The 57,671-nt window shown below is 40.4% G+C and carries 47 protein-coding genes, 4 tRNA genes and 1 pseudogene (1 of these 52 running past the window's edge); 29 read left to right on the forward strand and 23 right to left on the reverse strand.

Annotated elements, in window-relative coordinates:
• Together F565_RS0106180 and F565_RS0106185 are read right to left on the reverse strand one after the other, a co-directional pair.
• A protein-coding gene (locus F565_RS0106180; protein WP_020212335.1) for a TAT-variant-translocated molybdopterin oxidoreductase crosses the window boundary here: on the reverse strand, positions 1–1,242 show its start. The gene continues 1,827 nt to the left of window position 1, outside the view; 1,242 of the gene's 3,069 nt are visible here — the first part of the coding sequence; its start codon is at positions 1,240–1,242; its stop codon lies beyond the left edge, outside the window.
• A 33-nt stretch (positions 1,243–1,275) separates the two neighbouring features.
• Positions 1,276–2,601 carry a c-type cytochrome gene (locus F565_RS0106185; RefSeq protein WP_020212336.1) on the reverse strand — a complete coding sequence of 442 codons (1,326 nt, stop codon included), beginning with the start codon at positions 2,599–2,601 and terminating at the stop codon, positions 1,276–1,278.
• Positions 2,602–2,815: 214 nt separating this feature from the next.
• On the opposite strand from F565_RS0106185, the gene F565_RS0106190 reads away from it, so the two are divergent.
• Positions 2,816–3,205: a sporulation protein gene (locus F565_RS0106190; protein ID WP_026299913.1), complete on the forward strand. Its 390-nt coding sequence runs from the start codon at positions 2,816–2,818 to the stop codon at positions 3,203–3,205.
• Between the two features lie 245 nt (positions 3,206–3,450).
• Positions 3,451–4,401: a T9SS type A sorting domain-containing protein gene (locus tag F565_RS0106195; protein ID WP_020212338.1), complete on the forward strand. Its 951-nt coding sequence runs from the start codon at positions 3,451–3,453 to the stop codon at positions 4,399–4,401.
• Positions 4,402–4,479: 78 nt separating this feature from the next.
• Here the strand turns inward: F565_RS0106195 and F565_RS0106200 are convergent, their stop codons facing one another.
• The gene (locus F565_RS0106200) at positions 4,480–6,522 is read right to left on the reverse strand and encodes a M16 family metallopeptidase (protein ID WP_026299914.1); all 2,043 of its coding nucleotides are present in this window, start codon (positions 6,520–6,522) and stop codon (positions 4,480–4,482) included.
• Positions 6,523–6,538: 16 nt separating this feature from the next.
• Entirely contained in the window at positions 6,539–7,864 is a 1,326-nt protein-coding gene (locus F565_RS0106205) for a M16 family metallopeptidase (protein ID WP_026299915.1), read from the reverse strand.
• 212 nt (positions 7,865–8,076) lie between these two features.
• Between F565_RS0106205 and rplU the strand changes: the two genes are divergently transcribed.
• From rplU to F565_RS0106230, 5 genes are all read left to right on the forward strand, one after another.
• A complete protein-coding gene (gene rplU, locus F565_RS0106210) occupies positions 8,077–8,442 on the forward strand; it encodes a 50S ribosomal protein L21 (RefSeq protein WP_020212341.1) in 366 nt (121 codons plus the stop codon).
• A gap of 26 nt (positions 8,443–8,468) precedes the next feature.
• Positions 8,469–8,741: a 50S ribosomal protein L27 gene (rpmA, locus tag F565_RS0106215; protein WP_020212342.1), complete on the forward strand. Its 273-nt coding sequence runs from the start codon at positions 8,469–8,471 to the stop codon at positions 8,739–8,741.
• A gap of 124 nt (positions 8,742–8,865) precedes the next feature.
• Positions 8,866–9,852 carry a polysaccharide deacetylase family protein gene (locus F565_RS0106220; RefSeq protein ID WP_020212343.1) on the forward strand — a complete coding sequence of 329 codons (987 nt, stop codon included), beginning with the start codon at positions 8,866–8,868 and terminating at the stop codon, positions 9,850–9,852.
• 87 nt (positions 9,853–9,939) lie between these two features.
• The gene (locus tag F565_RS0106225) at positions 9,940–11,136 is read left to right on the forward strand and encodes a hypothetical protein (protein ID WP_020212344.1); all 1,197 of its coding nucleotides are present in this window, start codon (positions 9,940–9,942) and stop codon (positions 11,134–11,136) included.
• The gene (locus tag F565_RS0106230; RefSeq protein WP_154652543.1) at positions 11,123–11,728 is read left to right on the forward strand and encodes a hypothetical protein; all 606 of its coding nucleotides are present in this window, start codon (positions 11,123–11,125) and stop codon (positions 11,726–11,728) included. The genes F565_RS0106225 and F565_RS0106230 overlap by 14 nt, the downstream gene beginning before the upstream one ends.
• Before the next feature lie 104 nt (positions 11,729–11,832).
• On the opposite strand, the gene F565_RS0106235 is transcribed toward F565_RS0106230, so the two are convergent.
• A tRNA-Gly gene (locus F565_RS0106235) sits at positions 11,833–11,905 on the reverse strand.
• A gap of 127 nt (positions 11,906–12,032) precedes the next feature.
• Here F565_RS0106235 and F565_RS0106240 point away from each other — a divergent pair.
• A complete protein-coding gene (locus tag F565_RS0106240) occupies positions 12,033–12,479 on the forward strand; it encodes a GNAT family N-acetyltransferase (protein WP_020212346.1) in 447 nt (148 codons plus the stop codon).
• Between the two features lie 222 nt (positions 12,480–12,701).
• Positions 12,702–14,288 (forward strand): L,D-transpeptidase family protein, encoded by a 1,587-nt coding sequence (locus F565_RS0106245; protein WP_020212347.1) that lies wholly within the window; start codon positions 12,702–12,704, stop codon positions 14,286–14,288.
• Here F565_RS0106245 and F565_RS0106250 read toward each other — a convergent pair.
• Positions 14,277–14,981: a murein L,D-transpeptidase catalytic domain family protein gene (locus F565_RS0106250; RefSeq protein WP_020212348.1), complete on the reverse strand. Its 705-nt coding sequence runs from the start codon at positions 14,979–14,981 to the stop codon at positions 14,277–14,279. The genes F565_RS0106245 and F565_RS0106250 overlap by 12 nt on opposite strands.
• A gap of 328 nt (positions 14,982–15,309) precedes the next feature.
• Here F565_RS0106250 and gpmI point away from each other — a divergent pair, with 328 nt between their 5' ends.
• The 6 genes from gpmI (at position 15,310) to F565_RS0106285 (ending at position 20,861) form a co-directional block, all read left to right on the forward strand.
• Complete coding sequence (gene gpmI, locus F565_RS0106255) at positions 15,310–16,827, forward strand: 2,3-bisphosphoglycerate-independent phosphoglycerate mutase (protein WP_020212349.1); 1,518 nt, start codon at positions 15,310–15,312, stop codon at positions 16,825–16,827.
• A gap of 37 nt (positions 16,828–16,864) precedes the next feature.
• Entirely contained in the window at positions 16,865–17,716 is an 852-nt protein-coding gene (locus F565_RS0106260) for a helix-turn-helix domain-containing protein (RefSeq protein ID WP_020212350.1), read from the forward strand.
• Positions 17,717–17,784: 68 nt separating this feature from the next.
• On the forward strand, positions 17,785–18,435 hold the full coding sequence (locus F565_RS0106265; RefSeq protein WP_020212351.1) for an HD domain-containing protein: 651 nt from the start codon (positions 17,785–17,787) through the stop codon (positions 18,433–18,435).
• A gap of 173 nt (positions 18,436–18,608) precedes the next feature.
• Positions 18,609–19,427, forward strand: a complete 819-nt coding sequence (map, locus tag F565_RS0106270; RefSeq protein ID WP_020212352.1) for a type I methionyl aminopeptidase — start codon at positions 18,609–18,611, stop codon at positions 19,425–19,427.
• 188 nt (positions 19,428–19,615) lie between these two features.
• Entirely contained in the window at positions 19,616–20,020 is a 405-nt protein-coding gene (locus F565_RS0106275; RefSeq protein ID WP_020212353.1) for a GxxExxY protein, read from the forward strand.
• A 73-nt stretch (positions 20,021–20,093) separates the two neighbouring features.
• Positions 20,094–20,861: a class I SAM-dependent methyltransferase gene (locus tag F565_RS0106285; RefSeq protein ID WP_020212354.1), complete on the forward strand. Its 768-nt coding sequence runs from the start codon at positions 20,094–20,096 to the stop codon at positions 20,859–20,861.
• Between the two features lie 101 nt (positions 20,862–20,962).
• Here F565_RS0106285 and F565_RS0106290 read toward each other — a convergent pair whose 3' ends face one another.
• On the reverse strand, positions 20,963–23,776 hold the full coding sequence (locus F565_RS0106290) for a M16 family metallopeptidase (RefSeq protein ID WP_035641963.1): 2,814 nt from the start codon (positions 23,774–23,776) through the stop codon (positions 20,963–20,965).
• 162 nt (positions 23,777–23,938) lie between these two features.
• Between F565_RS0106290 and F565_RS0106295 the strand changes: the two genes are divergently transcribed.
• Together F565_RS0106295 and apaG are read left to right on the forward strand one after the other, a co-directional pair.
• On the forward strand, positions 23,939–25,201 hold the full coding sequence (locus F565_RS0106295; RefSeq protein ID WP_020212356.1) for a type IX secretion system plug protein: 1,263 nt from the start codon (positions 23,939–23,941) through the stop codon (positions 25,199–25,201).
• A gap of 104 nt (positions 25,202–25,305) precedes the next feature.
• Positions 25,306–25,692, forward strand: a complete 387-nt coding sequence (gene apaG / locus F565_RS0106300) for a Co2+/Mg2+ efflux protein ApaG (RefSeq protein WP_020212357.1) — start codon at positions 25,306–25,308, stop codon at positions 25,690–25,692.
• A 57-nt stretch (positions 25,693–25,749) separates the two neighbouring features.
• Here the strand turns inward: apaG and F565_RS0106305 are convergent, their stop codons facing one another.
• The 3 genes from F565_RS0106305 to F565_RS0106315 all read right to left on the reverse strand — a co-directional run bounded on the left by F565_RS0106305 (position 25,750) and on the right by F565_RS0106315 (position 28,950).
• Positions 25,750–26,292, reverse strand: a complete 543-nt coding sequence (locus tag F565_RS0106305; protein ID WP_020212358.1) for a hypothetical protein — start codon at positions 26,290–26,292, stop codon at positions 25,750–25,752.
• 210 nt (positions 26,293–26,502) lie between these two features.
• Positions 26,503–27,690, reverse strand: coding sequence for a pyridoxal phosphate-dependent aminotransferase (locus F565_RS0106310; RefSeq protein WP_020212359.1), 1,188 nt, complete (start codon positions 27,688–27,690; stop codon positions 26,503–26,505).
• 162 nt (positions 27,691–27,852) lie between these two features.
• A complete protein-coding gene (locus F565_RS0106315) occupies positions 27,853–28,950 on the reverse strand; it encodes a fatty acid desaturase family protein (RefSeq protein ID WP_020212360.1) in 1,098 nt (365 codons plus the stop codon).
• Positions 28,951–29,061: 111 nt separating this feature from the next.
• Between F565_RS0106315 and rsmG the strand changes: the two genes are divergently transcribed.
• Positions 29,062–29,691 (forward strand): 16S rRNA (guanine(527)-N(7))-methyltransferase RsmG, encoded by a 630-nt coding sequence (rsmG, locus tag F565_RS0106320; protein ID WP_026299916.1) that lies wholly within the window; start codon positions 29,062–29,064, stop codon positions 29,689–29,691.
• A 242-nt stretch (positions 29,692–29,933) separates the two neighbouring features.
• Here rsmG and pruA read toward each other — a convergent pair whose 3' ends face one another.
• Complete coding sequence (gene pruA / locus F565_RS0106325) at positions 29,934–31,559, reverse strand: L-glutamate gamma-semialdehyde dehydrogenase (protein WP_020212362.1); 1,626 nt, start codon at positions 31,557–31,559, stop codon at positions 29,934–29,936.
• Between the two features lie 126 nt (positions 31,560–31,685).
• On the opposite strand from pruA, the gene purT reads away from it, so the two are divergent.
• Entirely contained in the window at positions 31,686–32,891 is a 1,206-nt protein-coding gene (gene purT, locus F565_RS0106330) for a formate-dependent phosphoribosylglycinamide formyltransferase (RefSeq protein ID WP_394362560.1), read from the forward strand.
• 175 nt (positions 32,892–33,066) lie between these two features.
• Here the strand turns inward: purT and F565_RS0106335 are convergent, their stop codons facing one another.
• From F565_RS0106335 to F565_RS0106345, 3 genes are all read right to left on the reverse strand, one after another.
• Positions 33,067–34,017: a bestrophin family protein gene (locus F565_RS0106335; protein ID WP_020212364.1), complete on the reverse strand. Its 951-nt coding sequence runs from the start codon at positions 34,015–34,017 to the stop codon at positions 33,067–33,069.
• A 283-nt stretch (positions 34,018–34,300) separates the two neighbouring features.
• A complete protein-coding gene (locus F565_RS21265; RefSeq protein ID WP_020212365.1) occupies positions 34,301–35,677 on the reverse strand; it encodes a sensor histidine kinase in 1,377 nt (458 codons plus the stop codon).
• A gap of 4 nt (positions 35,678–35,681) precedes the next feature.
• A complete protein-coding gene (locus F565_RS0106345; RefSeq protein ID WP_020212366.1) occupies positions 35,682–36,356 on the reverse strand; it encodes a response regulator transcription factor in 675 nt (224 codons plus the stop codon).
• A gap of 273 nt (positions 36,357–36,629) precedes the next feature.
• Here F565_RS0106345 and F565_RS0106350 point away from each other — a divergent pair, with 273 nt between their 5' ends.
• From F565_RS0106350 to F565_RS0106365, 4 genes are all read left to right on the forward strand, one after another.
• Positions 36,630–38,261, forward strand: coding sequence for a hypothetical protein (locus F565_RS0106350; RefSeq protein WP_020212367.1), 1,632 nt, complete (start codon positions 36,630–36,632; stop codon positions 38,259–38,261).
• A 308-nt stretch (positions 38,262–38,569) separates the two neighbouring features.
• On the forward strand, positions 38,570–39,445 hold the full coding sequence (gene fabD / locus F565_RS0106355) for an ACP S-malonyltransferase (protein ID WP_020212368.1): 876 nt from the start codon (positions 38,570–38,572) through the stop codon (positions 39,443–39,445).
• A gap of 145 nt (positions 39,446–39,590) precedes the next feature.
• Entirely contained in the window at positions 39,591–39,776 is a 186-nt protein-coding gene (locus F565_RS0106360; protein WP_020212369.1) for a hypothetical protein, read from the forward strand.
• Between the two features lie 81 nt (positions 39,777–39,857).
• On the forward strand, positions 39,858–40,820 hold the full coding sequence (locus tag F565_RS0106365) for a hypothetical protein (RefSeq protein ID WP_020212370.1): 963 nt from the start codon (positions 39,858–39,860) through the stop codon (positions 40,818–40,820).
• 138 nt (positions 40,821–40,958) lie between these two features.
• Here the strand turns inward: F565_RS0106365 and galE are convergent, their stop codons facing one another.
• Positions 40,959–41,975, reverse strand: coding sequence for a UDP-glucose 4-epimerase GalE (galE, locus tag F565_RS0106370; protein ID WP_020212371.1), 1,017 nt, complete (start codon positions 41,973–41,975; stop codon positions 40,959–40,961).
• An 82-nt stretch (positions 41,976–42,057) separates the two neighbouring features.
• Positions 42,058–43,191: a DegT/DnrJ/EryC1/StrS family aminotransferase gene (locus F565_RS0106375; protein ID WP_020212372.1), complete on the reverse strand. Its 1,134-nt coding sequence runs from the start codon at positions 43,189–43,191 to the stop codon at positions 42,058–42,060.
• 198 nt (positions 43,192–43,389) lie between these two features.
• On the opposite strand from F565_RS0106375, the gene F565_RS0106380 reads away from it, so the two are divergent.
• Positions 43,390–44,634, forward strand: a complete 1,245-nt coding sequence (locus F565_RS0106380) for a 3-deoxy-D-manno-octulosonic acid transferase (protein WP_020212373.1) — start codon at positions 43,390–43,392, stop codon at positions 44,632–44,634.
• Positions 44,615–45,067 carry a GNAT family N-acetyltransferase gene (locus F565_RS0106385; protein ID WP_051087079.1) on the forward strand — a complete coding sequence of 151 codons (453 nt, stop codon included), beginning with the start codon at positions 44,615–44,617 and terminating at the stop codon, positions 45,065–45,067. Before F565_RS0106380 ends, F565_RS0106385 begins: the two co-directional genes overlap by 20 nt.
• 15 nt (positions 45,068–45,082) lie before the next feature.
• On the opposite strand, the gene F565_RS0106390 is transcribed toward F565_RS0106385, so the two are convergent.
• The 5 genes and pseudogenes from F565_RS0106390 to F565_RS0106405 form a co-directional block, all read right to left on the reverse strand.
• Positions 45,083–47,212 carry an Ig-like domain-containing protein gene (locus F565_RS0106390; RefSeq protein WP_020212375.1) on the reverse strand — a complete coding sequence of 710 codons (2,130 nt, stop codon included), beginning with the start codon at positions 47,210–47,212 and terminating at the stop codon, positions 45,083–45,085.
• A 34-nt stretch (positions 47,213–47,246) separates the two neighbouring features.
• Positions 47,247–47,351, reverse strand: a pseudogene (locus F565_RS23200) (TrmH family RNA methyltransferase); the annotation flags it as partial.
• Positions 47,352–47,390: 39 nt separating this feature from the next.
• Positions 47,391–48,935, reverse strand: coding sequence for a WG repeat-containing protein (locus F565_RS0106395; protein ID WP_154652544.1), 1,545 nt, complete (start codon positions 48,933–48,935; stop codon positions 47,391–47,393).
• A gap of 145 nt (positions 48,936–49,080) precedes the next feature.
• Positions 49,081–49,620, reverse strand: a complete 540-nt coding sequence (locus tag F565_RS0106400) for an RNA methyltransferase (RefSeq protein WP_020212377.1) — start codon at positions 49,618–49,620, stop codon at positions 49,081–49,083.
• Positions 49,621–49,745: 125 nt separating this feature from the next.
• Positions 49,746–50,201, reverse strand: coding sequence for a hypothetical protein (locus tag F565_RS0106405; RefSeq protein WP_020212378.1), 456 nt, complete (start codon positions 50,199–50,201; stop codon positions 49,746–49,748).
• Positions 50,202–50,369: 168 nt separating this feature from the next.
• Here F565_RS0106405 and mutS point away from each other — a divergent pair, with 168 nt between their 5' ends.
• The 4 genes from mutS to F565_RS0106430 all read left to right on the forward strand — a co-directional run bounded on the left by mutS (position 50,370) and on the right by F565_RS0106430 (position 53,417).
• Positions 50,370–52,976 carry a DNA mismatch repair protein MutS gene (gene mutS / locus F565_RS0106415; protein WP_020212380.1) on the forward strand — a complete coding sequence of 869 codons (2,607 nt, stop codon included), beginning with the start codon at positions 50,370–50,372 and terminating at the stop codon, positions 52,974–52,976.
• 147 nt (positions 52,977–53,123) lie between these two features.
• Positions 53,124–53,196: transfer RNA gene (locus F565_RS0106420), tRNA-Gly, on the forward strand.
• A 16-nt stretch (positions 53,197–53,212) separates the two neighbouring features.
• Positions 53,213–53,298, forward strand: a tRNA-Leu gene (locus F565_RS0106425).
• Between the two features lie 46 nt (positions 53,299–53,344).
• Positions 53,345–53,417, forward strand: a tRNA-Gly gene (locus F565_RS0106430).
• Between the two features lie 106 nt (positions 53,418–53,523).
• Here the strand turns inward: F565_RS0106430 and F565_RS0106435 are convergent.
• Together F565_RS0106435 and F565_RS22300 are read right to left on the reverse strand one after the other, a co-directional pair.
• The gene (locus F565_RS0106435) at positions 53,524–53,838 is read right to left on the reverse strand and encodes a hypothetical protein (RefSeq protein WP_020212381.1); all 315 of its coding nucleotides are present in this window, start codon (positions 53,836–53,838) and stop codon (positions 53,524–53,526) included.
• 335 nt (positions 53,839–54,173) lie between these two features.
• A complete protein-coding gene (locus F565_RS22300) occupies positions 54,174–57,530 on the reverse strand; it encodes a T9SS type B sorting domain-containing protein (protein ID WP_020212383.1) in 3,357 nt (1,118 codons plus the stop codon).
• Between the last annotated feature and the right edge of the window lie 141 nt (positions 57,531–57,671).

Here is a 57,671-nt window from a genome sequence, read left to right on the forward strand (position 1 = left end):
CACCGGGTTAACACCACTCATAATAAGTGTGTGAACTGTACCCGCTTTCATATCTGCCACCAGTTGCGCAACCGCTTTAGCATCGCCTTTACGAACGTAACGGGCACCGTCAGGATTAAACGCAGCCGACTGTAATGAATTGTTTATTGCAATTGCAAGCAATTGTGCATTAACATCATCAAGACCGGTTACAAAAACACCTTTACTACCCGCAGCTTTAAGCTGGTTTGCAGCGTTAACAACAGCCTGGTCATAAGGTTTAGTTACATCCGGTACGCTTACAGCAGCACCAGTAACTATATTATATATTTTAACAAGAGCATATTTTTGCTCTGTAACAGTCAATGGAATACGCTTGTCTGCGTTAGCACCCGTAAGAGACATATTAGACTCTATCTGTATGTGCTTAGACATTTTACCGTTTTTAGGAATACGACCTTGTGTATAACCTGAGTCATAACCACCACCCTGCCAGTCGCCAACAAAATCAGCACCTACAGAAAGGATAACATCAGCTTTACCAAAATCGTAATCAGCTAAAGCCCTTTCGCCGTATACCGCCTGGAAGGCATCCAATGCTTCAGATGAAGACACTGCATCGTACACTACGTGTTTAAAACCAGGATATTTAGCTCCAAATTCAGCAATAAGTTTTTCAGTAGAAGGACTTGCCGTAGTACCCGTAAGCACTACTACACTACCTGCACCAGCCGCAGCTTCACTAAGACCTTTTTTAACGGTGGTATCTACAGCCTCCCAAGAAGCCGGTTTGCCCGAAATAACAGGTTGTTTTAAGCGCATGCTGTCGTAAAGAGAAAGCACAGAAGCATGAACCCTTCCGTTAGCTGACACTTTAGCACCTGCAAGTGTATTGTTTTCTACTTTTATAGGGCGACCCTCACGGGTTTTTATAAGTATGTTGGCAAAATCAAAACCATCTGCAATTGTAGTAGCATAATAATCAGCAACACCCGGTATAATAACTTCCGGCTGCACCACATAAGGTATAGATTTAATAACCGGGCCTTCGCAGGCTGCAAGAGATGCTGCAGCTGTACTAAACCCTACATATTTTAAAAAGTCACGACGGCTTGTAGAAGAAGATGACAAAGCTTCCTTGTCGCCAAGAAATTCATCCGTGGGGATCTCCTCAACAAACTCATTGTTTCTCAGCTTCTCAACAATAGAGCTGTTTTCATTTAGCTCTTCAACACTTTGCCAGTATTTTTTGTTTGATGCCATGTTGTATATAGATATTAGCTTCTTAAAAATTTATTAATAGTGACATTTACCACACTCTAAACCACCCATATTGGCAGCTGTAAGTTTCTGAACCCCATATTTCTTGGCAAGTTCATCGTGGATTTTAGCGTAATAGTCATTGCCTTCAACTTTCACATCAGTTTCGCGGTGACAGTTAATACACCATCCCATTGTAAGAGGCGCATTTTGCTTCATCACTTCGAAAGTCTCAACAGGACCGTGACATTTCTGACACTCTACACCTGCAACAGAAACGTGCTGTGAGTGGTTAAAGTAAACGAAATCCGGAAGGTTGTGTATCCTAACCCATTTAACTGGTTTTTGTACTCCGGTATATTTTTGAGTGTTTTTATCCCACCCTACTGCATCATATAATTTTTGTATCTCGGCAGTATAGAATTCTTTTGAATGATCTACATATAGTGAATCTTTATCACCTGCAAATTCAGCAATATTTTTGTGGCAGTTCATACACACATTAAGCGATGGTATACCCGATTGCTTACTTACCCTTGCAGAAGAGTGGCAGTACTTACAATCGATACCGTTGTCACCGGCGTGTATTTTGTGCGAGAAATGTATAGGCTGTACCGGCTGATAATCCTGGTCTACCCCTATTTGCATAAGGTAACCATAAAGGAAGTAAGCTGAAGCAAGCATTAACAACAACACGGTAACAAATACAAGGAAGCCGTTTTTTGCATACGCTTTCCATAAAGAAACCGAAGGCTCATCCTCAGTAACCACAACACCGTTATTTGCAGCAATTCTTCTAAGCGTTTTGTTAACCAGCACAAGCATTACTATAAGCACGCCAAGCACTAAAACAAGAGCACCTAATATAAGATTGTTAGACGCGCCGCTACCAGAACCTTCTGCAACAGGAGCCGCAGCAGGCTTTTCTGCAACAGGAGCAACTTCTGATGTAAATGCCATGATATTATCAATATCTGCCTCAGAAAGCTGCGGAAACGCAGTCATTGTTGTTTTATTGTTCTCTGCAAAAAGCTTTACCGCAGCAGCATCGCCAGATTTTATCATCTCGCTACTGTTGTGGATCCACTTATAAAGCCATGCCCTGTCATGCTTATCTGCAACACCCCTTAAAGCAGGGCCTGTAGATTTAGCATCAAGTTTGTGACAAGAAGCACAATTTGCATTAAACAGCTCTTTACCCTTTACAGGATCTCCAGCGCCGGCTGCGGGTGCAGCAGCAGCTGTGGCGGCCGCAGCTTCTGGTGCAGCCTGTTGTGCATAAGAAACGGAAAAAGTTAGCGAGAGCGCCAGGCAGAAGAATAAAATTCTTGAAATTGAAGTATGGTTACCCACTTTTTTCATATTAAAAATGATTATCGACTATTTTGGTATGATTTTTAATGCAGTCAGGTGTCAGTAAACACTGTCCTTTTTAAAAACTCCCACAAAAATACGACTTAAGAATTATTCTCAAACCTTAAATAAACCTTAATCTTTAATTTATAACAATTCTAAATAAATCGGGTTTATCGGAATAAAATAAATAGTTGTACATTTGTTGTAAACATACTTCATTATGAGAATTTTAACGATAAGGACGTTACATTTTACCTTACTAATATCTGCTTTGTGTGGTGGTAAAGCACTTGCACAAACAAATACCGTTACCGTTGCCCAGGACTCGCGTTTTGAGGAATTATTAAACGACAAGCGCAAAATAAGCTCATCTATAACTGTAAATGACCGCTATAAGGTACAGATATTTTATGGTGATAACGATAAAGCCCGCAAAGCACTACAAGACTTTAAAAAAGACTACAAAGGCCAGGATGGCACCATAATTTTTGAAAGCCCCACCTATAAAGTATGGGTAGGCAGTTACAAAACCCGCATTGAAGCCGAAAAAAACCTGACAGACATAAGAAAGAAATTTCCGCATGCGTTACTGGTTAAACCTAATAAGTAAATAGCCTTTACATAAACAACAAAATCCCGCACATCGCGGGATTTTGTTGTTTTGACAAGCTACTAAACAGGGAATAAAAAATTTAGATTCCACCTGCAAGCAGAGGGATAAATTGCAGAAAATAATAATGATAAATTTGTATCTTAGCCGTAATCAATGTTTTAATAAATAAATTACTATCAGGATATAAAAAGCAAAGACTACCGCAAACCAATTTTATAAACCATACAATTAATCACACCTTTATGTTTACAAAAACTTTACTAACAACAGGACTCGTGGCCGCAGGATTTTTAGCCAATGCACAAACCACAGCCATACCCGACCCCGCCTTCGAAAAGGCTTTAATTGATTTAGCAATAGATGCTGACGGTATAGTTAACGGATCTCTCTTAACCACTAATGCATTAGCGGTAACTAATTTAACTATTACATCTCCCCAGGTGAATAATGAAACACAATATATAACCGACCTTACAGGACTTGAAGCATTTGTAAACCTTGAAAATCTTACTGTAAACGGCACTATGGCAGAAACGCTAAATGTTAGCGCACTTACAGCTTTAAAGAACCTGAATTGTGCTGACAACATACTTACAAGTTTAGATGTTTCTAACAATTCTTTATTAGAGTCTTTATACATCTCAGGAGGCGGAGACGTATACCCTATGAATGAAATTAGCAGCATCGACCTTAGCAACAATCCAAACATTAATCGATTAACAGCCACAGGCATTAGCACGATTAATTTAAGAAATGGAAACAACAATTCAAATATGCGTATAATTATTAGTTATTTGGGTGAGATACCCGGAGAGCCTGGTGGTTACACCTGTATTGAAGTGGATGATGCACTGGCAGCTGCAAATAATCAGCCACCATATTCTGAATGGATAATATCCCATATAAACCGAACTTACTCTCTTGTGGAGTCTTGCCTGGCAGCAACTAAGGCTGTTAAAGAGAAAACAATTATTGTATATCCAAACCCGGTTTCAGAAACTTTGCATATTGCCCAACAGGATAACTCGTTAATTGATAAAGTTGCGTTATATGACATTTCTGGCAGGAATGTAAGGGAGTTTACTAATATATCTGCTGCAGGTGTATCTGTTTCCGGTTTGGGAAAAGGTATTTATATGCTAAAAATCAGCAACGGAAATGAAACGCAAAGCAGGAAAATAATTATAGAATAAAAACTAAGTCCAATTTTATAAAAACAACAAAGGCTGCCCAGAGGCAGCCTTTATGCTATACATTATATAAATAGTGTATTATTGGAAATCAGCCGGGGCAGTACCCTCGTTGATTTTTACATCAGATACCGTAAGCTCTAAATCTATACCAATATTCATTACAACTTTGTAAGGGAACTTAATTCCTTTTACAGCTTTATAATCGCTATAGTAAGTAGTTTGGGTAGCTTTTTGCCCACCTTGCTCCTGCTCGTGCGCTTCGGCAACTTTAAAGCCTGTAGCTACATCATAGTAATATGTAGCATCGCCTTTTTTAATTGCATAAGCATCTGCACCGTTGATAGATTCTATACCTGTAAGCTTAGCATCTTTGTTAGACACAAGCTCAAGCTCTTCAAACGGAACTGCACTTGCTTTCATATCAGCAAAATCAGCACCTTCAAGCTCTACTCTCTGACCCTGTTGAACCATATAGCCGGCTTTATCGCCCACTACCTGTTTCATCATGCTCATACCCATAGCTTTCATTTCGATCATTTGTTTATGATCTGCAGTAACTTTAGTTGTAAGCTCTAACGGAGTACCCTGAACGGTACCGGCAGATTTTGTAACTACAGTTTTAACTGCTTTAAGCGCTTTCTCGCCACCTACAGCTTTAATGTAACCATCAAGAACTGTTTTTGTAGTAACACCTGCAGGTATTGGTTTGTTTACCACAGGTTTTTCGGCAGGATTACCCCATTTGTCAAAATATTGTATCGGAATTTTTCTTGCTTCAAGACCTGGCAGTACATCTGCAGCTTTACCTACAATTACAATCCTTGAGTTATCTGCAAGGAAAAATTTGTTAGCAGCAGCTTTAACATCTGCAGCAGTAACAGCACTAATGTTTTTTATGTAGTTTTCATAAAAATCTTCCGGCAAGCCCATAGTTTGTGTAAGTAATGCATAACGAGCTACAGTAGCAGGTTTTTCTATCTGCATTACAAAGTTACCTATGTATTTAGCTTTTGCATTACGAAGGTCTTCATCGCTAACAAGGTCTGTCCTCATTCTTTTAACCTCATTAAGTATCTCTGCTACAGAGCTGTCTGTAACAGCATTACGTACAGATGCAGAAGATTCAAAAGCACCTACATATTTACTTGGCGAAATAGAAGAGTAAGAACCATACGTCCAGCCGTGAGCCTCACGAAGGTTAAGGAACAAACGGCCTTCGCCACCACCACCAAGAACCTGGTTAGCAAGAAGCGTAGCAAAATATTCTTTATCGGTCATTTTAAGATTCACAACGTTTACTACAGCAATTTCTGACTGTACCGCGTTTGGCATATCTATAAAATTAACCTGAGTATACTGTACATCTTTAGGGTCGCTGTAGCTAACATTAGGAGCTATACCCGGTTTCCATGTACTAAATAATTTAGTAACCTGTTTTTTAACGTCTTTAAATTTAACGTCGCCTACCACAACAAGGTATGCTTTACCCGGAACGTAGTAAGTATTATAGTTCTCTACAACATCGGCAAGGGTAACATTATTAATAGTTTGCTCGCTTAAAAATTCGCCTCTTGGGTGGTTTTTACCAAATGTAAGTACATCTGTAACCCTTGCTGCGATAGACGGTACATTTTTCTCGTCTGCCTTAAGGTTCTCAACAATCTTATTTTTTTCTTTGTCAAATTCAGCCTGTGTAAATACCGGATTAAGGGCACCATCGGCCATTAAGCTCAATATTTTTTCTGAGTATTTAGAAAGTCCGCTTCCTGCAGCGCCGCTATCCCAAAAGCTGATGTTTGCACCAAGAAAATCTATTTCTTCGTTAAAAGCATCGGCGCTCATTTTTTTAGTTCCGCTGCCTAAAAGTGCGCTAACCATATCGCTTACACCTTTTTTATTGCCTTCGGCATAAGGAGCGTTATCTATAGTAAGGCTGTAAGACACCCTTGGTAACTTATGGTTTTCTACAACCAGTACTTTAAGGCCATTTTTAAGAGTAAAAGTTTCCGGTTTCCCAATGTTTACCGTAGGCGCGGGCCCTGGCTTGGGCATAGTCCTGTTTTGTGCCTGCATAGTAATAGATAAAAATACACCGGCTAATATATATATAACTTTTTTCATGATCGTTTTTGTGTGCTTAGTTTTGTGCTTTGTCTTTTGCAGGTACATAATCAAGTATTAACCTCTGGTTAGGATTCAGGTATTTTTTAGCCACTTCCCTAATCTCTTCCCTTGTAATAGAACGGTAAATATCTATCTCTGTGTTAACAAGGTTTACATCGCCATAAAGCATATAAAAAGTAGCCAGGTTACTTGCTACACCCTCTACACTTGAATTGCTGTTAACATACTGGTTTTCGTAAATATTTTTAAGTTTTTCAAACTCTTTCTCTGTAATAAGAGTAGTTTGTATTTTTACGATCTCCTCATCAGCCTCTTTCATTATTTCGTCTACAGTATGGCCCTGCATAGGTAACGCAAGGAACGTGTAAACACCATAATCTTCTTCGCTTGAGTTGTATGTAGCAAGTTCTAAAGCAATTTTTTTCTCTTCAACAATTTTTTTGTACATCCTTGAGCTTTTACCATCACTAAGTATTGTAGCGATCATATCAAGAACGCGGGCATCCCTTGTTTTCATAGATGGAGTCCTGTAAGCAGCAATAACCATTGGCAATTGTACGTTAGGATCTTCAAAAACAGCTTTTATAGGCTGCGTTATAGGAGCTTCTTCAAATTTTTGGCGTACAACCGGCGCACCTTTAGGTATAGCACCAAAGTATTGCTGTATCCATTTTTTAGTCTGGTCTACATCCAGGTTACCTGCCACAACAAGCACAGCATTGTTAGGCACATAGAATTTTTTGTTGAAAGCCTTAAACTCATCAAGAGTAGCAGCATCAAGGTGGTCCATAGAACCTATAGTAGTCCAGCGGTAAGGGTGAACTTTAAACATGTTCTTTTTTACCTCCTGCATTAACTGCCCATAAGGACGGTTATCGTAGCTGCGTCTTTTTTCTTCTTTTACAACCTCATTTTGGGTATCAACACCTATCTGATTAATTACAGGGTGCATCATCCTTTCAGATTCCATCCAAAGGCCAAGCTCAGTATTGTTAGAAGGGAATACTTCGTAGTAATACGTCCTGTCATCTGTAGTATTAGCGTTATTGTTACCACCGTTAGCCGTAACAATTTTAAACCATTCGCCACGTTTTATGTTCTCTGTACCTTCAAACAAAAGGTGTTCAAAAAAGTGGGCAAAACCGGTTCTGTCCGGGCTTTCGTCTTTTGCACCTACATGGTACATTACCGAAGTAATGATAACGGGAGCCGATTTATCCTGGTGAAGGATAACATGCAGCCCATTATCTAAATTGTATTCTTCGAACGCTACTTTCTGGGCCGAGGCGGCTCCGCCTATCAGCAGGAGTGAACTCATGGCCATAATAGATTTCTTCATAAAAATAAGGGTTATTTTGATTTTGGATAATTGGTGTGCAATTTCGGTATTTTGTTACAATAATGCTAAACTTTTTTTTGATTAAGATTTTTACACCTATATTATATAGGAGTAAAGAAAATGAATAATCAATAAAAATGCAGTACAGGTTGCCTGATAAATAATAAGTTGTATATTTGCACACTTAAAAAAATTAATTAAACCATATTGTTATGTACGCAATCGTAGAGATAGCAGGGCAACAATTTAAAGTTAGCAAAGACCAAAAGGTATTTGTTCACCGTTTAGAAGGTAAAGAAGGCGACGCAGTTACATTTGCGAAAGTACTTTTACTTGATAACGAAGGAACTATTACTTTAGGCGCCCCCGCTATAGAAGGTGCTTCAGTAGAAGCCAAAGTGCTGCAGCACTTAAAAGGAGATAAAGTAATCGTTTTCAAAAAGAAACGTAGAAAAGGTTACAAAAAGAAAAATGGCCACCGCCAGTCTTTAACTCAAATTCAGATTTCAGTAATCAACTTTGGTGGTGCTAAGAAAAAAGCAGCTAAAAAAGAAGAAACTGCAACTGCAGCAGAATAATTACTAACAATTAAAAACAAAACATCATGGCTCACAAGAAAGGTGTCGGTAGTTCCAAGAATGGTAGGGAATCAGAGTCGAAACGTTTAGGCGTTAAGATATATGGTGGCCAGGCCGCTATTGCTGGTAATATCATTATCAGGCAGAGAGGTTCTAAGCACAATCCGGGAGAAAATGTTTACATGGGTAAAGACCATACGCTACACGCAAGAGTAGACGGTGTTGTTAAATTTCAAAAGAAAAAAGACAACAAATCCTATGTTTCTATACTTCCATTTGAAGTAGAAGTACAAGCTTAAGACCATTAGTTAATTCTTTTTACAGGAATTACAAAAAAATATAAACAGCAACAGGGCAACCTGTTGCTGTTTTTTTATGCATATTTTACTACATTTAAGGCTGCGATAAACACACCACTTTGCCATGCCTAAATACACTACTACTTTCAGCCTATTGCTTCTACTGGCACTATTCCTGTTCTGCCCTGTTACAGGCAATACACAAACAGCCACCAACTACCACCGCTATTTTGCCACAGCACAATATAACGGCAACACCATTATAATTTTAAGAAAGTTTGAGCAGCAAGGCAAACCCTACTATTTGTATGCAGACCCAAAAACTATTGAGACGGCAACCATAGCAGCAGCAAAAGTTACCGCACAGGCTACAAAATGGGACGACATTGTTACCACTTATAAAACCACCCCATACATTAAAGCACTGCTGGCGGCACAACAGCAATCTGTCGCTTTGCAGGATGCCGGGATTACCCACGCCTACCCTAAAGAAAAAGGCATTACCCTTACCATAGACCTTTGCCCATCGCACAAGCCGCTGGACAGGGTAATATTTACCTCACTGATAACCGAATTTAAAAAGATTGAAACCCCGGTGCCGGTAGCATTATCTGTAACAGGACGGTTTATGCTGACCCACGCCGAAGATATTGACTGGCTTAAAAATCTTGTAAAGCAAAAAGAGATAAACATAACCTGGATTAACCACACCTATAATCATCACTACGACCCCAAACTGCCGCTTACCAAAAACTTTTTACTGGAACCCGGTACCGATATTGACTTCGAAATACTGGGTACCGAGATAGCCATGCTACAACACGGGCTTATGCCATCGGTGTTTTTCAGGTTTCCGGGGCTGGTGTCAGATGCTAAGATGGTGCAGGCAGTTACCGGCTATGGCCTTATACCCATAGGCAGCGATGCATGGCTCGCCAAAGGGCAGGCTGCCAATGCCGGCAGCCTTGTACTTATACACGGCAATGGTAACGAACCCATAGGTGTAAAAGATTTTATTAACCTGCTGAAGACCGAACAAAGTAAAGTGACTGACAAGCAATGGCTGCTGTATGACTTGCGGGAAAGTGTAAAGAATGAGTTTGGCGAATGACCCACTCATAGATTTATCTAAAGATAGATATCAAAACACTACATTTAAGCTGCTTTAAATGTTTAAAATAATCAATAACCAAAATGTATGCTGCAACGTATAAAAATAAAATCTTATTTATACATTATTATACTATTCTTGTTATACAGCACACTTAATGCCCAGGAAAGAGTATTAGAGGTTAACGTTATCAGTATTAAAACCGGCAAAGTGATAAAGGATGCCAAGGTTACTTTAGAAGGTTTTGAAATACCCGCAATTACTGCGCAGTACGACAAAAAGAAAAAAATATATTATTTTAATGAGGTGCCAAAAGGATACAATGCTGTAATGGCATATCATAATGAGTATAATGAAAAAGGATTTCAATGCAGCAGTATATTGCCCGGCAAGGTTACTTTAAGGCTTCATGATAAAGGAGATGTGCAGTACCGTTTCATTACCTACAAAGACTCTTTAGTTATAGATCAAGGTAAAAAGTACATTACAAAACGGGAGAGCTATGTTGAGGACCCGTACAAAATTGCCGTAGAACCTAAGGTTGCGATGAGTTATAATGAGCGCAGAGACTATATAAACAGTAAAATTGCTGAACTGAATTTAGAAATAGCTTTAGTGAACCCTTTTTATGAAGAACATAAACTACAGGCTTATGGAATTGATCCTTCACAGCATGAGGGATACCCTGCACTGCCCGACATTACAAAACCAGAAAAGTTTATATTACCCCTTAAAAGCGGAAGAAGCAACTTATTTCAGCACAAATACCCACACGGACAGGAGGACATATGTTTTATTTTAAGAAAAAAAGATGGTTCTAAGTTTAAACGTTTTAACGACCCTTTGATTAAAAAGCTTAAGGACTATTTTACAGTTAATTTAATAGTGCTAAGTAAGAAAAATAGTTATATGCTGCACGAAAATAGACGTAACGATTTTATGATAAGGGATAAGCAAAATGAACTGTATAATAAAAAACACCAAACAGATTCTTCCCGAATATTTTTTTACGATAATCAACTTCGAAATTACCCCAAAACAATAGAACGAAGAAAAAACAGCAGTTATCAAATTTATGAACCATCGGATGATGATAATGTACCAATATTTTTATTGGTAGAAAATAATTATTACAAAATACCTAAAGATTACCTTTCGGAAGAAGAAAACGAATATAAAAAACTTCAGGATATTCCGGTTCAGGAAAACTCTATCGGGCTTGGCATTTTAGACCAGTATGAATATTATTATGAAACCACTAAAAAGGAAGATGATGAAAATTAAGTTTTTGGCATTTTTTTTATTAATAACATTTGCGGTTAGCGCACAAAATACTGCTCACGTTAAGAGTGTAAAAAAGGCGCACAAACTTAATCTGAGCGATTTTAAGAATAGTAAGAAAGTCCGATGGGAAAACTACACTCAATTAATAAAAAATGACACAGTTTTTCGCTTCTCAAAAGAAGACGGAAAAATACGCAAGGAGTTTTTTAAAAGAAATGAAAACGCTAAAAAGATAGAAATGTATGATGATCAAACTTTTTCACCCCTTTCTGAAAGTAGTATGTTTTTTAATTTCCCTACAGGGTCATATCGAAAATACGATTCAAAGGGAAATATAATACAAGAAATCAATTATGACAAAGATTATAGAGTCAGCCTAATGGATATTATATCTTTAGCCAAAGCAAAATTTAATATCGATATAACTCAAAAAATCAGCGGAGTAGGCGTGACAAGAGGCTTTGATGAACATTTCAAAAAGAATGTCTATACTCTTTCACTACCGGTAAATGAGCAATCATACCGCTTTGTTATTATTGATGCTACAAGCAAGAAAATCCTTTCTGACCAGCGCGGTAATTATATAGAATAACTAAATTCAATTTTAAGACAAGACTGCACCTGCATTCTCAGGAAAAGAGGTTTAAATAATGCCCACAAAAAAACCCTAAGCTATAAAACTTAGGGTTTTTGCAGAGCGGAAGACGAGGCTCGAACTCGCGACAACCAGCTTGGAAGGCTGGAGCTCTACCAACTGAGCTACTTCCGCATTTGTGAGTGCAAATATAAGCATTTTTATTTCTTGCATGCAAGCTTTTTTTTCAGAAATTTTACATTAAAAATTGGCCCCGCTTTTAAAATATTTACACTTAATTTGTTACCTCATTTTTATTAGCATGTATACCATAAAACAAATTACTTCCCAAGCCACATTTGCCGTTCGGCAGCCTGTTTTACGCCCCGGCAAACACATAGACACCTGCATTTTTGATGGTGACGACCTGCCCACTACCGTTCACTTTGGCATTTATCAGGATGATGAACTATTAGGGGTAATATCAGTATTCGAAGCAAAGAGCCCTTATTTTAACGAAGAGCACCAGTTCCAGATACGTGGAATGGCAGTATTAGAGAACCAGCAAAAGAAAGGCCTCGGCGAAAAACTGGTTGTAAAAGCTGAAGAGTATATTACAACAAAATGCGGCAAAAGAACCTGGTTTAACGCCCGTGAAATTGCCGTGGGCTTCTACAAAAAGATGGGGTATGAAATAATAGGCAATGAATTTAACATACCAGATGTAGGGCCTCATTATGTAATGCATAAAATTATGACTTTAGAGTAATAATTTCACAAAATATTATGTTGTGTGCTGATATTGTGGAGGATTAACTTTTGTACCTTTAATGTAAATTTCAGGGTGGCAAAACCACTGTCCGGCAACAAATAACCAGTATGCTCGCGGAGCAATAGTAATTAGCCCGGATTTCTTAGTACCCGTTAACCAATAGGGCATTAAGTAGTATAGCCATTTTAAGATTTGTTACTAACAACAAACACAAATGTTATGCTTAGATTTATTACTTTAATTGCCTTAGTAACGGTGCTGTTTGGCGCTTGCCAGAATACAGGCAGGATAAAAGAACAACTGCCTGTACAACCCGTTAATACCGAAAATTTAAAAAACACTCCCTTAACTTTTTCTGAAGTTGTTTTAGAAAAAGCATCAGAAGCTGCCAAAGCCTTTTATACTGCTAATAATAACACAACCGTCTGGATAAATAAAACCGACCGTACTGCCCTGCAGGATGCAGTTAGCGGCGCTGCGGCCGATGGCCTCGTTCCCGAAGAGTATAACCTTAACTTTTTAAAAGAGTTTGAGGCGCTTACATCGATATCTGAAGAAGAAGCCATGCGCTACGACCTTATGATGACAGAAGCCTTTACAACGCTGTCTAACCATCTTTTTAAAGGCAAACTGCAACCATCCGGCGTTTATGATGACTGGGCACTGGCTCCTAAAAAACTGGACAGCGGAAAACTACTTACCGAAGCACTGCAAAACCACAATATTACAGAGGTTATAGACCGTTGCCGCCCCCGCCATGCAATATATGCGGGCCTGCGCAAAAGCCTTGAGCAGCTTAATAACATGCCTGATGATGCTACTATTGGCGCAATTACAATTACTAAACCTATTACCCTTAAAGACACTACAGCCGTAACGGGGCTTATAAAACAACGCCTGGCTTATTGGGGTGACTTAGATATAGCCAATGTTGAAATTAAAGAATATGACGCTGCAACTGCCGATGCGGTAAAGAAATTTCAGGAACGCCATGGAATTGTAGCTGACGGTGTTGTAAATACCCGCACTGCCGATGCACTAAATTTTACAAGAAACCAGCGCAAGGAACAGGTTATTGCAAATTTAGAACGCTGGAGATGGTTCCCGTACGATTTTGGCGAGAGGGCCATTGTTATCAACATTCCTAACTACCGCCTTGCCGTTTTAGAGAATAATACCGATACGATACAGACGTATAAAGTGGTTGTAGGCAAGCCCGAAAGGCGCACCCCTATTTTATATTCTACGCTGAATAATTTGGTAATTAACCCTACATGGACGGTTCCTCCCACCATTCTTAAAGAAGACCTTACGCCATCGGCTACTAAAGACCGCGGTTATTTTGCAAACCTTAACATGAAAATTTATAAAAATGATGAGGAGGTATCTGCACAGGAATGGGATCCGGCAATTGCCGATCATTACCGTTACGTACAGGGACCCGGCGACCACAACTCTTTGGGCAGGATAAAATTCAACTTCCGCAACAGCTATAGCGTGTATTTGCACGATACCAACCACAAAGAAAATTTTGCTAAACCATACAGGGCATTAAGTTCTGGCTGCGTGCGTGTGCAAAATCCTTTTAAACTGGCAGGTTATGTTTTAGATAAGCAGGAAAAAGGCTGGACAAAAGATAAAATAGACGAGATTGTTGCCACTGGCGAAACTACAAATGTAAACATACAAAAATCCATCCAGGTGCACCAGTTGTACTGGACAGCGTGGATGGATAAAGGCGGGCTGCAATTTAGAAATGACATTTACAGCCTCGACAAGATATTGTATACTAAACTAAGAAGCTAATAACTTAGAAGTTGCTAAATAGTTTTTAGTGGGGTGGTAAATAAACAGGCACGATTTGCCTTGCAGTAAATTTACTATTTCTTTAGTTAATCCTACCGGTAGCGCAGGGCATCCCTGGCTGCGGCCTAACCTGTGATGTTGTTGTGCAAAGGTTTCGCTTACATAATCAGCGGCGTGCATAACCACTCCCCTACTGCGTGCATTGTTGTTTATACCAGCTTCTAAACCATCAAGGCGAAGCGACTGGCCATGCTTACCATTATATATTTCGCCGGTAGCATAAAAGCCAAGGCTGCTTTTGTTAGAGCTGTTGGCATTGCTAAAGCTGTTTGCAAAATCGTCTCCGCTGTTTTTACCGTGTGCCACAAGGGTATTAAATATAACGGTTTGCGTTTCCATATCTATAATCCAAAGGCGTTTAGCGGTAGATGATAAAGTAAAATCTATAACCGTAAGATATTCTTTTTTAATTTTGCCTTCCTCTTTAAGCTTGTTGTAGCCTTTCATTGCTTTGGCAAAGCATTCAAAAGCAGGCATAGAGGCAGAGTGTAATTTAATAGCAGTATAAACAGATTCCGTTTCGCTCAGTGCACTGGTTGCCGGGGCAGCCATTTTATGTGCAGTGTGTTTTAATGTTGGTGCCGTAAAAGAAAAGAACAAAAATAAAACCGACGTAAAAAAGTTGTAACCCATAGTAATAATTTAGTTGTGCGTTTTAACGAGATTGCTAAATAAGTTAAGAAAAACTTAAAAACCAAAAGCAACTGTGTTAAAATCAAATATTTAACATTTTCATTTGGCAGGGAGTCATTCCTGTGCCGTTCCTCTTCATGTATTTGTAACGCGAATAAAAAGTTAATTATTGTGTAACAGGCAAAATTGTTTCGAAAAATTTTAAAGCAGCCTGCATATATCTTAACCTTTTTTAAGTGTGAAACATTGCTAAAAAGTGCTAACTTTATCGCTCGTTTCGGATTATAATAATCCCAAAACTGTGCCAAAACCACATAATAGATTGAAAATGAACAAAAAAGTTATCCTTATGATACTTGATGGCTGGGGAAAATCACCAGATCCTAAGGTATCGGCTATAGACAATGCCAACATTCCTTTTATAAATAGCCTGTATACAAAATACCCAAGCGCACAGCTTAGAACCGATGGCCTTAACGTGGGTTTACCCGAAGGACAGATGGGTAACAGCGAAGTGGGCCACATGAATCTTGGAGCCGGGCGTATTGTGTACCAGGACCTTGTAAGAATAAATCTTGCAGTTCAGGATAAAACAATTGCAAGCGAACCTGCATTAGTCGATGCTTTTAACTATGCTAAGGCTAATAATAAAAAAGTACACTTATTAGGACTTGTTTCTAACGGTGGTGTGCACAGCCATACAGACCACCTTAAAGGACTTGTAGATGCTACAGAGGCTGCCGGACTGGATAAAGTATACATTCATGCTTTTACCGATGGCCGTGATGTAGACCCAAAATCGGGTATAAACTTTATATCTGAAATTGAGCACCATATAAAAGACACTCACGTTAAGCTGGCATCCATTATTGGCCGCTACTATGCTATGGACCGGGACAAACGCTGGGAACGCGTTAAGCTTGCTTACGACCTACTTGTTAATGGAGCAGGAACGCTATCTACCAGTGCTGTAGCAAGTATCCAGGAGGCATACTCCGAAGGCATTACCGATGAGTTTATTAAACCTGTTGTATTAACAGAAGACGGCACTACACCTATTGCAGTTATAGAGCCGGATGACGTGGTTATCTTCTTTAACTTCCGTACAGACAGGGGCCGCGAGCTTACAGAGGTGCTTTCTCAGTTTGATGTTCATGAGCAAAACATGCACAAACTAAAACTGTATTTTGTTACCATGACTAACTATGATGATACGTTTAAAGACGTGCATGTAGTATATGATAAAGACAACCTTACCGAAACGCTTGGCGAGATAGTAAGTAAAGCAGGCAAAAAGCAAATACGTATTGCCGAAACAGAAAAGTACCCTCACGTTACCTTCTTCTTTTCGGGCGGGCAGGAGCAGCCTTTTGAAGGTGAGACACGCCTTTTGCGCAATTCGCCAAAAGTAGCTACTTACGACCTTCAGCCGGAAATGAGCGCCTTTGAACTTAAGGATGCTTTAGTACCCGAACTGCAAAAAGGCGAAGTAGATTTTGTATGCCTTAATTTTGCCAATGGCGACATGGTGGGCCACACCGGTGTTATGGAAGCTGCCATTAAAGCCTGCGAAGCGGTAGATGCCTGCGTTAAAGAGGTTATTGAAGCTGCGCTCGAAAACAACTACACTACCATTGTAATTGCCGACCACGGTAACTGCGAGACCATGATAAACCCGGACGGCAGCCCTAACACGGCGCACACCACTAACCCGGTGCCTATTATTTTGGTTGATAAAGAACTTACACAGGTTAATGATGGTGTACTGGGCGACATTGCCCCTACCATCCTTAAACTTATGGGCATACCACAGCCGGAAGCCATGACAAGGCATTCGCTGGTTTAGGAAGTTGCAAAATAGCTGAGACACAAAGTTGCAAAGTATGAACGAAATGGCACATACTATAAAAAGCTCTGTACTAAATGAATCGTTTAGTATAGAGCTTTTACGTTTTAATACTTTCGTATTGCAACAACCGTATCGGCCTGATTATAACAGTATCCTTTTTATTACCGACGGCGAGGCTACTGTTTTACTGGACAATGAGAAAATAAGCCTCACAAAAAACAGCCTGTTACTCATTTCAAAAAACCAGGTGTACTGTTTTACAGAAAATACAGCTGTAGGGTATTTTCTACAGTTTGGGAACTGCTTTTGGGATAAAACCCCAATAAGTGCCAGTAATTGCAAAGCCGTTTTGTTTGATAGCGGTTCTGCAGGCAGGCTCCTTAAACCTAACGATAATGATTTGCCGGAACTAAATTTGCTTTTCGCCACAATTTTAAACGACTTCCAAGGTCCGCATTACTCCAACAAGCAGGATGCATTAGCGGCCTACCTAAAAATTTTGATAATTAAAATTGCCAATATACATGCGCTGCTCACTAAAGAAGCTACGCTGTATGATACAAAATTGGTTCAGAATTTCAGGTTGTTGATAGAAAAGGACAGCAGTACCTCTCACAATGTATCTGACTATGCACAGAAACTGGGAATATCTCCCCGAAAGCTACAGGAGGTTTGCAAAGTACAGGGTACAGGTGCTAAAGAAATTATTAATGCACATTTAATTGCCGAGGCAAAAAGGGCGTTACACTTTTCGTCGCAACCAGTCAAAGAGATAGCAGCCGGACTTGGTTTTGCCAGCCCTTACCAGTTTAGCGCATTTTTTAAAAAGCATACTTATAACTCCCCTGTTGCTTACAGGCACCAATTGGTTGAAACTGATATCTGATTCGGAGTTTTTAGCATTTTCAGGCAACCGCCCCTAACCTACTTTTGACATATCAAAATTAAAAAAGAATGTCAGTACTCAACCCAAAATCTGTTGCAGGTATCCTGATACCCGACAGCAAAATTGCAACCCAGGCCACCGAACTTTTGCGTGAGCATGGTAACGACTTTTTATACAACCATTCGCTTCGCGTATTTTTGTTTGCGTCTTTAAACGGTAAGCGCACCAATGCCGATTACGACCCGGAGCTATTATATGTAAGTGCAGCTTTTCATGACCTTGGCCTTGTGCCGCATTACAGCAGTGCCGATAAACGCTTTGAAGTAGATGGTGCCAATGCGGCCCGTAACTTTCTTAAAAGCCATGGCCTGCCTAAAGAATCACTACAACTGGTTTGGGATACCATTGCCCTGCATACCACCATAGGCATTGCCGAATATAAAGAACCCCAAGTTGCCCTTATGTATTCGGGCGTTGGGCTCGATGTTATGGGTGAAGGCTACGAGCACCTTTCGGCAGAAAACCGCGAAGAAATTATTGGACAGTTTCCGCGAACGGATTTTAAAAAGAAAATTATCCCTGCCTTTTTTGATGGTTTTAAGCACAAGACCGACACTACCTTTGGCAATATAAAAGCCGATGTATGCACTTTTATGATTCCAGGCTTTAAAAGCAAAAACTTTTGCGACTGCATTTTGCATTCGGCATGGAGTGAATAACTCTATTCATTAAATATAAAACCCGTTAATTTTAGAATTAGCGGGTTTTGCTGTTTTCAACACTTTGTGGGTTTTTACAAACAGGGATTAATTTACACATTATAAACACCTTATTTAGCGATACAAATAAATGAGTAGAATGTTGTACTTTTGTACGCTGAAAATTTATGCAAATGATTATTCCTAAAACGAGAGAAGAGATAGAGCTAATGCGCGAAAGTGCACTTATAGTAAGCAAAACCCTTGGCATGATAGCCGGCATAATAAAACCGGGCATTACAACCCTGGAGCTTGACCGCCTGGCAGAAGAGTTTATTATGGACCATGGTGCGGTTCCCGGCTTTAAAGGCCTTTACGGATGCCCGTCTACATTGCTTACCAGCGTAAATGACCAGGTGGTACACGGCCTGCCTACTAACCGCCCCATTGAAGATGGCGATATAGTATCTGTAGATTGTGGTGCTCTTAAAAATAAATATTATGGCGACCATGCTTATACTTTTGAGATAGGCAACGTTGCCGAGGACACTAAAAAACTGCTTCAGGTTACTAAAGAATCTCTTTATATAGGTATCCGCGAGTTTAAAGTGGGTAACCGTGTAGAGGATGTGGGTAGCGCAATTCAGCGTTATACCGAGGCTAAAGGCTATGGTGTAGTGCGCGAACTTGTGGGCCACGGCCTTGGTAAAAAAATGCACGAAGGCCCGGAAATGCCTAACTATGGTAAACGTGGCCGCGGTAAACTTTTTGTAGAAGGCCTTGTTGTAGCTATTGAGCCTATGATAAACATGGGTACTAAAAACATTCGCCAGCTTAAAGACGGGTGGACTATTGTAACCCGCGATGGTAAACCAAGTGCCCACTTTGAGCATGATGTTGCCCTTATTGATGGTAAGCCTGAGTTGTTGAGCACCTTTGCTTATGTGTATAAGGCTCTTGGTATTGTGAGTGATGAAGAGAATGAATTTAGGAGGGAGCCATTAGCAATCTAAAAACGTAGCTTTGTAAAGAAGTTATGACACAGAAGTTTCAAGCTGTCGGGTTTATAACATAAATATAATTACACAAAGATTTTAGGCTATACCGCAAAGATGCGCAAAGGGAACAAGAAGATTCGCAAAGTTTGTAAGCTATAATCTTCGATTAAAGAAAACAAAGCTATACCCTCAATAAACTATAGATGGATGCAAATCAGCTTTCTCACAAAATAATAGGCTTAGCTATTGAAGTTCACAGACATCTGGGCCCCGGTCTATTAGAATCTGCGTACAGCGAATGTTTGGCTTATGAAATAAGTAATAGCGGCTTATATGTTGAAAGAGAAAAATTACTGCCTATAAGCTATAAAGGAATCTTTATTCATCATGGATATAGGCTTGATTTACTTGTTGAAAACAAACTGGTACTGGAATTAAAAACAACTGATGAACTTACCGATGTTCATCATTCACAACTTATTACCTATCTAAAATTAGGAAATTATCCTCTTGGACTTTTAATAAATTTTAATACGCGAATATTGAAAGATGGCCTTAAGAGGGTAATCAACAGTGGCTTTGTAAACTCCCATCCTACGGATGGTTAACTTTTATAGAACTTTGCGCATCTTTGTGCTCCCTTTGCGCATCTTTGCGGTACAACTTACTTTTAAAAAATAAATGAAAAAGTTATTCAAATTTATTTTAAACACCATACCCCGCCCATTACTAATACGTCTTAGTTATGTAGCCCGCCCGGTACTTGCGTTTACGTTGAAAGGCAGTACCTATACAGATCCTATAGACGGGCGCAGCTTTAAGAACTTTTTGCCGTATGGCTACGGGCACCAGCGCAATAATGTACTGGCTCCGGGAACACTATCGTTAGAACGTCACCGCCTGCTATGGCTGTACCTGAAAAATGAAACCGACTTCTTTTCGGCTCCAAAAAACGTATTGCACTTTGCACCGGAACAGGCTTTTTACAAAATGTTTCGTAACCAGAAGAACTTAGACTATACTACTACCGACCTTTATTCGCCCCTTGCCGATGTTAAGGCAGATATTTGCAACCTGCCCTTTAAGGATAGTGAATATGACCTGATATTGTGTAATCACGTGTTAGAGCATATACCGGATGATACCAAAGCCATGCAGGAGCTGTACCGTGTGCTTAAACCCGGCGGCATGGCCATATTGCAAATACCGCAAGACCTTAACCGTGCTACAACTTTTGAAGATGATACTATTGTAGACCAAAAAGAACGTGCCCGTATTTTTGGGCAATATGACCATGTGCGTGTTTATGGCCGTGATTACTTTGATAAGTTGCGCAGCATAGGCTTCAGGGTTGTGGAAGAAGATTACACTAAAAAAATCCCTGCTGAAGATGTAGAGCGTTTTTGCCTTGCTAAAGGCGAGATCATCCCGGTTTGTTTTAAGGATTAAGTTTTATATTTATACGTTAAAGGTATATACCATTTGTAAAATCACAAAACCCCTGATGAATGGCTCACCAGGGGTTTTTCAATTTAAATAAAAAATCAGAATTACTTATTAGTTTCCGGCATTAGCATACCAATAACTTTATCTTTAGTAAGGTATTTTTTTGCAACATCCTGAATTTCTTTCGCCGTAAGGGCTTTTACCCTTTCTTCTCTTTTAAGGATGCTTTCAGGATCTGTAGCATTAGTATAAGAGCTTGTAAAGTTGTCCAGCCAGAAACTATTTTCTTTCAGGTTCTTTTTATACTCCATATACTCAGCTTCTTTAAACTTATTAAGGTCTTTAGCGTCCGGGCCTTTATCTATAAGTTTTTGTACTTCCCTTAAAGCCGATGCTGTAAGTTTTTCGGCATTTTCCGGCCCGCAAGGAAAACCAATGTTAAACCTGTAAGAACCGTAAGGTATTTTACCAACGCTACCATAAGCGTTAATACCGTACACACCACTTTCTTTTTCCCTAAGCTCTTCGGTAAGTTTAATGGTAAGTATTTCGCCCAGTGCCTCCATAGCAAGGTTCTCTTTAGGAGAATACTCTGTATCGCCATAGTATGTAATGGTTACTGTACTTTTAGGGTCTTCGCCTTTGTTTACCACTTTTTTATGCTCGCCTTTTATCATGCGGTACCCAAGATCTTTGGCTTTTTCTTTCTCTGCAGCTGTAGCAGGTAACGAAGCAATGTATTTTTTAGAATACTCTTCTATAGCTTTATCGTCTATGTTGCCCACAAAGTAAAATTCAAAATCGGCAGCATTGGCAAAACGCTCTTTATATTTGCTATAAGCAAGGTTATAATCCGTTTCTGCCCATGTTTTCTCTGTCGGGATAAAACCATTAAAACGTGGGTTATCGCCATACAGGTACGTATAAAATTGCTGTTGGAAATAAAAGCTTGGCTCAGATGCCATGTTTTTATAAAAAGCAGACTGTTTTTGCTTGTAACTGTCAAACGCTTCCTTATCAAGGTTAAGGTCGGTAAAATAAGCATACGTCATCTGGAACATGTACTCAAGGTCTTTAGGGGTGGCACTACCGCTTAAACCCTCATTAACACCATAAATAAACGGACTAACCGTTGCTATCTTGCCCGTCATGAATTTAGAAATATCATTAAGCTTAAGCCCGGAGAAACCAGCTTCGGCAAGGGCGCCGTTTGCAAACTGTGTCTTTTTATAGTCTTCGTTGCTGTACAGGTTAGTACCACCAAGGCTTATGGCCTCCATTACCACCTCGTCGTTTTTAAAGTCGGTCTTTTTGTAGGTAACTTTAGCACCGTTGCTAAGGGTTAGTGTAGTAGTACCCAGCTTAGCATTAGTTTCTTTTTTTGTTACAGTACCCGGCTTTATCTCGTTTCTTAAAAGGCTTTTTGCTACAGCAACATCCTCATAAGCAGTAAGATTTTCACCTTTGGCATTTATAACATCCAATACTTCTTTTTCGGTAGGTTTTTTTAATCCGTCTTTTTCAGGACCTGTAAATACCACTACTCTGTTATCGTCTTTAATATACTCATTTACAAAACCGTTTACATCTTTTAACTGTACGGCAGGCAATGCTTTTTTAATTTCGGCAAAGCTCCACTCTATACCCGGTGTAGGCTCGTGCGTAAGGAAATGCGACTGATATTCTGATACAAAATTTTCAGATTCCGTTTTATCCCTGTCGTTATAACGGCTTTCAATCTGGGCAAGCCACTCTGTTTTAGCCCTGTCCAGCTCGCCTTGTGTAAACCCGAATTTTTTGACCCTGTTGTTCTCTTCAACTAAAACCTTTAAGGCATTAAGTTGTTTGTCCTCTTCTACCATTGCAAAACTCTGGTAGCCCTCTTTAGTGCGTGCCCATGTTTCGCCATGATAGCTAAAGCCATAGGTAAACGGCGGGTTAGGCTTATTGGTAAGTTCCTGCAACCTGTTGTTTATCATGGTAGCAAACAACCCCTTTTTAATATAATCATTAAAATCGTTCATGGTAACCACCGGTTTAGGCATACCATAATCTTTATAAATAAGCTGCACCTGTGCATAAGGCGACTCCTTATCGCTCTCTATACTTACAAAAGTTTCTTTGTGGTTAGGCACATCATAAACAATGCGCTCGCGCTCGTTTTTTGGGTTTTGGTAAGACGAGAAATGATCTTTGATCTTTTTCTCCATAGCATCTACGTTAATATCGCCTACCACAATAACCGCCATAAGGTCTGGCCTGTACCAGTCTTTATAAAAGCTTATTATCTTGTCATAGCTAAATTTTTCGAGGATTTCTTTTTTACCTATCGGTAAACGCTCTGCATAGTGCGATTTGTAAAGCATTTTAGGCAGGTAGCGTTTCATCATGCGGTCATCGGCACCAAGGCCAAGGCGGTATTCTTCAAGCACTACTCCACGCTCTTTATCAATCTCTTCGGGCGTAAGCACCGCGTTAAAAGCCCAGTCTTCTATAACCTGGAAACCTTTTTCTAATTTTTCGGGATTGTCAGACGGGATTGGGAGGAAATAAACGGTTTCATCAAAATTTGTGTAGGCATTAAGGTGCTGCCCAAATTTAACACCGATACTCTGAAGGTAATCTACCAGTTTGTTTTTAGGAAAACGTTTGGTGCCATTAAAGTTCATGTGCTCCATAAAGTGGGCAAGCCCTAACTGGTCGTCGTTTTCCATCAGCGACCCTGCATTTACAACAAGCCTAAGGTCTACTTTGTTTTCGGGCTTGGCATTTTTCCTTATGTAGTACGTAAGGCCGTTTTTAAGTTTTCCCGTTCGCACGTTAGCGTCAAACGGAATGGGGTCGGCACCCTTGAGGTCCTGGGCTACGCTAATTACAGGCGTAGCCACAAGGAACATCCATAATGTAAGATGTTTCATATTTAATGATTGGTTAAAATTGGTTATGCTAATATAACTATAAATATAGTTGTTTAGTATATTCTTAACACGAAAAAACACATAATTACTCATTTACAATCAAGATACAGGTTATAATATATTTAGTATCTTTACGTTCACGAATAAAACATATCTTATAAAATGATACAGTTGCGTACCATTGCCCTTGCCCTGTTACTATTTTTACCCTTTACATTTAATGCGCAGCAGCTGCAGGAAATACCACCGCCATATAATATAAAAACAGTTTCTTTTATACAAAGCGGCGAAAATGTATATCCTTATTTCAGGCTTGGAGATAATTTTCAATTGGCTTTTGATGACCTTTTTGGCAATGAGGCTAACTATTATTACACACTGCAACATTGCAACTACGACTGGTCTCCCAGTTCTCAGCTTACAGTAAACGACTTTTTAGATGGTTTTGACAGCCAAAGGATACAAACCTATGAAAACTCTTTTAACACGCTGCAAATATATTCCCGTTACCAACTTTCATTTCCTAATAAGTTTACACGCATAAAACTATCCGGCAACTACATGCTTAATATTCTTAACGAAGAGCGTGAAGTTGTTTTTTCGAGAAGGTTTATAGTATATGAAGACCAGCTAAGTGTACCGGTACAGGTAAAAAGGGCACGCGATATGGATGCTATACAGCAAAAGCACAATCTTGACTTTGCCATTAAATCTACAAGCCTTAACTTTCAAAACCCGCTACAAAATGTAAAGGTTGCACTCTTCCAGAACGGCCGTTTTGATAATGCCATATATAATGTAAAACCACAGTACACCATAGGTAACGACCTTATATATAAATACAATAAGGAAACTCAGTTTTGGGCAGGTAATGAATACTTATATTTTGACAATAAAGATATAAGGAACGCCGTAAACAATATTTTGCGCATTACAGCAAAAGATATTTATGAGACTATATTATATACCAGCGATGCCCGTGCCAGTAAAGGCTATACTTATTTTCCTGATAAAAACGGTAACTTCATGACCCGCAACATCAACCTGAGCGTTTCTAACCAAAATCTCGAATCTGATTACACATGGGTTTTCTTTAAGCTGAGTGCGCCGGAGTTTTATGAGAAAAAAGATATTTATGTGGGCGGTATGTTTAATAATTATGCCAAGACCGATGAATACCGTTTAGAATATGATGAAAAAACGGCTACCTTTAATAAAGCCATTATGATAAAGCAGGGCTTTAATAACTTTATGTACATTACCGCCGATAAAGGAGGTAAAGTAGATGGAGAGCACGCTGTAGATGGCAACTACTATCAAACCGAGGACGACTATAATATCTTTGTATACTACAGGCAAAACGGAGAACGTTATGACAAAGTTATAGGCCGTGGCAATGCCAACTCCCAGGACATTATTAATTAATTACCAAAGAGTTAAATTTTATTTTGGTTTAATTTAATATTATGATGTTGTTGTAACACACAATAATTTTGTACTTTTGAACCGTTAACTAATGACGCTATTATATGGTATCTCAAATAACAAGAGGCATAAAAATATCTGTATCAACCAGTTTTGAAGGCACTTACTTTAAAAACTACAGGATACAATTTGCCTTTACCTACGAGATTACCATAGAGAACCAAAGTAAAGATTCTGTACAGCTTAACACCCGCCACTGGGAAATTTACGACTCCCTTAACGACATAGAAATTGTTGATGGTGAAGGCGTTATAGGCAAAAAACCGGTGCTTAAGCCCGGGGAAAAGCACACATATAGTTCAGGCTGTTTATTATCTTCTCCGTTTGGCGCCATGAGGGGTCATTACAACATGGTTAACTTTACCACCACCCGTACTTTTAAGGTTGTTGTACCTACATTTAGGCTTAGTGCTCCCTTTGCCCTAAATTAATTTCAATTCCGCATTACTGCTGATTTGTAATTGTATTATAAGGTTAAATATCAAAACCTATAAATCGTTATTGCTTTTTTCAACCGGCACAGGTTCCGGCGTGGCTGTTATATTGTGTTTAACGCCTTCAATTTTATTTTTCGTAAGCTGTACAATAGCAAGGCTTACTGTAACAGATAACAGTAAGGTAGCAATCACAAAAGCAACAATCATGATAATTATAGCATAAGGTACGGCGGCAAAAAATACTTCGCGGGTATTAAACACCACATCGCTTATCATGCCAATAAAATAAACCGATGCCATAATAATAAGCAACCGCACATTTACCATAAATGTAAAGTAAAAACTTGTTTTTAAAACATCGCGTTTTGCGAGCGATTTGGCAATTATCTTACCGCTATACCACAGTGCTATACTTAGTGTAACACCTATAACCACCCATGTTACGGGGCTCCAGAATATCCTAAGGCTGGATATGCGCAGCAAAAAAGCAAAGGCATAAAAATGCGACAACGATAACGCCATTAAAAAAAACACTAATGCAGTAGGCAGGCCTATAAGCAGCGCATATTTTGAACCTGTTTTTTGTGTATCCATCTAACAAACATACAAAAAAGTTTGTGAAGATATCATTTCAGGTAATTTCACAAAGATATGCGAAGAAGGCGCAAAGGCACACAAAGCCATAAATGTACATTTAGCAATGTAATTTCCATTTGATTCTTAAATTTCTTTGCGAATCTTTATGCCTCCCTTGTGTTATTTTGTGTAAATATTAAAAAAGCCCCACTTGCGTGAGGCTCTGTATTAGTAAGCTAAGGCTTCTTTAATCCGTTTCAAAGCTTCGGTAAGTATATCTTCGCTGGTAGCATAAGAGAACCTTATGCAATCAGGATTACCAAAAGCATCACCAGTTACTGTAGCAACATTAGCATGCTCTAACAAGTACATAGAAAGGTCATCGGCATTTTTAATCTCAATACCTTTAAGTGTTTTCCCGAAGAAGAAAGACACATCCGGGAATACATAAAAGGCACCTTCGGGAACGTTAATTTTAACGCCCGGTATTTCTTTAAGTAAACCCACCACAAGATCCCTGCGGCTGTGGAAGGCCGCCACCATATCTTTAAGAACAGCAGGATCGGCATCTACAGCAGTAATGGTAGCACGCTGTGCAATACTGTTAGCACCGCTGGTAACCTGGCCCTGCATTTTAGTGCATGCTTTAGCAATAAACTCAGGTCCGCCGATGTAGCCTATCCTCCACCCTGTCATGGCAAAAGCTTTGGCAACACCGTTTACAGTAATGGTTTTATCATACATTCCCGGAATTGTTGCTATGCTGCAAAAATTACCCGAAAAGTTAATATGCTCATATATCTCATCACTTACAACATAAATATTAGGGTAATTGTCTAACACACGTGCAAGGGCAGTAAGCTCGGCTTCGTTGTACACAGACCCGCTTGGGTTGCACGGAGAACTGAACATAATAAGTTTAGTCTTAGGAGTAATGGCAGCTTCAAGCTGAGCAGGAGTAATTTTAAAGTCACTCTCAATGCTTGTAGGCACTTCCACAGGGTTAGCCTCGGCCATTTTAACCATTTCTGCATAGCTTACCCAGTAAGGGGCAGGCAATATACACTCATCGCCCGGGTTTAACAATACCTGGCAAAGGTTGTAAAGCGATTGTTTAGCACCTGTAGAAACCACGATTTGCGATGGCTTATAATCAAGGTTGTTATCCCTTTTAAATTTTCGGCAAATAGCTTCTTTCAATTCAACATATCCATCTACGGGCGAGTAAGTGCTGTAATTATCATGGATAGCCTGTATGGCAGCTTCCTTAATAAAATCGGGAGTATTAAAATCGGGCTCGCCAAGGCTAAGGCTTATAATGTCTTTCCCTTGGGCTTTAAGCTCCCTTGCTTTTGCGGCCATTGCCAGCGTTTGCGATGTAGATAAGTTATTAATTCTGTCTGAAAGAGCGCTCATCGTGTTGTATTTATTGTTTAATGTTCATTATGGATTTATTCCCATTCTGCAAAAATAACCATTTCTGTAGTTTGAGATAAAATAATTGCAACATATATACATATAACACATTTACATCCCGTAATGTGAAAAATGCATATTGCCTGTTGCAAATTGTAGAATTTAATTCATAACCGGTTTCATGCCCAGCTCTTTAAGGTGCTTAAAGTGGGCGGCTATGGCACCGCGCATGGTACGGAATTCATGGTAAGGCAGGTTATGCTCCTGGGCAGTCTGTTTTACAATTTCACTTATTTTTTTATAATGCACATGGCTTATGTTCGGGAAAATGTGGTGTTCTATCTGGTAGTTAAGCCCGCCGGTAAACCAGTTTACAAAACGGTTTTTAGGAGCAAAGTTTGCCGTGGTATACAATTGGTGTATGGCCCATGTGTTTTCCATTTCGCCAAGTTCATTAGGTAACGGATTATCGGTTTCCTCAACAATATGTGCCAACTGAAATACAATACTCAGTATCAGTCCCGCAACGTAGTGCATTACAGAGAAACCCAATAGCACCTTCCACCACGATATACCACCTATAGCAATAGGCAGTACGATCCATAAAGAAATATAGATAACCTTCGTTATAACTAATACCGTCCATTGTTTTACAGGGCTTTGAAATTCGCCATAAGACAATCCTCTTTTAATGTAACGCCTCATTTGCTTAATATCGGTAGTAATAGCCCAGTTAAACGTAAGCAGGCCATACAGGAATACTGAATAGTAATGCTGGAATTTATGAATCTTCATCCACTCTGCCGACTTAGAGAAACGGATTATACGCCCTGCTTCCAGATCTTCATCATGCCCATGAATGTTGGTGTACGTATGGTGTAATACGTTATGCTGTATTTGCCAGTTGTTTACATTGCCCGCCAGCAGGTACATGCTGCCACCCATAATTTTATTAAGCCAGCTTTTAGACGAGTACGACCCGTGGTTGGCATCGTGCATTACATTCATGCCTATGCCCGCCATACCCACACCCATAACAATAGTAAGCAGCAGTTGCGCCCACCACGGTAAATGCAGGGTTAGTATAACAAAATAAGGAGCAAGGTAAAGCAGGAACATTACAGCCGTTTTAAGGTGTAGTTTCCAGTTACCGGTTTTCTTTATATTGTTTTCCTTAAAATAATCATTGACGCGTTTTGTAAGCGTGCGAAAAAATTTTATAGAGTCGGTTTTAGCAAAAACAGGAGGAGTGATGTTCATATTTTAAATATATTCATGCGTATCAAAGATATGTATTATAACGCAGGTATAGTTAAGATAGATATAAAATATCGTGCCAATTGCTTACTTTTGCCAAAATTGATAGCACCCATGCAGGAGATAACCACCTATTTTCCCGACCTTACCGAAACACAGTTAGCGCAGTTTGCAGCCCTTGAAGGCTTGTATACCGACTGGAATGCGAAGATAAACGTAATATCCCGCAAGGATATAGAATCGTTATATACAAAGCATGTACTGCACTCGCTGGGTATTGCAAAAGTTATGGCTTTTGCTCCCGGGGCAAGCGTGCTTGATGTGGGTACGGGTGGAGGTTTCCCAGGGATACCGTTAGCAATTTTATTTCCCGAAACTAACTTTTTCCTGGTAGATATTATTGCTAAAAAGATAAAAGTGGTGCAGGAAGTAGCCAATGCTTTAGGACTTACCAACCTGCGTGCAGAGCAAAAACGCGCCGAACTGATAGATGAGAAATTCGACTTTATTGTGAGCCGCGCTGTTACCAATATGCCCGATTTTGTAAAATGGGTTAAGGACATTATTAAGAAAAAGCAGCTCCACGAACTTAAGAACGGCATACTTTATTTAAAGGGCGGCGACCTTAGTGAAGAGCTGGCCGATTTCCCGAAAGCAACCGAATACAACCTGTCTGACTTTTTTAGCGATGAATTTTTTGAAACTAAAAAAGTGGTACATTTGCCGTTGAAGTTTAAGCCGTAAGCCATTAATTTCGAAGCATGAAGCAATCTTTCTCTAATTTAATGTAACGCGGAGAACGCATATTTTTTTTGGAGAACCATTGTGATGACAAAGCAATCTCATAATTTTTTACACAAAGTTTCACAAAGATTATAAAGCAATTGGAATGACATGTCATTGATAAGTATAACACAAAAGGCTCCCGAAGGAGCCTTTTGTGTTATATCAAACGCATAGCAATACGTCTCTATCTCAAAGAATGATTACCCCAGGAAAGGATACCTGTAATCTGTAGGGGGTACTAATGTTTCTTTAATAGTGCGTGGCGATACCCAACGTAGTAAGTTAAGGATAGACCCTGCCTTATCGTTAGTTCCGCTTGAACGGGCGCCACCAAATGGCTGCTGGCCCACAACGGCACCCGTAGGTTTGTCGTTAATGTAGAAGTTACCGGCAGCATTCTCTAAAGCTTTGGCAGCTTCTTCAATAGCATAACGGTCCTGGCTAAATACAGCCCCTGTAAGCGCGTATGGAGAGGTTTCGTCTACCAGTTTAAGGGTTTCCAGCCACTGGTCGTCTTCATAAACAAATATGGTAAGCACCGGGCCAAAAAGCTCTGTGCTTAGTGTGTCGTATTGAGGGTTTGTAGTTACTATAACCGTAGGGTCTATAAACCAGCCTTTAGATTTATCATAAGTACCACCTGCAATAATTTCGGCATCGGGAGCCGCTTTTGCAGCGTCAATATATTTGGCAAGCTTATCAAAAGAAGCCTCGTGTATAACCGCAGAAATAAAGTTTGACGGGTCTTCTGGCGAACCTATTTTAAATGATTTTATATCGTTCACCAAGTGTTCTTTAACCGCAGGCCATATAGACTTAGCGATATAAGCCCTTGATGCAGCCGAACATTTTTGTCCCTGGTATTCAAAAGCACCGCGGGTTAAGCCTGTAGCCACCGCAGCTGGAATTGCAGAGGGGTGCGCCACTACAAAATCTTTACCGCCGGTTTCTCCTACTATCCTCGGGTACGTTTTATACCTGTGTACGTTCTGCCCTATTTTAGCCCAGATATCGTTAAATACATGGGTAGAACCTGTATAGTGAATACCAGCAAAATCAGGGCTTGCAAGTACAGTATCAGTTATCATTACAGGGTCGCCGTGCACCATGTTTATTACACCTGCAGGAAGCCCCGCAAGCTTAAATACTTCCATGATAACATTAGCACTATACGTTTGCGATGCACTTGGTTTCCAAACAACCACATTACCCATAAGGGCAGGTGCAGCAGGCAGGTTGCCGGCAATTGCAGTAAAGTTAAAAGGCGTAATGGCATAAATAAAGCCTTCTAAAGGGCGGTGCTCCAGGCGGTTCCAAATCCCTTCGCTCGATACCGGCTGCTCGGCATATATCTGCTGCATATATTCAGCATTAAAACGCAGAAAGTCAATAAACTCACAAGCCGAATCGATCTCAGCCTGGTGTACAGTTTTAGCCTGGCCTATCATTGTGGCGGCATTTATTTTAGCACGGTAAGGGCCAGCCAGTAAATCGGCTGCTTTTAAAAATATCGAAGCCCTGTGCTCCCATGCCATATCAGCCCATTTTTGCCTTGCAGCAAGTGCTGCAGCAATGGCTTTTTCTATATGTTCTTTGTTAGCTTCATGATAGGTTCCCACAACTTTTTTATGGTCAAAAGGCGGGTTTATGGTTTTAGTGTTACCGGTACGAATTTCTTCGGCGCCTATGTAGTTAGGTACGTCTACGGTAGTATTGTAAAGTTCTTTAAAAGTGGCAAGTACCTGTTCCCTTTCTTTAGTTCCTGGGGCATAGCTTTTAACCGGTTCGTTAATGGCTTTAGGTACATTGAAAATTCCTTTTGGCATAGTTGTAATTGTTTAAAGGATTAAAGTTTTTAAGCGGTGCAAAGATACAAAGAAATTTACAGATAGTGATTTACAGCCTTTATATTGAATTTTGATTTACCAATACATTTTAAAAACTTCGTAACTTTGTTACATCACAATCTTGTTATAACAACACACAATTATACAATGCAAAAAAAGATAGTACTATTAGGATCGGGAGAGTTGGGTAAAGAATTTGTAATTGCAGCACAGCGCTTAGGGCAAACGGTTATTGCAGTAGATAGCTATGCCAATGCGCCCGCAATGCAGGTTGCCCACGGTTTTGAAGTGATAAACATGCTCGATGGCGATGCCCTTGATGCTGTTATTGCGAAACATAACCCCGATTTTATTGTACCCGAAATTGAAGCCATACGTACCGAACGTTTTTACGATTACGAAAAACAGGGCATTACGGTAGTGCCAAGTGCTAAGGCGGCAAACTTTACCATGAACCGCAAAGCCATTCGCGACCTTGCGGCTAAAGATCTTGGCCTGCGTACAGCAAACTATCGTTATGCTACCAGTGCTACAGAACTTGAATTGGCTGTTGCCGAAGTAGGCATGCCGTGTGTGGTTAAGCCATTAATGTCATCATCGGGTAAAGGCCAGTCTACCATAAAATCAGGTCCGGACATCGAGAAAGCATGGAACTATGCTGTAGAAGGCTCCCGTGGCGATGTAGTTGAGGTTATTATAGAGGCTTTTGTAAACTTTAATTCGGAGATCACGCTCTTAACGGTAACGCAGAATAATAACCCCACATTATTTTGCAGCCCCATAGGCCACAGGCAGGAACGCGGTGATTACCAGGAGAGCTGGCAACCGGCAAATGTAACAGATGCAGCTATTGCCGAAGCGCAGGATATGGCCCGTAAAGTAACCGAAGCCCTTGGTGGTGCAGGCCTTTTTGGCGTTGAGTTTTTCCTTACCGATGAAGGTGTATATTTTTCTGAGCTTTCACCACGCCCGCACGATACCGGTATGGTAACGCTTGCCGGTACACAGAATTTTAATGAATTTGAATTGCACCTGCGTGCTATACTTAGCCTGCCGATTGCAGAAATTACACTTGAAAAAGCCGGGGCAAGTGCCGTGATATTAGCGACGCAAAACAGCGATAACCCTTCGTTTACAGGGGTAGAACAAATTGCGGCTTTACCAAAAACTGATTTCAGGTTGTTTGGTAAGCCTACCTCCCGCCCTTACCGCCGTATGGGGGTAGCTTTAGTAAGTGACTCACTCGACACTCCTGTTGAAGATATTGTTGAGAAGGCAAAAGTTGCTGCTGCGCTGGTAATGGTAAATTAGCTTAGGCATAGGCAATAGGCAATATTAAAATATTTGCATTAAACATTTGGTTATTCTCTTACAGTGAATAAAAAAGCCCGCCACGCTGGACAGGCGGGGCGGGCAACCAAAAATACATAACGCCGGGAATTACCAACCGGCAAAAAAACAAAACTAAATAGGACACTACAATACTTTATAAAACAAAATAAGCATTTTTTACTGGCTGTATGTGGTGCAGCTTAGCATCCTGCGGCACGGCTTCATGCTCAAATTCGTTCCTGTACTCGTTAACCATTTGCATAAGGTTATTCTCTATATTGTTTGATATTGATATCATCGGGGTATCTGTGGGGCGGTTCTCAAAAGGGTCCTGCAGGTGTATGGCCATTTTTTCTATAAGAAAACATGCAGCCCCTATCATAGCCACTACCGGTATTTGCAGCCAGCCTAAAGAATCGGCCAGGCCAAAGGGCAGCAGCAATACAAACAGGCACAATGTAAAACGTATGTACATACTATATGTAGTTGGGAAAATAGTATTTTTAATACGCTCGCATTTACCCATAGCGTCGCATAACTTGGTAATCGTACCGTCTATCTCTACCTGTTGGTACATATTAAGCCTGCCGCCTTCAAGCGCTTTTTTAATTTCCTTGCCATGCAATATTAGTAGTGCATTAGGTACATGCCTAAAATTCGACACAAAACGCATTTCTTCGTCGTTAAGCAGGGTCTTAAGTGGTTTTATAGGGTCTTTACCACGTAACGATTGTGCCAGGGCATAGCACCATGCCGCCTGCCTTTTTGCAAAACGTTCCTTAAAATTATTTGCCTCTACAGAGAAATCAGGGTCATTATAAAATGTAATTACCTGGCGTACCAGTGTGCGCGAATCGTTAACAATGGCACCCCAAATAATACGCGCCTCCCACCAGCGGTCATAAGCCTGGTTACTTTTAAAAGCCAGTAGCAACGATATTATGGTACCTATAATAGCCGGTACCGCGATGGGGATATTAATGTGTATAATATGGAACAGGTGGTGTACCAGCTCAAACCCCACAGCATAAATAACTACCAAGGCAAGCTCTATTTTTATTTTACCCAGCACATAGGTAAGGGGTATTTTAGTTTTAAGTAACATTGTCTTCCTGCTTTAATTTAATCAACTCCTTCATTATAACAATGCTGTATTTACATTGCACTCTATTACCTGTTTAAAAATTGCAGTCTTGTTTTCTAAAAGTTGCAATAGTCAATTAAATACTGCTGCCGTAGTAATTTAAAAATTACAATCTAATTTGTGCGCGTATATATTAATATATGCTAACGCAGTTAGGGTATATTACAAAAAAACGATTTGGATATTAAAAGGAGTTTAAATGAGGATTAAAATATTATAAGATTTTACATTAAAAATCTTAATCTCAAACCTTAGAATGCTGTTTAAAGATAATATTTACCACTGTACCTTTTTCTGGCTCAGACTGGATAACGAGTTCGCCATTGTGCATACGGATAATTTTCATGGCAAGAGGCAACCCAAGGCCATAACCATTATAGCGCGATGCTTTTTTTCCGCGGAAAAAAGGTTCATAAAGATAGGGAATGTCTTCGGGAGGGATTCCAATGCCAATATCGGCTATGGTAATTTTTATAGATGATTTGTTAGCCGATAACGAAACGAATACCTCATCGTTATCAGAGTATTTTACACCATTGCTTATAATGTTGCTCACAGCAAGTTCAAGCAACGGGCGGTTACAGGGCAGGTTAAGCAAATCTGTATCATCGGGCATATCGTTAAGCTTTATGGTAATACGGTTTTCAGGATACAGCTTATCCAGTTCGCATTTTACATCCATAAGCAATTCGTCCATACGCACCACATCCTGCACTTGCTTGTTGCCATCATAACCCGTCTGGGTAAGTTTCAGCAAGCTTTCGGTAAGATTGGCAAGGCGTGTGGCCTGGCGTTGTATATTATTAAGAACCTCTTCATATTCTTCCGGGCTACGTTCTTTAAGAAGGGCAATTTCGCTTTCGGCAATAATAGTGGTAATAGGAGTTTTTAGCTCGTGCGAGGCATTATTTATAAAGTTTGCCTGGATTTCAAAACTCGTTTGCAGCCTGTCGAGCATATCGTTAAAAGTACTGGTAAGGTCGGATATTTCATCATGCGGGTCGGCATCCGGTACCGGCAGGCGGTTGTGCAGGTTGCTGGCGCTAATGCGTTTTACCTCGGCCGTAATACGCGACACCGGATTTATAACCCTGCGGGCCAGAAACCTGCCGAAGAAGAATGCAAGCAGCAAAAAAGCAAGCCCGCCCGCTATAAGTATACGTGTTATATATAAGGTTGTGGTATTGCCACGACGGTCCTGGGCAGTAACAATAATCATGTACTTTACGCCGCCTTCATTAAATACCTGTGCATAAAAATAATGATTGTCATCTTCTACCCAACCCGATCCGTTTTGCATGGCATCCCTGTAAAAATCAGGTGGCAGGTGCAGCGCTGTATTATATTCAAAAGAGGTAGGCCCATTCACTTTAAGAACAAAATCTTTTTCGTCTATAAGTTCTTCCAGTCCGTTATCTTTAAGCTGGCGGTAGTACCGGGCTTTTTCAGGATCGTTCTGGTAGTGTATAGAAGCTATAATTTTAGCACGGTCTTCCAGGCGTTTTATAAAGTAATATTCGTTATTGCGCTTAAATAAAAAAAGCACTACAATGCACAGCAATAGTGTACTGACACCCGAAAGGGCAACATAAGTTATGGTGATCTTTTTACGTATTTGCATGTACTTATGGCTTTACAACATAGCCCAGCCCTTTTATGGTGTGTATTAGTTTGTGGCTGTAGGGTTTATCTATTTTCTTTCGAATGTAATTTATGTAAACATCTACTACATTAGTATTCATGTCAAAGTTAATATTCCACACATTATCCAGTATCTTTTCGCGGCTTAAAATAGTGCCGCTGTTTTTAGCAAGATAATGCAGCAGGTTAAACTCTTTTGCAGTAAGCACTATGGTTTCGCCTTTGCGTTTAACGGTTTTTGTACGCAAATCTATTTCCAGGTCTTCTATAACAATGTTTTCTATAGTTTTATGTTCCTGCCCGGCGCGGCGCACCAGTGCATTAACGCGTGCCTCCAGCTCTGTAAACCTAAAGGGCTTTGCCATATAATCATCGGCCCCGGCATTAAGCCCGGCTACTATATTCTCGCTGCTATTTAGGGCGGTAAGCATTAATATTGGCACAAAATTACCCGCTGCCCTAAGGCGCCTGCATAGTTCTATACCATTAATATCGGGCAACATAACATCAAGCACTATCACGTCAAAACTATTGTTAGAGAGCATCTCCCATGCGGTGGTTCCATCGAGCGCAGCGCTCACATCATGGTTCTTTTCTGATAGCCCTTTACGGATTACCGACAGCAAATTAGGTTCGTCTTCTACAATAAGTATTTTCATGCACTTTATGGTTTATGGCAAAAATAGCGAATAGGGGTTTACAAATTTACATAAATAACAAAATCGATGCATATTATGTGTTTTTTGTGATATGGGTAATTGCGAAATAATTTGATTAACGCTCTATTTGTTTACGTGGGGCATCGCCCCACGCTAATTATATGTTTATTTTCATGTATGGGAAATCTATAATTTTTCAATGTTAAATTTTTCAATCATTTCCCTGTAACTTTATTATGTATTTACCGACTAATCCTTAAAACACCTTAAATTATGAAACTATCTTTAGCCATTATCCCTCTGGTTATTCTTGCGTTCTTTTTTGCATATTTTGGTATGCCTGTAATTAATTATGGGTTTATACAGCTGCCTATTATGCTTTTGCTGCTTATACTGGCGGCCATAATACTTACAATAAATATAGAGCAGGTGGGTGCTAAAACTAAAGTGCACCTTACAAAACTTCACCGCCCTCTTTTTATAGCATTTGCGGTTGTATTAGCATATACTATACTTGCGCCTTTGTTTACAACCCTGCCTTTGTTCAGGAACGAATCGTACCGAAACATGATAGGTAAAGTGCATACCGGCGAAAAGATAACAAACCATATTGCTCCAATTGCACTGGACCGTATTCGTGTGGTAGACGAGCCCCTGGCTACATTGCTAGGCGAAAAAATATTAGGATCTGACCAGGGACTTGGCAGCAAAAGCGAACTGGGCGAGTTTTTTATACAAAAGGTTAATAACGAACTGTACTGGGTGGCTCCGTTATTGCATTCCGGCTTTTTTAAATGGCTTAACAATAAAGAAGGTACCGAAGGTTATGTTATGGTAAGCGCCACTAACGAGCGCGATGTAAGGCTTGTGCAAAATATAAATGGCAAAGACCTTAAAATAAAGTACCAGCCGGGTGCATACTTTGGCAGCGATATAGAACGTCACCTGTATTTTAACGGTTATGAATCTACCGGTCTTGCCGACTACAATTTTGAGATTGACGAGAAAGGCCACCCGTACTGGGTTGTAACCAAATTTAAAAAAAGGATAGGTTTTGCAGGTAACGATGCTGTGGGTGTTGTTACAGTAGATGCCCAAACCGGAGTTATTAGAGAGTATGGTATTAATAATGTACCTGCCTGGATAGACCGTGTGCAACCTATATCGTTCATCTTAGACCAGCTTAGTGACTGGGGTGAGTATGTGCATGGCTACTGGAACTTTAGTAATGAAGATAAACTTATGATTACCGAAGACCTTACGCTTGTTTATGGCGAGGATAACCGCTCGTACTGGTATACAGGGGTATCGAGCGTAGGTAAAGAAGAGTCGGCTGTTGGTTTTATGCTGGTAGATACCCGTACTAAAGAGGCTACTATGTACAACCAGAGCGGTGCTACAGAGTATGCTGCACAAAGTTCGGCAGAAGGTAAGGTTCAGGAAAAAGGGTATAAGGCATCCCTGCCAATACCATACAATATTAATAACATCCCTACTTATGTTATGACGCTTAAAGATGGTGGAGGGCTCGTAAAAATGTATGCCATGGTAGCCATAGGCGACTATACTATTGTGGGTGTGGGTAACACCATGCGCGAAACATTAATGTCTTACAAAAATGTGTTTAATATGGCCGGTAACCGCATTAACCCCGATGCTCAGGCAAACCGTAAAGCTATAAAAGCGGTAGTAACACGCATACAAAGCGATATTAAAAACGGCAACAGTTTTTATTACTTTACTGTAAACACATCGCCTAAAATATTTGTAGGCTCATCTCAGTTATCTAATGAATTACCGGTAACCATTGTGGGCGACAGTATTAACATATCTTTCGACCTTGATAAGGAAGATGTAATAGATGTTTCTACATTTGATAACCTGAAATTGGGTGCAGGGAAATAATCATTTTTAACAACGCACCCAAATAACCCAGGGCGATGCCCTGGGCTAATATATTTGACCCTTTCAGGGTCGTTAGATACAGGGCACAAGACATTTAAAGAAGAATATGCGTCTATACTGAAAAAATATAACGCTGAATATGACGAACGTTACGTTTGGGATTAGCCAGCGTAAGTGAGATGACACTGAAAGAGTCGCACACAATAGCGTACGGCATCGCCCTACGAAACACAATGACCCAATTATAATATCGCATAACAAAAAAACCTTATTTTTGTAGCTGCAAAACAAACTACAAACAAAACGAGATGAAAGCATACGTATTTCCGGGCCAGGGAGCCCAGTTTACCGGAATGGGCAAAGAGCTGTATGACAGCAACCCACTGGCTAAAGAACTTTTTGAAAAAGCAAACGACATCCTGGGTTTCAGGATTACCGATATAATGTTTGAAGGTACTGCCGAGCAGTTAAAACAAACCAATGTTACACAGCCGGCTGTATTTTTACATTCGGTTATACTTGCAAAAACACTGGGCGACAGCTTTACACCAGATATGGTTGCCGGCCACTCGTTAGGCGAATTCAGCGCGCTGGTTGCTGCCGGGGCATTAACTTTTGAAGATGGACTTAAACTGGTTGCGCAACGTGCCGCCGCTATGCAAAAAGCCTGCGAAATTACCCCGAGCACCATGGCTGCCGTATTAGGCCTTGAAGATAAAATTGTAGAAGATGTTTGCGCTACTATAGATGGTGTTGTGGTTGCGGCAAACTACAACTGCCCGGGCCAGCTGGTAATATCCGGCGAAACAAAGGCTGTTGAAGCTGCCTGCGAAGCTATGAAAGCTGCCGGTGCTAAAAGGGCACTTATACTGCCTGTGGGAGGAGCATTCCACTCTCCTATGATGGAGCCTGCGCGCGAAGAACTTGCTGCAGCTATTGAGCAAACTTCATTTACTAACCCGGTTTGCCCGGTGTACCAAAATGTACCTGCTACTGCGGTAACCGATGCCGAAGAAATAAAACGTAACCTTATAATACAGCTAACCGCTCCTGTAAAATGGACACAGAGTGTACAAAACATGATTGCCGACGGCGCTACCCTGTTTACCGAAGTTGGCCCGGGTAATGTATTGCAGGGCTTGGTTAAAAAGATAAACAAAGAAGCTGAAACGGCAGCGGCATAAATAGTACTCAGTGTTCAGTCGCAGTTAGCAATTACAGCCTGATGATTCCAGATTGTCGATCGTGACGATTAGATGTATAATTCAATCCCCAACACCGTTTGATGTTGGGGATTTTGTATATTTGGCTCAATGCAATTGTCTCATCATGAAAACCAAAAACTTCATACTTACCATAGTAGCATTCTTTTTAATAACGTTTATAATAGTGTTTTTAATAAGGATAAATAACGACCATAAAGAATGCGGAGAAACCACCACCTACGGTAAAAACAGCAAGGGTAACACAGTAATAAGCAAAAAACATATCTGTAAAGAAAAATTCTGTTTTTAATAAGTACCAATTAAATAACATGGCATAACGCAACCTTTACGATTTATAATACTCTATTTATAAATCACCAACCTCCCCGCTATGTTAAAAAAAATATTCTGGCTGCTTCCTGTAATATTGTGCTTAACATCCTGTGCTACAATTTTAGCCGGGAAAGAATATAATGTAAAGTTATATTCTAATACCCCTGATGCTAAAGCTAAAGTAAACGACAGTATATACATCCTGCCTGCTACAGTAACCGTATTGCGTTCTAACAAAGAACTACCTGTTGCATTGATCACAAATTCGGCAACTATAAATATACTATTGCAGCCCAGGGTTAACCCTTACTTTATTTATGGCAATTTACCTTTAGGCCTTTTAGGATACCCAATAGACCTTACCAACAATAAACGATTTTATTATGGAAGGGAAATCCTGCTCGACGATATTAATATTAATAACGACAGCCTGCAGGTACGCGAAAAGATTGATTATTTTAAGCGTGATTTCCCTACACATAAAGGGCAAATAAACATTATAGCCTCTATACCTTATGCCAATGGTTTCTACTTACAGCCTCACAAGGAGTCTGCTAAATCTTCTTTTGGGTTTTTAGGATTTTCCATTGGTGCCGAATATTTTTATAAAGACACTCAGTCGCTGAAATTTACAGCCGGAAGCAGTATCGATTTTGAATTTCCGTTTCCTGTACCGTTAGACCATTTTGACCCTTACGAAACGGCATCGGCAACAAATTTTACACTGACTAACAACCACAAAATTGGCCGCTTTACCCTTGGTTACGGACTTAACTATGCCATTTACAAATGGAGGATTATAAACCCGGACCATACTTTTCCTGTTTACGGACCTCAATCGAGAACACGAAACAGCCATGCTTATGGGTTAAGCTTTAATGCGTACCACCAGTTTAGCAAGTCGGTATTTTTAGGTGTGGTATATAACCCTACGTTTGTAAACAGTTTTCCTGTTACACAATTTAAATACCAGCACACTCTTAGCTTAGATTTACAATTTAAATTTACCCTGCATAAATAGCAGCGCAAATAACAAGAAATCCCAAGCCGTTTTGGCTTGGGATTTCTTGTTATTTATATGAGATTCTTCGGCTTCGTTGCACTCGCTCAGAATGACACTCTCATACTAAAACTGAACACCGCGACTGATCACTGAATACTATTTACTCCTCACCTTCTGTTCCCATTTCCAGGCAGAGGCAAGTGCATCTTCTAACGATAATTCGGCTTTCCAGCCCAACACATCATTAGCTTTAGTAGTATCGGCATACGCTTCGGTAACGTCGCCCTCCCTCTTAGGGACAATTTTATAGTTAAGCTGTTTTCCACTTGCCGCTTCAAATGCTTTTATCACTTCAAGAACCGATTTACCTTTACCGGTACCCAGGTTAAACACCTCAACTTTATCGGCGTTTTTGCTTTCTGTAAGGCGTTTAAGTGCCGTAACATGCGCTTTGGCAAGGTCTACCACATGAATGTAATCGCGCACGCAGGTACCATCGGGCGTTGGGTAATCATCACCAAAAACAGATAGTTGCTCGCGCAGGCCTATAGCAGTTTGTGTAATAAATGGCACAAGGTTTTGCGGTACGCCAAGCGGTAGTTCGCCAATATTAACCGATGGGTGCGCCCCAACCGGGTTAAAATAGCGCAATAATATAGCTTTTATGTTGCTAACATTAACCACATCGCGAATGATCTCCTCGCCTATCTGCTTTGTGTTTCCGTAAGGAGACATAGCGGGTTGTATAGGGCTATTTTCAGAAATCGGCATTTTCTCCGCCTGCCCGTACACGGTGCAAGACGAGCTGAATATAAAATTGGCTGCATCTTTTTTCTGTAATTCCTGAAGGATATACACTAATGCACCAAGATTGTTTTCATAATATAACAATGGGTTCTGTACACTCTCCCCTACCGCCTTAGAGGCAGCAAAATGGATAACTCCCGATACGTCTTCATGCTTTTTAAAGAACGACTGCACCGCAGTTTTATCACGCAAATCTATTTTTTCAAACTCCGGTTTAGTTCCGGTTATAGCCTCTATCCCTTCTAAAACTTCTACAGATGAGTTAGAGAGATCGTCTATAACTACTACTTCAAAACCCTCGTTCTGAAGTTCTACAACTGTGTGCGACCCTATAAAACCCAGTCCGCCGGTTACTAATATTTTCATTTTATAACTTATGATTGATTAGCTAAGAAAACGCTTAAGCTAAACGTTTATTATTTGTAGTACTAAAATACTTACAAACAATCTACTTGTTTAAAAACTCTAAAATACTGCCTGTTATAAAATCAATTTGTTCGTCGTCAAGCTCAGTATGCATCGGTAAAGAAATCACTTCCTTAACCAACTGGTTGGTTATCGGAAAATCTTCTTCATTGTAGCGTGCATCCGCATACGCTTTCTGGCTGTGTAATGGTATTGGATAATATATGGCACAAGGTATGCCCTTATCCAGCAGGTGCTGCATAAGCGCATCTCTGTCGGCATCAAGTATCCTTAACGTATACTGGTGAAAAACATGGCTATCTGTCGTACCGGTAACAACCGGGGTAACAACTTTAGCATGGTTAGCTAAAGCTGCGCTGTATTTATTGGCCGTTGCAAGCCTTGCTGCATTATAGGTATCCAGCAAAGGTAGTTTAGCATTAAGAACCGCTGCCTGCAGGCTGTCTAACCTGGAGTTTACACCTACCACATCATGGTGGTAACGCACATACATACCGTGGTTAACAATACCTCTTAAAGCATGGGCAAGATCATCGTCATTAGTAAAAATAGCGCCGCCATCGCCATAAGCACCAAGGTTTTTAGACGGAAAGAACGACGTAGATGCAACATGGCCCATTACTCCTGCCTTCTTTTTAGTACCGTTGGCAAAAGTATAATCGGCACCTATAGCCTGGGCGTTATCTTCAATAACATACAAGTTGTGCTCTTTGGCTACAGCCAAAATTTCTTCCATATTAGCTACCTGCCCAAAAAGGTGTACAGGTACAATAGCTTTGGTTTTTGGGGTAATTGCTTTTTTTATAGCATCTACAGATATGTTAAACGTATCTGCATCTACATCTACAAGTACCGGTGTAAGTTGCAATAATGCTATTACCTCTACCGTAGCAGCAAAAGTAAAATCGGCAGTAATTACCTCATCGCCAGGCTGCAGGCCGAGGCCCATCATGGCTATTTGTAAAGCATCGGTACCATTGGCACACGGTATAACATGTTTTACGCCAAGATACTGCTCAAGGTCTTTCTGGAATTTATGAACCTGAGGCCCATTAATATATGCTGTGTTATCTAATACTTCCTGTATAGAAGCATTTACGGTTTCTTTTATCTGATCATATTGCCCCTTAAGGTCAACCATCTGTATTTTTCTCATATCTTACATCCCTTACCGTTAGTTGCCAGGGGAAAAAATTTAAGTTATTAATGAGTACAAAAATAATTAACTTTAATGAGTAATTGCCTTATAAAATACTTTTTTAAAGCACCTGATATAAAACAGTAATACAGCCTGAACGACCTCCATGCATTGCTAAAAAAAATAACCGTAATTTTGCCTTTATAAACCCGCGTTATGTTTTTTATATACAGCCTGCTTACCCATATTGCCCGTTTTGTGCTAAACATTATAGCTCTTTTTAGCCCTAAGATAAAGTTGTTTGTACAGGGCCGTAAAAACGTATTTACAACGCTGGCGCAACAAATAAACCCACAGGATAAAACCATCTGGTTTCATGCGGCATCGTTAGGCGAATATGAGCAGGGGTTGCCTATCATGGAGAAGGTTAGAGCCCTATACCCCAACCATAAAATTGTACTTACCTTTTTTTCGCCGTCAGGTTATGAGGTACGTAAGAATACCAGGGCTGCCGATGTTACCGTGTATTTACCTTTAGATACATTGGCTAATGCCAAAAAATTCATGCATCTGGTGCATCCTGATATGGCTTTTTTTATTAAGTATGAGTTTTGGCCCAATTACCTTAACGAGCTTAAAAAGGCTAATGTACCCACTTATCTCGTTTCGGGGTTATTCAGGCCTAACCAGGCTTTCTTTAAGTGGTATGGTGGTTTTTACCGCGAGGCATTTAAGGCATTCAGCCACTTTTTTGTACAATACGATAACTCTAAGCAACTGCTCAATAAAATAGGGTTTACTAATGTTACCGTAAGCGGCGACACCCGTTACGACCGTGTAAGCGAAATACTGGAACGCGACAATAACCTGCCTTTTATAGAAGAATTTATTAACGGCAATGTTACTGTAGTTTTAGGCAGTTCGTGGCCAAAGGACGAAAACCTTATGTTCGATTTTATAAATTCGGCAGTTAATGTAAAATTCATTATTGCACCCCATACGCTTGGCGAAGACCATATAAACGACATTAATAAAAACATACACAGGCAAACAGTCTTATTTACCGAAAAAGATGGTAAGAACCTTGCCGAATATGATGTAATCATCATCAACACAATAGGTATTTTGGGCAAGATTTACAGCTATGCCGATGTTGCTTACGTGGGCGGAGGCTTTGGCACTGCAGGCCTGCATAATATACTGGAACCTGCTGCCTTTGGTGTACCCGTAATCATTGGGCCTAACCATAATAAGTTCCCGGAGGCGGTGGCATTGGTACAAATGGGTGGCGTTATTGCCGTGAATGATAAAGCCGAAATGGAAGATGCACTGTCATCACTTATTTATAACGATGATTACCGTTGGGAGAAAGGCCATATAGCGGGCACTTTTGTGAGCATGAACCGTGGGGCAGTAAACACTATCATTAATTACATAACAAATGAGCACCCCACAGTTTAGATCCTTTGAAAGCATTGATGCCTCCATTGTGGTAGCCATGATGGAAGCGTTTTATGCCATAGACAACTACCCTATGGATGTGGCAGTAGCCAAAGATTTGTTTTTGGAGTTTATTCACAATGAGTCGCTTGGCCGCGGGTGGACAATTGTGCTTGATGGCGAAGTTATGGGTTACTTTATCCTGACCTTCATTTTTAGTTTTGAGTATAAAGGGCGTATTGCTTTTCTGGACGAATTGTTTATTTCAGAAAAGGCGCGTGGCAAAGGACTCGGTAAACAAGCACTTGAATTTATGGCAAAACAGGCAAAGCTACTCTCTTTAAAAATTATTTACCTCGAAATAGAAAATCATAATGAAGCTGCCAAAAAGCTTTACTTGTCTAAAGGTTTTGCAGTACATAACCGCGGTTTAATGAAGATGGTGGTGCAGTAAGCATTTGTATTTACCTTACCTCAACAACGAAAAGTGTCCTTTTATTTCGGGGGTTACTTCATCCAGTTTTACAATATACCAATAATCAGATGCCGGTAGCGGGCTGCCGTTTAAAGTTCCATCCCAAAAACGGTTTTGGCGGTTAAGGCTTATTATAAATTTGCCGTAACGGTCAAATATATCAATTGTAGCCTGTGGCAGCGATGGCATATCGGCCAGGGTAAACACATCATTTACAAGGTCGCCGTTTGGCGTAAACACTTTAGGGATAAGGTCTATAAAAAATGTTTTATTATCTATGCCGCACAGGTTTATAGAACGTGCATATACTCTATACACGCCACTCCCTAAATTCCTGAATACCGGCGATGACTGGTAATTAATCCTGTCGAGCGAATAGGTATAGTTTTCAGGGGTAGCATCTGCCATGATAACAGTAGCTGTGGTGCTGGTTACAGCTACGCTGGCAATATCGGGCGCGGCAAGTTCGGTAACAATAAATGTACGCGTAGTGCTGCAACCAGACGCATTAGTTAGCACAACGCTATAGGTGCCGGGCTCATCTACCTCAATAATTGCAGTCATATCTGCGGCGGCAGTATCCCATACGTAACCAGTCACACCGGCCATAGTAGCATCAAGATCAACACTACTACCTTCGCAGAAATTAATAGCGGTATCTGCAATAGCAGCGGGAGCATCAAAATGGTTTACCGTTACAGACTCTCTCGCAGCCGAAATGCAACCATTAACACTAACTGCCTCGGCATAAAAAGTAGTATTTGCTGTAACGGCAGGCGCTGTAAATGGGCTGCCCATACCTATCTCAGTACCGCCTGTAGCAGTAGTATACCAGTGTATTGTACCCTCAGATGCTGTTGCTTGTAAAACCGGAGGCTCTGTACCGCATACCACAACTACAGCATTAGTAACCGCTACAGTAGGGATAAGATTTACAACAGCCCTTACGGCAGTACGCGTAGCAGTGGTACAGGTAGCATCATAAGCCGATGCATAGTATGTTGTAGTTTGTGTAAGTATAGGTGTCGTAAAACCTGCACCGGTAGTATCAGTATAAATTGGTGTACCACCGTTAGCATCTGCATACCAGTACACAATACCCGTATTGGCAGTTGCCGTAAGGGTGACAGAACTACCCGTACCACAGGCAGCCGCTGCTGCTGCACTTGCAGTTATACCGGATATACTTATAGTTGTAGTAGCCGATATGTTTAAAACAGGGTCGCCGGTGGTACCGCCATACTCTACAATATATCCTTTAGCCTGGTAATCTCCGTTGGGGTCGCCATTAACGTTAAGGTCATTCCATGCCCCTGCAATACCTACTCCCGGTGCTGTTATATGTGCGTAGTCTTCTTCGTTCATGTTATTAGGCTCATTAACATTCCAGTACGCAAAATTAGGCGTGGAGCCATTTACTGTACCATTCCAAAAAACAGTTCCTGCTTCAGGGCCGGTAACCCACTTCCATACGCCTTCTGTTTCTGCATCGCTTCCACCTATCCAGCCCGTACCGGTTGCCTGCTCCCCACAAAGCTGCGCCTCATCTGCAGATAGTAATGTAGCAAGATACCCTGTAAGTCCGTAATACCTGCTTGCTGCTGCAGCATCTCTGGCAGACGTCCAGCTAATTCCTAAAGAGGGTATATATAAATAGTAATGTTGTGTAGATTCTAAGTAATTTGCCGCCCCTATAGATATAGAGAACGTGCGCGTGCCGGTTGGGTTTGTAGCACTACTGTTATAAGTTACATTATTAACGGCAGCCTCAAATGTAGCAAAGGGTAATTGCTGGCCCGCACTACCGCGAAGGGTTAATTTTCCGGCAGCGGCGTTCCATGTTGCGGCAACACCAGCAACGGGCGTGGTAAGCGCTAATATGTCCTGGCCGTTTACATAGCCCGATGATATTTGTACATACACTGCCTCAAGAGTGGTATCGGCAGGGTCAGGGTCGGTTACAGAAAAAGAAGTTACTACATTTACCGGGCTGCCCGGACAGTACACCTGGTTGCCCGTAGCCACCACCACAGGCGGATTGTTAGTTTGCGCAAAGCCCGCAAAACTATAGCAAAGCAATAAAACAAACTGTATCTTTATATATAACGATGTAGAATTCTTCATTTCGTAAAAATAGTAAAATATTTTTACGGCGTTACTAATTTTTTGGGTAATGCAGCTTCTGGAAAACATCCCATACCACAATACCTGCACTAACCGAGATATTGAGCGAATGCTTGGTGCCTAATTGCGGGATCGTTATACTTTAAGCCCTTATAAATCTAATGACACATTAGTAATATTATTGTTTAAATTCACGCCCATTTTTATCTGTATAAAAATAAATTCCTGATGCAGTTTCAACTTTAAATAGGAAATAATGCTTGTTTGCGATATAAAAATTTTTAAATAATTTAATGGATTTGTACCGGGGCGGGACATTGAAATAATTTTGCTGATATGCTCCCTTTTTTCCATTATTGATAGTGGTTTGAAACTCCGGATATTCTGAAATGACGTCATCATAAGCAGCAGGGATTATTGTTTGATGGTCATACAGCAATCCATATCTCCCATTTTTTTTGATTTTAAAATATCCTGGAAATTCGGATTTTTGATTTTTGTCTGACGTAATTTGATTGTACGGTATCAAATCGTCATATTCCTCCCCTGCAATACCGTTATCCCACAATAATTTAATGCTACCTTTATGCAATACTGTAAAATATTGATTCTCGCTTTTAGGTATAAAGCTATAACTGTCAAACTCAAACCCTGTTAATATCTTAGCGCTATTAAAGTTATATACAGCATATCTTCTGTTTTTCTCTAGTAATATCTCATCAGTATACACACTATGAAACTTTATATTATCATATTCTATCGCAACGACTGTTCGACCTGAAATATAGAAACCATATTTGCCATTTTGTTTTACTAGAAATTTTGAAGTTCCTGCCTCTGATATAGAGTCATATATTGCCGGCATTATTACATTTTTAACAAGCCTTTTGCTGCTGCCTTGCAGAGCATAAGAAAAGTTCACATACCCCTGCTTCCCACCTTCACGGTATTTTACATACTTATTTATTGGTGTAATTTCAAAGGGCATAATTCTTTTAAGATCCTCCGGAGAGGCATCCTTCTTAAGGTTTTGTATTTGCCTGGCAAGTTCCTCTTCGTTTTTTTTCTCTTTTGCTTTCTTTTGATATTCCTTAGTTGTTGCCTGAGGTGCAATGTCAGCAGATCCAATGCTATATATGGGATCCTTAAATGTAGCAGCCACCTTTCCGCCCTTATATCCCTTAAAGAAAGGTTTTTCAAAAATAATTTTATCATACTCCGGCTTAAGTGCTATAGAGGGAGTTTGGTAATCCATATATAAAAGGCCTTGTTTTCCTTTTACTGTAATCCTATAAGCATGGCTCACAATAGGTTCTATCTTATCATATAAGGGTTCTGCCAATATAACAAAACCACCTGTCATACCTTCATATAAACTGCCAAACTTATAAAGGTACATACCTACTTTGCCTGATTTAAAAATCTTCGAGGCCGTAGGGCTTACAGAATCATATTGCTTTAAATGCTGTACATTATTATGGTCAATAATAATTGTACGGTTTCCTTGTTTTACGAAGTAGAACGACTGCTTGCTTTCCACATCAACAATCATATCAACAAAACCATCATATGTGGGCTGAACCTTGACAATTCCTGTAGTATCGCAAAGCCCCCATTTATTTTCAGACCTGTAGGGCATCAAAAAATAGTCATTGTCCCAGCTATTGAAAAGATTTACGATAGTCAGCAGAAGAATTATTTTTACGGAGATTGCTAATTTCATAGACTACAACTTTATCGAATTAAGAATTACTGAAGATGTTAGGAAATTGCGGTCTATCGAAATTGTATATCGGCAGTTTTTCTTGCGTGAACTAAAACTCCGATTCATCCTTTCGTAAAAATAGTAAAATATTTTTACGGCGTTACTAATTTTTTGGGTAATGCAGCTTCTGGAAAACATCCCATACCACAATACCTGCACTAACCGAGATATTGAGCGAATGCTTGGTGCCTAATTGCGGAATTTCGAAAACGCCATCGCATAAAGAAACGGCTTCCTGCGCAACTCCTCTAACTTCATTACCAAAAACAAGAGCATATTTTTCGCCATCTGCAGGCACAAAATCCTGTAACAAAACAGCATCTTCCACCTGCTCTATAGCAAGCACCTTTACACCTTCTTGTTTTAATGAGGCAATGGTTTGCAGCACATCTTTATTATATTCCCACGCCACGGTATCGGTAGCGCCAAGGGCAGTTTTGTGAATTTCTTTATTAGGAGGTGTAGCCGTTATACCACACAGGTATATTTTTTCGATAAGAAAGGCATCGGCTGTCCTAAAAACCGACCCAATATTATGCAGGCTGCGCACATCATCAAGCACAATTATAAGGGGTGTTTTACCGGCCTGTTTAAATTCTTCCTGATTTTTACGGCCCAGCTCGCTATTGGCTAATTTTCTCATTTGGTAATTTTGGTTATAAATGCAAAATTAAACTATTACCACATTACCGCCGGTATTTAGCAAAAAAATAACCGCTCCCAAATGCAGAATGGAACGGTTACCTTAAAAAAACGATATAATCTTAATTACGATTTTTTTATAGTTTCTATTTTCTTTAACCCCATATTACTATGGTTTTTCTTTAAAGATTCCTGCCATTTAACATATTGTTCCTTGCTCAATATATTCTTCATTTTAGTATCAAAAGCCGTGTTTTCTTCTTTCATCTTTTTCTCCATAGCAGCGTGGTCATGCTGTTCGCCTTTTTCCATCTTTTTTAATTCCGGAGCCAGGGCAGCACGGTTTTTTTCCTGCTCTTCATAAAGCACCTTTACCTTAGCCTGCTGAATATCATTTAGGTTAAGTTCTTTTGCAATTTGTTTAGCCTGTTCGTCCGGCGTTACTTTATGCAGCTTTTTTTCGTTCTTAATTTTGTCGCCAATTGGCCTCTCTACACTTTTAACACTTTGTTTAACCGGCTTTTCCTGTGCATAACTACCTATTGCAGCCAGAAGTAAAAGGCCCATAACTATTTTTTTCATGGTGTATTTGTTTTTATTAAAGTATAAAGATAGCAAATTACAATTAGCCCAAAAATTAAATGAGGTGAATCTTACAAAAAGTGCGGTAAATAACATGACGATTTATACGCTTCTTACTTGCATTTTTTTTGATTAAATTCGCCCTTCACAATTGTAATACGTATTCCATTGGCTTCTAAAGAAAAGACTGCAAAAGAAACCCCATTAATGAAACAGTATAACGCCATTAAGGTTAAATACCCTGATGCCTGCCTGCTGTTTCGCGTAGGCGATTTTTATGAAACCTTTGGCGAAGATGCCGTAAGGGCAGCCGGCATACTGGGAATAGTACTTACAAAACGAGGAGCAGGCAGCGAAACCGAAACTGCGCTTGCCGGTTTTCCGTACCACTCGCTTAACACCTATTTACCCAAGCTTGTAAAAGCAGGCCTGCGTGTTGCCATTTGCGATCAGCTGGAAGACCCTAAGATGACAAAGACCATAGTAAAACGTGGTGTTACAGAACTTGTTACTCCCGGGGTATCTATGAACGATGAGGTGCTGCACAGCAAATCGAACAACTTTTTAGCTTCGGTTTACTTTGGGCGAAAAAGCCTTGGCATCTCTTTCCTCGATGTATCTACCGGCGAATTTTTAACAGCACAGGGCAATGAGGAGTATATAGATAAGCTGCTGCAAAACTTTAGCCCCAGCGAAGTCCTTGTTTCTAAAAATGAGAAAGGCACTTTTAGGGATGCATTTGGCGAGAACCACCATACTTTTTACCTGGAAGACTGGGTATATAAAGAAGACTATGCTTTTGAGAGCCTTACCTCCCACTTTGGCACCAATTCCCTTAAAGGTTTTGGCGTGGAAGAATTGCAGGAAGGTATTATAGCGAGTGGTGCTGTGCTATATTATTTATCTGAAACGCAGCATAACCGCGTGCAGCACATAACATCCATTCAGCGTATTGCAGAGGATGCGTATGTGTGGATGGACCGTTTTACCATTCGTAATTTAGAACTTTACCAAAGCCCAAACCTTAACGCCGTAACATTGCTCGATGTTATAGACCGCACCCTTTCACCCATGGGCAGTCGCCTGCTTAAACGCTGGCTGGCGCTCCCGCTTAAGGATGCCAATAAAATACGTGCTCGCCATGAGGTGGTAAGCTACCTAAAAGACAATAAAAGTACGCTGCAAAAAATACAGCAGCAAATAAAACAAATATCCGATTTAGAGCGGCTTATCTCTAAAATAGCTACCGGTAGGGTTTCTCCCCGCGAGGTAATGTACCTTAAAGATTCTCTCGATGCTATTGTACCTATAAAAAAACTGGCTTTAGAGAGCCCTAACGACGCCCTTAAAGCCATTGGCGACAGCCTGCACTCCTGCGACCTGCTGCGCGAAAAAATACGCACAACCCTGCACCCCGAAGCTCCCGTTGCCATAAGCAAAGGCAACGCTATTGCACACGGCATTCACCCGGAACTTGATGAGCTGCGTGCCATTTCTTTCTCGGGCAAGGAATATCTGGAAGGTATAGAGAAACGGGAATCAGCAGCTACCGGGATAGCATCGCTTAAAATATCTTTTAATAATGTATTTGGGTATTATATAGAAGTTAGAAATACACATAAAGACAAAGTACCTGCCGAATGGACACGCAAGCAAACCCTTGTGAATGCCGAGCGTTACATTACCGAAGAACTTAAGGTATATGAAACAAAAATTCTTGGGGCTGAGGAAAAGATACACCATTTAGAAACACAGTTGTTTGACCAGCTTGTGGCGTGGATAAGCACCTACATAAAACCGGTACAGCTTAACGCCAGCCTTGTGGCACAAATGGACTGCCTGGCATCGTTTACCCAACTGGCTATAGAGAATAAATATGTATGCCCGGAAATTGATGAAAGCCATGAGCTTGACATTAAAGAAGGCCGCCACCCGGTTATAGAAAAACAACTACCGGTGGGTACACCCTACATTACTAACGATGTGTACCTGGACCGCGACAGCCAGCAGATAATTATGATAACGGGGCCCAACATGTCGGGTAAATCGGCCATACTGCGGCAAACGGCACTTATAGTGCTGCTGGCACAAATGGGAAGTTTTGTACCCGCAAAGGCAGCACGACTTGGTGTGGTAGACAAAATTTTTACCCGCGTGGGCGCATCAGACAATATATCTATGGGCGAATCTACCTTTATGGTAGAGATGAATGAAACGGCGAGCATCCTTAACAACCTTAGCGACCGGAGCCTTATATTGCTTGACGAAATAGGCCGTGGCACGAGTACATACGACGGCATCTCTATAGCGTGGGCCATTGCCGAATTTTTGCACGAGCACCCTGCACAGCCTAAAACGCTGTTTGCCACGCACTACCATGAACTTAACGAGATGCAGGACATTTTTACCCGCATCCAGAACTTTAATGTATCTGTAAAAGAACTTAAAGATACTGTACTGTTTATACGCAAGCTTGTAAAGGGCGGCTCTGCACACAGCTTTGGTATACATGTAGCCAGGATGGCCGGCATGCCGCAAACAGTAATACAAAAGGCGCAAAAACTGCTTAAAAAACTGGAGAAAGACCATAGTGGCGAGGCTCTGGGTGCTATTAAGGCACAGGCTAAAGACGAGCTGCAACTAAGCTTTTTTAACCTGGACGACCCGTTGCTGGAAGAGATAAAGCAGGAAATAATGAACCTTGACATAAACACCCTTACCCCGGTAGAGGCATTAATGAAGCTTAACGAGATAAAAAGGATGCTTGTTAAATAAGATAGTAAAAAAGTTTACATTTTAAGGCAAACGTTATCAGAAAGTTATGTTTTTAATGAAAAAATATTTAGAAAAACGCTTGCCAGTCTCGAAAACAGCCGTATATTTGCACCCGTAATAACAACGAAACGTTCTTTTACTTTTAATGCGAAAATAGCTCAGTTGGTAGAGCGCGACCTTGCCAAGGTCGAGGTCGCGGGTTCGAATCCCGTTTTTCGCTCAGATTTACCTTCAATGCTCGAGTGGTGGAATCGGTAGACACGCTGGACTTAAAATCCAGTGGGTAGCAATGCCCGTGCGGGTTCAAGTCCCGCCTTGAGTACAAAGTATCAAAAGCTTCAATTTATTTTGAGGCTTTTTTTATGACTGCGAAAATAGCTCAGTTGGTAGAGCGCGACCTTGCCAAGGTCGAGGTCGCGGGTTCGAATCCCGTTTTTCGCTCACATTTATTGTATTAAAAAAGCCTTAACTATGTTGAGGCTTTTTTTATGGATTGTAGTTGAGAAGATTATATAAAATAAGTATCATATAGCTGCTGTTATTGGGCTTATCCGTCACAATAAATAATCATGTCATCTTTACTTTTATCATAGATAAACAAATATCCAAAATAGCACCCTGCGAGGTAAAAATCACCCTTACGATTCTTATAAACCGTAGGGTAATCAACACTATCTTTATTATTAAGAAAAATAATCTCAGAGCCATTAAGCTTAAAGTCCTGATTACAAGAAATAGGATCGCCTAAATTTCGACCTCTTTCATTGAGCCACGACGTTTCTACCCTTTCAGGCATCCACAAAAACCTGTCGATAATTAGTAATGATATAAGTACTAAAACTATTATTACTTTTCTTTTCATTATTTGCGATTATAATTACACGGGGTTAATGCGGCAAAGTAGGGAAATTGTTTTTTAACTAAGTATAATTTTATGGATAAGCCAAAAGTGGATGATTCGCAGTTGTTAGTAGCTGCACTACTGTGCTTACTCCGATGAAACACCCTGTAAACTTTTACCTTTTCATGCACGGTAACTTTCCTTTATATTAGCAATAATCATTTATTTTTTAAATGCATTTTAAGATTTATTGTCAAAATCATAATTGTCATTAATTTTAAAATTATCGCCAAATATGTTAATTTTATTGTCCCTCCTTATTTTTACAACCACAGCATCTATACACCTTATCATATTCACCTCAACAATGAAAAGTGCCCTTTCACTACCCTGCCATCCGGTAAGGTAAGCACGTACCAATAATCGGTTGCAGGCAGTGGATTACCTTTAAAGGTACCATCCCATCCCGGGCCATTACGGTCTACATTACTGAGCAATTTACCATAGCGGTCGTAAATGTATAAAGTGCTATTAAAATAAGCAGACCCATTAAGGCCGGCAATCCTCCAGTAATCGTTGGCAAGGTCGCCATTAGGTGTAAAATATTTAGGGATAGAAAGTACGGCAACCTGTTGTTTTGTTATACCACATCCCTGGCTGTCGTACACATACAGTGTGTGCAGCCCGGCATCTACGTCTTTAAAATATGGTTCTGCCTGCCATGGCCCGTTTGGCTTATCAAGGCTGTACAGGTAGGTAGTGGTTACCCCTCCCGCAGGCGATACTACAACGGCAACCGTATTGGTATCGCGCAGGTCTTCTACAACAACATTGTTAATAACAGCAACATTGCCGGGCACTACGGTTATGGTACGCACCTTACCGCAGGGCGTATCAGGATAGGTAATATCTGTAACTGTAACGGTGTAAACCCCCGGCTCATTAACGCTAATAGTAGCCGTAACAGCACCTGTAGACCATGCAAAACGTAAATTTGTTCCTCTTAACCCGGCATCAAGCGTTATATAATCGCGGGTGTTAAGGCATACCACATCGGTATCGGTAACATCTATATCAGGCAACGGATATACATCTAATATTATTTCCTGCAGGGCAGTACAATCATTATTTGTCTCTATACGTGCATACACACTCTGGCGGTTAGAAACTGTGGTAGTGTACGTGCTGCTTACAGGGTTTTGCTCTAACAACGCGTCATTTTCGGAAGCATAATATACAACCGAATTTGCCGGTGTCTCAATATTAAGGCTCGTCAGTTCAAATTCTGCCAGGCCATCTTCTGTACCGTCATCATCGCAGCGCGCAAGGCTTAAAGCGGCTACTGTATTTGCAGTAACCTGTAGCGTTAATGGCAATATCCTGTAACATCCGGTAATGGTATTAGTAGCCTTAGCCGCTATTTGCTGTGGGTTTGAGGTATTTGTGAAAGCTCCGGCAATAACATCGTTATCATTTTCGGCATCAGTTACAGAGTTGTAATAGGTTACAATAATGTCCGGATTATCATTAGTAAACTGCGCATCGGCCTGGGCAAGGTTAAATTGTGTAAATCCATCAGGATTTGTACCAAGGTCGCATTGTACAAGCACTGCCAGCTGATTATTTACAGGCAGGGCATTAACCGCAAGTGTAACAGGTACTATCCCGAAACATGCCGGATAAGTATCATTAACAATACGGGCATACACAATTTGCGAACCCGGTGTGGTATTATAAAAGCTTTGCTGCAGCATACTGCCGGCTGTTTGCGCCTGTGCAGCAGCCTCACTACTATAATAAGTTGTTGTAAAACCGGCAGCCTGTACTAACTGTGCAGTAACGTTAGCAAGTATAAAGGTTGCCTTGCCGTTTGTATCGTCGCCATCCTGTACATCATCACATATACCAAAGGTAGTGTTACCCAGAACAGGCGTATTAGATGCGGTAATTTGCAAAGTTGTTACAGCGTAGCAATTAGTGTTACTATTATTCTGAACCCTTATATAAAGCACTTGCGGGTTTGTAATGTTGGTATAAATTGCAGGCAGCGGTTGCTGCATGGCATCGGCATCCTGCTGGCTTGCAAAATAGCGCACTGTAAAATTGTCTGCGTTTTGTGTGCCAAGCACAGTTGGGGTAACTGCGGCCAGATTAAAATCGGCAAAGCCATTATTATCAGGGTCACACTCTGTAAGCGGTGCAGGGGCATTAGCTACAGGCATGGCACTAATAGTTATTGTTTTTTGTATGGTTTCTGTTTCTCCTGCACGGGTTATAGCAGCTGTAACATTATAATCTCCAGGGGTTGCGTAAAGGTGCTGTGGCGCATCCTGGGCAGAAGTTACAGAACCCTCGCCAAAATTCCATAAAACAGCATCGTAAGTAGTACTTACCTGAAGCCTGAAATCTGTAGGCACGCCCTGGCAACTGCCGGTAGCTATAATATTTGCATTAAAAAGGGACGTAATAAAAGGTGGCAGACCAAATATAGATATAGAGCCTGCCGGCAAAGGCACATCCTGAGTTCTGTAACCGCATAGTACTCCATCCTCTTCAGGGTTATTTATTACATCTATGGCAGTGCCTCCATTTACGGCGCGGTAAATTTTTCCGTTAGGGCCAAGCTGTAATGATGTAGAGCTTTGGTTTGAAGACAGTAAAACTTCTGATGAAGGTATATTTGTATTTAGCAGATCAAACTGTACAACCCTGCCTAGGTTTTCGCGTTCATCATAAGATGCATACAGTTTTTTAGCTAATGGCGAAAACTCCAGACCGTAAGGGTTCATGCTGTCTTTTACAAGCACCGGGTTAGATACCTGGCCCGTAGCATTATTAAAATTATATAGGTAAACAACACCATTATTAACAGCAAGATCTGTAACAGTGCCTATTTGCTGGTGTGCAATTGCAATATACTTTCCATCTGGCGATGCTTTTATACAGCCTATAGCATTGCGGCGATAGCCACTTACGGGTACTACTGGGGTAATTTGTGTTACAATGGGAGTTTCGGCAACGCCATTTTGCCCTACAAAAAAAGAGTAAAATTTATCTATAAACTGGGTTACAACCCAAAAGCCGGTACCGTCGAGATTTTTTACGGCAGTTACCTTTTCAGAGCATTTGTATTTTGCTTCGTCTGTAATATCAGGATTATAAGTATACAATTGCACATTGCGGGTAGTAATATCGCCAATACTGCCATTAGTACCTGTAATAGACAAATCTACTACAGAGTAATTAAGCCCGTTATTAAAACCATCATCGCTGTTGGGCACAGTCTCGCCATTGCCATAATCTCCGGTAAACTGGTTGGGGTAAACAGCAGCGTTAAGATGGTGGGGTTCATCTACCGTAAAAATATAGTAAATATTAGGGTCGTTCTTTTTAGGTAGTATAATTGCCGACTGCGTGCTTGACGGATCGCCCAACAACCCTGTACCCCCAAAATAATTACCATTAGGCATTAGTACATGGTTACGGTCCCATACGCTTCGCCCATCGGTATAAAATAAAAGATTGCCCTCAGTATCAGATATAGAGCTGCAACCCTCGTTGGTATTCATACGGCTGCCGCTAAGCGGCACTACAGAGCCATCGTTTAAAAACTGTATACCGGCACCCCTGCCAAAGTACCAGTTGTTAGCTTCCTTTTGGGCAAATATGGGTATTGTAATAAAGAATAGGAATAATAGGGTATAATTTTTCATTAAAATGCAATTATATCAAAATTAAAGTATTTTAGCTTACCTGCATTAAAAGATGCTTTTATATTTACCTCGAAAATATATGCTTTTACCTCAAATTAAAGCTCCCACACATAATTATAGCTATTTTTGTTTATTATACCC

The organism is Flavobacterium rivuli WB 3.3-2 = DSM 21788 (genome assembly GCF_000378485.1).
In the GTDB taxonomy this organism is placed as follows: domain Bacteria; phylum Bacteroidota; class Bacteroidia; order Flavobacteriales; family Flavobacteriaceae; genus Flavobacterium; species Flavobacterium rivuli.

Bases quoted from the DNA above. Each gene is read 5' to 3' on its own strand.
- F565_RS0106275 (WP_020212353.1), top strand. From the start codon at position 19,616: ATGGATGCAAATCAGCTTTCTCACAAAATAATAGGCTTAGCTATTGAA.
- F565_RS21265 (WP_020212365.1), bottom strand. From the start codon at position 35,677: ATGCAAATACGTAAAAAGATCACCATAACTTATGTTGCCCTTTCGGGT.
- F565_RS0106195 (WP_020212338.1), top strand. From the start codon at position 3,451: ATGTTTACAAAAACTTTACTAACAACAGGACTCGTGGCCGCAGGATTT.
- rpmA (WP_020212342.1), top strand. From the start codon at position 8,469: ATGGCTCACAAGAAAGGTGTCGGTAGTTCCAAGAATGGTAGGGAATCA.
- F565_RS0106315 (WP_020212360.1), bottom strand. From the start codon at position 28,950: ATGAACATCACTCCTCCTGTTTTTGCTAAAACCGACTCTATAAAATTT.
- F565_RS0106250 (WP_020212348.1), bottom strand. From the start codon at position 14,981: ATGGGTTACAACTTTTTTACGTCGGTTTTATTTTTGTTCTTTTCTTTT.
- F565_RS0106245 (WP_020212347.1), top strand. From the start codon at position 12,702: ATGCTTAGATTTATTACTTTAATTGCCTTAGTAACGGTGCTGTTTGGC.
- F565_RS0106285 (WP_020212354.1), top strand. From the start codon at position 20,094: ATGAAAAAGTTATTCAAATTTATTTTAAACACCATACCCCGCCCATTA.
- F565_RS0106405 (WP_020212378.1), bottom strand. From the start codon at position 50,201: ATGAAAAAAATAGTTATGGGCCTTTTACTTCTGGCTGCAATAGGTAGT.
- F565_RS0106400 (WP_020212377.1), bottom strand. From the start codon at position 49,620: ATGAGAAAATTAGCCAATAGCGAGCTGGGCCGTAAAAATCAGGAAGAA.
- fabD (WP_020212368.1), top strand. From the start codon at position 38,570: ATGAAAGCATACGTATTTCCGGGCCAGGGAGCCCAGTTTACCGGAATG.
- F565_RS0106435 (WP_020212381.1), bottom strand. From the start codon at position 53,838: ATGAAAAGAAAAGTAATAATAGTTTTAGTACTTATATCATTACTAATT.
- F565_RS0106290 (WP_035641963.1), bottom strand. From the start codon at position 23,776: ATGAAACATCTTACATTATGGATGTTCCTTGTGGCTACGCCTGTAATT.
- F565_RS0106380 (WP_020212373.1), top strand. From the start codon at position 43,390: ATGTTTTTTATATACAGCCTGCTTACCCATATTGCCCGTTTTGTGCTA.
- F565_RS0106335 (WP_020212364.1), bottom strand. From the start codon at position 34,017: ATGTTACTTAAAACTAAAATACCCCTTACCTATGTGCTGGGTAAAATA.
- F565_RS22300 (WP_020212383.1), bottom strand. From the start codon at position 57,530: ATGAAAAATTATACCCTATTATTCCTATTCTTTATTACAATACCCATA.
- F565_RS0106305 (WP_020212358.1), bottom strand. From the start codon at position 26,292: ATGGATACACAAAAAACAGGTTCAAAATATGCGCTGCTTATAGGCCTG.
- F565_RS0106220 (WP_020212343.1), top strand. From the start codon at position 8,866: ATGCCTAAATACACTACTACTTTCAGCCTATTGCTTCTACTGGCACTA.
- apaG (WP_020212357.1), top strand. From the start codon at position 25,306: ATGGTATCTCAAATAACAAGAGGCATAAAAATATCTGTATCAACCAGT.
- F565_RS0106390 (WP_020212375.1), bottom strand. From the start codon at position 47,212: ATGAAGAATTCTACATCGTTATATATAAAGATACAGTTTGTTTTATTG.
- F565_RS0106230 (WP_154652543.1), top strand. From the start codon at position 11,123: ATGATGAAAATTAAGTTTTTGGCATTTTTTTTATTAATAACATTTGCG.
- map (WP_020212352.1), top strand. From the start codon at position 18,609: ATGATTATTCCTAAAACGAGAGAAGAGATAGAGCTAATGCGCGAAAGT.
- F565_RS0106375 (WP_020212372.1), bottom strand. From the start codon at position 43,191: ATGAGAAAAATACAGATGGTTGACCTTAAGGGGCAATATGATCAGATA.
- F565_RS0106350 (WP_020212367.1), top strand. From the start codon at position 36,630: ATGAAACTATCTTTAGCCATTATCCCTCTGGTTATTCTTGCGTTCTTT.
- F565_RS0106260 (WP_020212350.1), top strand. From the start codon at position 16,865: ATGAACGAAATGGCACATACTATAAAAAGCTCTGTACTAAATGAATCG.
- rsmG (WP_026299916.1), top strand. From the start codon at position 29,062: ATGCAGGAGATAACCACCTATTTTCCCGACCTTACCGAAACACAGTTA.
- F565_RS0106265 (WP_020212351.1), top strand. From the start codon at position 17,785: ATGTCAGTACTCAACCCAAAATCTGTTGCAGGTATCCTGATACCCGAC.
- F565_RS0106345 (WP_020212366.1), bottom strand. From the start codon at position 36,356: ATGAAAATACTTATTGTAGAAGACGAACCTAATTTGCTGTCGGTAATC.
- F565_RS0106395 (WP_154652544.1), bottom strand. From the start codon at position 48,935: ATGAAATTAGCAATCTCCGTAAAAATAATTCTTCTGCTGACTATCGTA.
- gpmI (WP_020212349.1), top strand. From the start codon at position 15,310: ATGAACAAAAAAGTTATCCTTATGATACTTGATGGCTGGGGAAAATCA.
- F565_RS0106185 (WP_020212336.1), bottom strand. From the start codon at position 2,601: ATGAAAAAAGTGGGTAACCATACTTCAATTTCAAGAATTTTATTCTTC.
- rplU (WP_020212341.1), top strand. From the start codon at position 8,077: ATGTACGCAATCGTAGAGATAGCAGGGCAACAATTTAAAGTTAGCAAA.
- F565_RS0106310 (WP_020212359.1), bottom strand. From the start codon at position 27,690: ATGAGCGCTCTTTCAGACAGAATTAATAACTTATCTACATCGCAAACG.
- F565_RS0106385 (WP_051087079.1), top strand. From the start codon at position 44,615: ATGAGCACCCCACAGTTTAGATCCTTTGAAAGCATTGATGCCTCCATT.
- F565_RS0106295 (WP_020212356.1), top strand. From the start codon at position 23,939: ATGATACAGTTGCGTACCATTGCCCTTGCCCTGTTACTATTTTTACCC.
- F565_RS0106365 (WP_020212370.1), top strand. From the start codon at position 39,858: ATGTTAAAAAAAATATTCTGGCTGCTTCCTGTAATATTGTGCTTAACA.
- galE (WP_020212371.1), bottom strand. From the start codon at position 41,975: ATGAAAATATTAGTAACCGGCGGACTGGGTTTTATAGGGTCGCACACA.
- F565_RS0106190 (WP_026299913.1), top strand. From the start codon at position 2,816: ATGAGAATTTTAACGATAAGGACGTTACATTTTACCTTACTAATATCT.
- F565_RS0106360 (WP_020212369.1), top strand. From the start codon at position 39,591: ATGAAAACCAAAAACTTCATACTTACCATAGTAGCATTCTTTTTAATA.
- F565_RS0106200 (WP_026299914.1), bottom strand. From the start codon at position 6,522: ATGAAAAAAGTTATATATATATTAGCCGGTGTATTTTTATCTATTACT.
- F565_RS0106225 (WP_020212344.1), top strand. From the start codon at position 9,940: ATGCTGCAACGTATAAAAATAAAATCTTATTTATACATTATTATACTA.
- F565_RS0106240 (WP_020212346.1), top strand. From the start codon at position 12,033: ATGTATACCATAAAACAAATTACTTCCCAAGCCACATTTGCCGTTCGG.
- pruA (WP_020212362.1), bottom strand. From the start codon at position 31,559: ATGCCAAAAGGAATTTTCAATGTACCTAAAGCCATTAACGAACCGGTT.
- F565_RS0106205 (WP_026299915.1), bottom strand. From the start codon at position 7,864: ATGAAGAAATCTATTATGGCCATGAGTTCACTCCTGCTGATAGGCGGA.